Annotated in this window: 54 protein-coding genes and 1 pseudogene (2 of these 55 cut by a window edge); 22 read left to right on the top strand and 33 right to left on the bottom strand. The window is 64.8% G+C overall.

The window, feature by feature from the left end:
• Positions 1-619 carry the 5' portion of an iron-sulfur cluster carrier protein ApbC gene (gene apbC, locus H4I97_RS13155; protein WP_182305121.1) on the bottom strand. It extends 521 nt beyond the left edge of the window, so only the first 619 of its 1,140 coding nucleotides appear in the window; its start codon is at positions 617-619; its stop codon lies off the left edge, out of view.
• A 427-nt stretch (positions 620-1,046) separates the two neighbouring features.
• Positions 1,047-1,790: a LuxR family transcriptional regulator gene (locus H4I97_RS13160; RefSeq protein WP_378143234.1), complete on the bottom strand. Its 744-nt coding sequence runs from the start codon at positions 1,788-1,790 to the stop codon at positions 1,047-1,049.
• A 417-nt stretch (positions 1,791-2,207) separates the two neighbouring features.
• Between H4I97_RS13160 and H4I97_RS13165 the strand changes: the two genes are divergently transcribed.
• Together H4I97_RS13165 and H4I97_RS13170 are read left to right on the top strand one after the other, a co-directional pair.
• A complete protein-coding gene (locus H4I97_RS13165) occupies positions 2,208-3,095 on the top strand; it encodes an SMP-30/gluconolactonase/LRE family protein (RefSeq protein ID WP_244658648.1) in 888 nt (295 codons plus the stop codon).
• A gap of 176 nt (positions 3,096-3,271) precedes the next feature.
• The gene (locus tag H4I97_RS13170; RefSeq protein WP_182305124.1) at positions 3,272-3,859 is read left to right on the top strand and encodes a PRC-barrel domain-containing protein; all 588 of its coding nucleotides are present in this window, start codon (positions 3,272-3,274) and stop codon (positions 3,857-3,859) included.
• A gap of 74 nt (positions 3,860-3,933) precedes the next feature.
• Here H4I97_RS13170 and H4I97_RS13175 read toward each other — a convergent pair whose 3' ends face one another.
• Positions 3,934-5,328, bottom strand: coding sequence for a putative bifunctional diguanylate cyclase/phosphodiesterase (locus H4I97_RS13175; RefSeq protein ID WP_182305125.1), 1,395 nt, complete (start codon positions 5,326-5,328; stop codon positions 3,934-3,936).
• Between the two features lie 123 nt (positions 5,329-5,451).
• Positions 5,452-7,098, bottom strand: a complete 1,647-nt coding sequence (locus H4I97_RS13180) for a response regulator (RefSeq protein WP_244658649.1) — start codon at positions 7,096-7,098, stop codon at positions 5,452-5,454.
• 366 nt (positions 7,099-7,464) lie between these two features.
• Here H4I97_RS13180 and mutL point away from each other — a divergent pair, with 366 nt between their 5' ends.
• Positions 7,465-9,264: a DNA mismatch repair endonuclease MutL gene (mutL, locus tag H4I97_RS13185; RefSeq protein WP_182305127.1), complete on the top strand. Its 1,800-nt coding sequence runs from the start codon at positions 7,465-7,467 to the stop codon at positions 9,262-9,264.
• A 66-nt stretch (positions 9,265-9,330) separates the two neighbouring features.
• Complete coding sequence (locus tag H4I97_RS13190) at positions 9,331-9,561, top strand: DUF2093 domain-containing protein (RefSeq protein ID WP_182305128.1); 231 nt, start codon at positions 9,331-9,333, stop codon at positions 9,559-9,561.
• Positions 9,562-9,582: 21 nt separating this feature from the next.
• Here H4I97_RS13190 and lpxK read toward each other — a convergent pair whose 3' ends face one another.
• The 6 genes from lpxK to H4I97_RS13220 all read right to left on the bottom strand — a co-directional run bounded on the left by lpxK (position 9,583) and on the right by H4I97_RS13220 (position 15,468).
• A complete protein-coding gene (lpxK, locus tag H4I97_RS13195) occupies positions 9,583-10,620 on the bottom strand; it encodes a tetraacyldisaccharide 4'-kinase (RefSeq protein ID WP_182305129.1) in 1,038 nt (345 codons plus the stop codon).
• Between the two features lie 139 nt (positions 10,621-10,759).
• Positions 10,760-11,467 carry an HAD family hydrolase gene (locus H4I97_RS13200; protein WP_182305130.1) on the bottom strand — a complete coding sequence of 236 codons (708 nt, stop codon included), beginning with the start codon at positions 11,465-11,467 and terminating at the stop codon, positions 10,760-10,762.
• A 17-nt stretch (positions 11,468-11,484) separates the two neighbouring features.
• A complete protein-coding gene (gene waaA / locus H4I97_RS13205; protein WP_378143250.1) occupies positions 11,485-12,804 on the bottom strand; it encodes a lipid IV(A) 3-deoxy-D-manno-octulosonic acid transferase in 1,320 nt (439 codons plus the stop codon).
• A 160-nt stretch (positions 12,805-12,964) separates the two neighbouring features.
• Entirely contained in the window at positions 12,965-13,216 is a 252-nt protein-coding gene (locus tag H4I97_RS13210; protein WP_182305132.1) for a DUF4170 domain-containing protein, read from the bottom strand.
• Positions 13,217-13,278: 62 nt separating this feature from the next.
• On the bottom strand, positions 13,279-14,088 hold the full coding sequence (locus tag H4I97_RS13215; RefSeq protein WP_182305133.1) for a 3'(2'),5'-bisphosphate nucleotidase CysQ: 810 nt from the start codon (positions 14,086-14,088) through the stop codon (positions 13,279-13,281).
• Between the two features lie 33 nt (positions 14,089-14,121).
• On the bottom strand, positions 14,122-15,468 hold the full coding sequence (locus H4I97_RS13220; protein WP_182305134.1) for a TldD/PmbA family protein: 1,347 nt from the start codon (positions 15,466-15,468) through the stop codon (positions 14,122-14,124).
• A gap of 111 nt (positions 15,469-15,579) precedes the next feature.
• Between H4I97_RS13220 and H4I97_RS13225 the strand changes: the two genes are divergently transcribed.
• Positions 15,580-17,394 carry a monovalent cation:proton antiporter-2 (CPA2) family protein gene (locus tag H4I97_RS13225; protein ID WP_244658650.1) on the top strand — a complete coding sequence of 605 codons (1,815 nt, stop codon included), beginning with the start codon at positions 15,580-15,582 and terminating at the stop codon, positions 17,392-17,394.
• A gap of 6 nt (positions 17,395-17,400) precedes the next feature.
• Here the strand turns inward: H4I97_RS13225 and H4I97_RS13230 are convergent, their stop codons facing one another.
• The 3 genes from H4I97_RS13230 to H4I97_RS13240 are packed head-to-tail and all read right to left on the bottom strand — an operon-like array spanning position 17,401 to position 20,691.
• The gene (locus H4I97_RS13230) at positions 17,401-18,270 is read right to left on the bottom strand and encodes a patatin-like phospholipase family protein (RefSeq protein ID WP_182305135.1); all 870 of its coding nucleotides are present in this window, start codon (positions 18,268-18,270) and stop codon (positions 17,401-17,403) included.
• Between the two features lie 39 nt (positions 18,271-18,309).
• Positions 18,310-18,870: a 16S rRNA (guanine(966)-N(2))-methyltransferase RsmD gene (gene rsmD / locus H4I97_RS13235; RefSeq protein ID WP_182305136.1), complete on the bottom strand. Its 561-nt coding sequence runs from the start codon at positions 18,868-18,870 to the stop codon at positions 18,310-18,312.
• Positions 18,871-18,876: 6 nt separating this feature from the next.
• Complete coding sequence (locus H4I97_RS13240) at positions 18,877-20,691, bottom strand: pseudouridine synthase (RefSeq protein ID WP_182305137.1); 1,815 nt, start codon at positions 20,689-20,691, stop codon at positions 18,877-18,879.
• A 68-nt stretch (positions 20,692-20,759) separates the two neighbouring features.
• On the opposite strand from H4I97_RS13240, the gene H4I97_RS13245 reads away from it, so the two are divergent.
• Complete coding sequence (locus H4I97_RS13245; protein ID WP_182305138.1) at positions 20,760-21,218, top strand: nucleoside deaminase; 459 nt, start codon at positions 20,760-20,762, stop codon at positions 21,216-21,218.
• Positions 21,219-21,228: 10 nt separating this feature from the next.
• Here H4I97_RS13245 and H4I97_RS13250 read toward each other — a convergent pair whose 3' ends face one another.
• The 4 genes from H4I97_RS13250 to ileS form a co-directional block, all read right to left on the bottom strand.
• Positions 21,229-22,026: a GGDEF domain-containing protein gene (locus H4I97_RS13250; RefSeq protein ID WP_182305139.1), complete on the bottom strand. Its 798-nt coding sequence runs from the start codon at positions 22,024-22,026 to the stop codon at positions 21,229-21,231.
• Positions 22,027-22,096: 70 nt separating this feature from the next.
• Positions 22,097-22,579: a GNAT family N-acetyltransferase gene (locus H4I97_RS13255; protein ID WP_182305140.1), complete on the bottom strand. Its 483-nt coding sequence runs from the start codon at positions 22,577-22,579 to the stop codon at positions 22,097-22,099.
• A 78-nt stretch (positions 22,580-22,657) separates the two neighbouring features.
• On the bottom strand, positions 22,658-23,287 hold the full coding sequence (locus tag H4I97_RS13260; protein ID WP_182305141.1) for a hypothetical protein: 630 nt from the start codon (positions 23,285-23,287) through the stop codon (positions 22,658-22,660).
• A gap of 141 nt (positions 23,288-23,428) precedes the next feature.
• Positions 23,429-26,356, bottom strand: coding sequence for an isoleucine--tRNA ligase (gene ileS, locus H4I97_RS13265; protein WP_182305142.1), 2,928 nt, complete (start codon positions 26,354-26,356; stop codon positions 23,429-23,431).
• Here ileS and H4I97_RS13270 point away from each other — a divergent pair.
• The gene (locus H4I97_RS13270) at positions 26,355-26,615 is read left to right on the top strand and encodes a hypothetical protein (protein ID WP_182305143.1); all 261 of its coding nucleotides are present in this window, start codon (positions 26,355-26,357) and stop codon (positions 26,613-26,615) included. The two genes, ileS and H4I97_RS13270, sit on opposite strands and share 2 nt — an antisense overlap.
• Here H4I97_RS13270 and H4I97_RS13275 read toward each other — a convergent pair.
• From H4I97_RS13275 to chrA, 5 genes are all read right to left on the bottom strand, one after another.
• Positions 26,590-27,033 carry a YeeE/YedE family protein gene (locus H4I97_RS13275; protein ID WP_182305144.1) on the bottom strand — a complete coding sequence of 148 codons (444 nt, stop codon included), beginning with the start codon at positions 27,031-27,033 and terminating at the stop codon, positions 26,590-26,592. The two genes, H4I97_RS13270 and H4I97_RS13275, sit on opposite strands and share 26 nt — an antisense overlap.
• A gap of 11 nt (positions 27,034-27,044) precedes the next feature.
• Entirely contained in the window at positions 27,045-27,461 is a 417-nt protein-coding gene (locus tag H4I97_RS13280; RefSeq protein WP_182305145.1) for a YeeE/YedE family protein, read from the bottom strand.
• 144 nt (positions 27,462-27,605) lie between these two features.
• Positions 27,606-28,586, bottom strand: a complete 981-nt coding sequence (locus H4I97_RS13285) for a bifunctional riboflavin kinase/FAD synthetase (protein ID WP_182305146.1) — start codon at positions 28,584-28,586, stop codon at positions 27,606-27,608.
• Positions 28,587-28,613: 27 nt separating this feature from the next.
• A complete protein-coding gene (locus tag H4I97_RS13290) occupies positions 28,614-29,465 on the bottom strand; it encodes a TIGR01459 family HAD-type hydrolase (RefSeq protein ID WP_182305147.1) in 852 nt (283 codons plus the stop codon).
• A gap of 121 nt (positions 29,466-29,586) precedes the next feature.
• Positions 29,587-30,975, bottom strand: coding sequence for a chromate efflux transporter (gene chrA / locus H4I97_RS13295; RefSeq protein ID WP_182305148.1), 1,389 nt, complete (start codon positions 30,973-30,975; stop codon positions 29,587-29,589).
• A 232-nt stretch (positions 30,976-31,207) separates the two neighbouring features.
• Here chrA and H4I97_RS13300 point away from each other — a divergent pair, with 232 nt between their 5' ends.
• The 5 genes from H4I97_RS13300 (at position 31,208) to H4I97_RS13320 (ending at position 35,509) form a co-directional block, all read left to right on the top strand.
• Positions 31,208-31,549, top strand: a complete 342-nt coding sequence (locus tag H4I97_RS13300; protein ID WP_182305149.1) for a hypothetical protein — start codon at positions 31,208-31,210, stop codon at positions 31,547-31,549.
• A gap of 221 nt (positions 31,550-31,770) precedes the next feature.
• Positions 31,771-32,067 (top strand): co-chaperone GroES, encoded by a 297-nt coding sequence (gene groES / locus H4I97_RS13305; RefSeq protein WP_148153134.1) that lies wholly within the window; start codon positions 31,771-31,773, stop codon positions 32,065-32,067.
• 65 nt (positions 32,068-32,132) lie between these two features.
• On the top strand, positions 32,133-33,773 hold the full coding sequence (gene groL / locus H4I97_RS13310) for a chaperonin GroEL (protein WP_182305150.1): 1,641 nt from the start codon (positions 32,133-32,135) through the stop codon (positions 33,771-33,773).
• Positions 33,774-34,463: 690 nt separating this feature from the next.
• Positions 34,464-34,907, top strand: coding sequence for a hypothetical protein (locus H4I97_RS13315; protein WP_182305151.1), 444 nt, complete (start codon positions 34,464-34,466; stop codon positions 34,905-34,907).
• A 158-nt stretch (positions 34,908-35,065) separates the two neighbouring features.
• Positions 35,066-35,509, top strand: a complete 444-nt coding sequence (locus tag H4I97_RS13320) for a DoxX family protein (RefSeq protein WP_129334455.1) — start codon at positions 35,066-35,068, stop codon at positions 35,507-35,509.
• Between the two features lie 83 nt (positions 35,510-35,592).
• Here the strand turns inward: H4I97_RS13320 and hisG are convergent, their stop codons facing one another.
• The 3 genes from hisG to hisS all read right to left on the bottom strand — a co-directional run bounded on the left by hisG (position 35,593) and on the right by hisS (position 39,216).
• The gene (gene hisG / locus H4I97_RS13325) at positions 35,593-36,291 is read right to left on the bottom strand and encodes an ATP phosphoribosyltransferase (RefSeq protein WP_182305152.1); all 699 of its coding nucleotides are present in this window, start codon (positions 36,289-36,291) and stop codon (positions 35,593-35,595) included.
• On the bottom strand, positions 36,288-37,409 hold the full coding sequence (locus H4I97_RS13330) for an ATP phosphoribosyltransferase regulatory subunit (protein WP_182305153.1): 1,122 nt from the start codon (positions 37,407-37,409) through the stop codon (positions 36,288-36,290). Before H4I97_RS13330 ends, hisG begins: the two co-directional genes overlap by 4 nt.
• 205 nt (positions 37,410-37,614) lie before the next feature.
• Complete coding sequence (hisS, locus tag H4I97_RS13335) at positions 37,615-39,216, bottom strand: histidine--tRNA ligase (RefSeq protein ID WP_182305154.1); 1,602 nt, start codon at positions 39,214-39,216, stop codon at positions 37,615-37,617.
• A 192-nt stretch (positions 39,217-39,408) separates the two neighbouring features.
• Between hisS and H4I97_RS13340 the strand changes: the two genes are divergently transcribed.
• Both H4I97_RS13340 and H4I97_RS13345 read left to right on the top strand, forming a co-directional pair.
• On the top strand, positions 39,409-39,852 hold the full coding sequence (locus H4I97_RS13340; RefSeq protein WP_182305155.1) for a GyrI-like domain-containing protein: 444 nt from the start codon (positions 39,409-39,411) through the stop codon (positions 39,850-39,852).
• Positions 39,852-40,607 (top strand): hypothetical protein, encoded by a 756-nt coding sequence (locus tag H4I97_RS13345; protein WP_182305156.1) that lies wholly within the window; start codon positions 39,852-39,854, stop codon positions 40,605-40,607. Before H4I97_RS13340 ends, H4I97_RS13345 begins: the two co-directional genes overlap by 1 nt.
• Before the next feature lie 22 nt (positions 40,608-40,629).
• Here the strand turns inward: H4I97_RS13345 and H4I97_RS13350 are convergent, their stop codons facing one another.
• Positions 40,630-41,535 (bottom strand): LysR family transcriptional regulator, encoded by a 906-nt coding sequence (locus tag H4I97_RS13350; protein WP_182305157.1) that lies wholly within the window; start codon positions 41,533-41,535, stop codon positions 40,630-40,632.
• Between the two features lie 108 nt (positions 41,536-41,643).
• Here H4I97_RS13350 and H4I97_RS13355 point away from each other — a divergent pair, with 108 nt between their 5' ends.
• Together H4I97_RS13355 and H4I97_RS13360 are read left to right on the top strand one after the other, a co-directional pair.
• Positions 41,644-42,651, top strand: a complete 1,008-nt coding sequence (locus H4I97_RS13355; protein WP_182307646.1) for a YeiH family protein — start codon at positions 41,644-41,646, stop codon at positions 42,649-42,651.
• A 95-nt stretch (positions 42,652-42,746) separates the two neighbouring features.
• The gene (locus tag H4I97_RS13360; RefSeq protein ID WP_182305158.1) at positions 42,747-43,451 is read left to right on the top strand and encodes an HAD family hydrolase; all 705 of its coding nucleotides are present in this window, start codon (positions 42,747-42,749) and stop codon (positions 43,449-43,451) included.
• A gap of 4 nt (positions 43,452-43,455) precedes the next feature.
• Here the strand turns inward: H4I97_RS13360 and H4I97_RS13365 are convergent, their stop codons facing one another.
• Entirely contained in the window at positions 43,456-44,088 is a 633-nt protein-coding gene (locus H4I97_RS13365) for a DNA-3-methyladenine glycosylase I (protein ID WP_182305159.1), read from the bottom strand.
• Positions 44,089-44,305: 217 nt separating this feature from the next.
• Between H4I97_RS13365 and H4I97_RS13370 the strand changes: the two genes are divergently transcribed.
• From H4I97_RS13370 to H4I97_RS13380, 3 genes are all read left to right on the top strand, one after another.
• The gene (locus H4I97_RS13370; RefSeq protein ID WP_182305160.1) at positions 44,306-45,052 is read left to right on the top strand and encodes a L,D-transpeptidase; all 747 of its coding nucleotides are present in this window, start codon (positions 44,306-44,308) and stop codon (positions 45,050-45,052) included.
• 134 nt (positions 45,053-45,186) lie between these two features.
• Positions 45,187-45,882 carry a L,D-transpeptidase gene (locus H4I97_RS13375; RefSeq protein WP_182305161.1) on the top strand — a complete coding sequence of 232 codons (696 nt, stop codon included), beginning with the start codon at positions 45,187-45,189 and terminating at the stop codon, positions 45,880-45,882.
• A gap of 231 nt (positions 45,883-46,113) precedes the next feature.
• Positions 46,114-46,779, top strand: coding sequence for an outer membrane protein (locus H4I97_RS13380; protein WP_182305162.1), 666 nt, complete (start codon positions 46,114-46,116; stop codon positions 46,777-46,779).
• Between the two features lie 37 nt (positions 46,780-46,816).
• On the opposite strand, the gene H4I97_RS13385 is transcribed toward H4I97_RS13380, so the two are convergent.
• From H4I97_RS13385 to H4I97_RS13405, 5 genes are all read right to left on the bottom strand, one after another.
• On the bottom strand, positions 46,817-47,281 hold the full coding sequence (locus H4I97_RS13385; RefSeq protein ID WP_182305163.1) for a hypothetical protein: 465 nt from the start codon (positions 47,279-47,281) through the stop codon (positions 46,817-46,819).
• A 63-nt stretch (positions 47,282-47,344) separates the two neighbouring features.
• Positions 47,345-48,649, bottom strand: coding sequence for a glycolate oxidase subunit GlcF (gene glcF / locus H4I97_RS13390; protein WP_182305164.1), 1,305 nt, complete (start codon positions 48,647-48,649; stop codon positions 47,345-47,347).
• 70 nt (positions 48,650-48,719) lie between these two features.
• A complete protein-coding gene (locus tag H4I97_RS13395) occupies positions 48,720-49,118 on the bottom strand; it encodes a DUF4870 family protein (protein WP_182305165.1) in 399 nt (132 codons plus the stop codon).
• Entirely contained in the window at positions 49,115-50,332 is a 1,218-nt protein-coding gene (gene glcE, locus H4I97_RS13400; protein ID WP_182307647.1) for a glycolate oxidase subunit GlcE, read from the bottom strand. Before glcE ends, H4I97_RS13395 begins: the two co-directional genes overlap by 4 nt.
• The gene (locus tag H4I97_RS13405) at positions 50,332-51,765 is read right to left on the bottom strand and encodes an FAD-linked oxidase C-terminal domain-containing protein (protein ID WP_182305166.1); all 1,434 of its coding nucleotides are present in this window, start codon (positions 51,763-51,765) and stop codon (positions 50,332-50,334) included. The genes glcE and H4I97_RS13405 overlap by 1 nt, the downstream gene beginning before the upstream one ends.
• A 136-nt stretch (positions 51,766-51,901) precedes the next feature.
• On the opposite strand from H4I97_RS13405, the gene H4I97_RS13410 reads away from it, so the two are divergent.
• Positions 51,902-52,798 carry a LysR family transcriptional regulator gene (locus tag H4I97_RS13410; RefSeq protein ID WP_182305167.1) on the top strand — a complete coding sequence of 299 codons (897 nt, stop codon included), beginning with the start codon at positions 51,902-51,904 and terminating at the stop codon, positions 52,796-52,798.
• A gap of 7 nt (positions 52,799-52,805) precedes the next feature.
• Here the strand turns inward: H4I97_RS13410 and H4I97_RS13415 are convergent.
• Positions 52,806-54,085, bottom strand: a pseudogene (locus tag H4I97_RS13415) (DUF3422 family protein).
• Between the two features lie 223 nt (positions 54,086-54,308).
• Here H4I97_RS13415 and H4I97_RS13420 point away from each other — a divergent pair.
• On the top strand, positions 54,309-54,989 hold the full coding sequence (locus H4I97_RS13420) for a hypothetical protein (RefSeq protein WP_182305168.1): 681 nt from the start codon (positions 54,309-54,311) through the stop codon (positions 54,987-54,989).
• 89 nt (positions 54,990-55,078) lie between these two features.
• Positions 55,079-55,835 carry the 5' portion of a FadR/GntR family transcriptional regulator gene (locus H4I97_RS13425; protein ID WP_244658651.1) on the top strand. The gene runs 98 nt beyond the window's last position, so only the first 757 of its 855 coding nucleotides appear in the window; the start codon lies at positions 55,079-55,081; its stop codon lies off the right edge, out of view.

Consider the following 55,835-nt stretch of genomic DNA (forward strand, 5'->3'; position numbering starts at 1 on the left):
AGATCATCGCCGTTCCCTCATCGACGAGGAAACCCATCGACATCGCCTTGAGACCGTAATTCTCCATCGGCACGATCGTCCGGCCGTCGATCTGCTTCGGCTTGCCGGTAATGCCGAGAAGCCGCGGCATCGATGGGCCGTAGACGTCGGCATCGAGAATACCGACCGAAAGGCCGTTCGCCTTGAGCCCGAGTGCCAGGTTGACCGCGGTGGTAGACTTGCCGACGCCCCCCTTGCCGGAGGCAACCGCCACGATCGCCTTGATGCCCGGAATGCCGGCCTTGGCCGGACGCTGCGGCTGGGCCTGTCCGTGCGCATGATGGGCATGGCCCGTGCCCTGCGGGGGTGCCGGAGGTGCAGATCCGGCCTTGCGTTCGGCCGTAAGGCTGACCAGCGCGCCCTTGACACCCGGCATCGCCTTCACGGCTCTCTCGGCGGCGAGGCGCAACGGCTCGAGTTCCTGGGCACGGTCGGCCGGGACCGTGATCGAAAAGTAGACTTTTCCGTCAGAAATGAAGATGTCCGACACCATGCCGAGATCGACGATGTTGCGATCGAAACCCGGTCCGCGGACCGACTTCAGCGTTTCAAGAACCTGTTCGCGCGTGAACCCAGCCATGCCTGCCTCGCTTTAACTTGATTTCTGCGTAGATAGTCGAGCGATTGCCCGTCGCCAACCGTAAACTGCGCAAAACAGGTAAAACCGCGACGGAGCGACGCGGCTCGCGGTCATGTTCAACGAGGGAACCCGCCCCCGTCGACACGGAAAAGCCGCCGGAACGATCGGCGCGCTCTTCTTCGGCGCTGCTTCCACGAACCGGCGGCTTTCGCCTTTCAAAGACGCCTCTTGGCGAGCGCCTTTTCAGTCCCCTCTGGACCTGTCGCTTCAATGCATATGGCGTGCCAGATCAAGAAAGAAGGCCGGAATCGCGCGCGCTCAGGCAAAGTGACCGAAGCGTGCGCCGGCGACTGGTGTGCAGCGCCCAAAATTTCGGCCGCTCGATTATGCTTTGCACAATTTGCCGGCACGGACGGCACCTTGGCGGCTACTTGATCAGGCCGAGCCGGAGCGCCCGGGCGACAGCCTGCGTGCGGTTCACCGTGTCGAGCTTCTTCGTCGCCCGGTTCAGGTAGTGATTGATCGTGTGCTCGGAGAGATTGAGAATCTCGGCAATCTCGACGCTGGTCTTTCCGGCCGCAGTCCAGTTCAGGCAGTCTATCTCGCGATCGGTCAGCGCCCCGGTCGCGCGATTGTCGAGATCCCGGATTTCCGTCAGCCGGTTGAAGACGTGGACGGAGAGATAGGTGAGCTCCATCATCTCTTGGGAGGAAAACGGCACCCGGTCGCCCAAAAAGGAAATGGCACCGCGCGCACCATGCGCGTCGTGCACTGGAAAATAGGCACCGCGGGTCATACGGAAACGCTCGAAGAGCGATTTTGCGACGCCGGTGGTGCGGGCGTCACGTTCGCGCACGACGCTGTCGATGTCGAAGCTGAACGGAGCCGACGAATTGCGCAACCGCCGCATGATCGGGCTCGTCGCGAGAAGGGGAACCTGGTCGTATTCGTTGATCAGATCGGCCGGCCAGTTGGTTATGATGGAGTTGTTGGCGATGTCGAGCGATGTCGCCCCGGGCATGTTCATGACCATGAAGGCGCGCGCACCGTAGCTCTCGGTGAGGCGTCTCATGAAACGGAAGAGATCGAACTGAGCCTTGAAGCCCGTCAGTTCACTGACAAAGCCGGCAACCCTTTCCGCTCTCGCAACGGATTCCAATGTCGTCATCATTTGTTTTCTTCGAGCACGAAACAGGAGGACCCGGCCGGAAGCCGATCCTCACCCCCACAACACGGCAAAATCCGAGTTCAGAGCTCCCCACGAAACTCCAGGTTCTGCACCCCAGTGCCGAACATATTGACGCTTATCAAAAATTTGCCTTGGGAAACGCGTCTACCCCCGCGGCCAGTCTTACACCCATTCCAACGCCATGCAGAATTGAACGACTACGATTTGGCGGACGGCGGAAGAGTTCCCGCGGCAGGCAGTGCGATGTCGATTGACTGTCCCCCGCGTGCACAATAAGCGCAGAAGGCATCGCCCGTCCAGCGCGGGCGACCAATTTTTGTAGCAAACCGTTTTAGAAACCAACAAACGCCGCATGCAGTCCAAGCGATCATGCAACAGCAACTACGGAGGAACAGCAACGTGACCGAGACCCATCCTTTCCAGGGCAAAGTCCTCTGCGACGAGTGCCACGAGCTGGGCGAAGGTCCCGTCTGGGACTACCTGCACGGGCGGGCGTGGTGGTTCGACATTCTCGGCAAGCGACTCTGGGAATACGACCCGGAAACCGGCGAACGCCGTTCCCACACACTTCCCTTCATGGGCAGCGTCCTGGCACTCGTCGACGAGAAGCGACAGCTCATCGCTTCCGACGAAGGGCTCTTTCTCCGCGACGTCGTCACGGGCACGCTGACGCGTCACGCTGAACTGGAGCCGGAGAAGCCCGGAAACCGCTCCAACGATGGTCGCGTGCATCCCTCCGGTGCACTGTGGATCGGCACGATGAGCAAGAAGGCCGAGCCGGAGGCCGGGGCGATCTATCACGTCGCCGGCACGACGGTGACGCGGATCATCGACAGGATCGGCATACCGAACGCCATCTGCTTCTCGCCGGACGGAGCAGTCGGCTACTACACCGATTCGAAGGTCAACCACCTGATGCGTATCCCACTCGACTCGGCAACCGGCCTGCCGGTCGGACCTGCGAGCGTGCTGGTCGACGGCACGTCAATGCGGGATGTCTTCGACGGATCTGTCTGCGACAATGAAGGCACGATCTGGAACGCCCGCTGGGACGGTGCCTGCGTCGATCGCTACGCCCCGGACGGAACGCATCTCGCGCGTTACGAAATGCCGACACGCCGCGTCACTTGCCCCGCCTTCTTCGGGAAGGCGGCGGATCGACTGCTGGTCACCTCCTGCCACGAGGGACTGGACGCGGCAGGCCGTGCCGAAGACCCGCTCTCCGGAACGACCTTCGATCTGGGCATCACGGTCGCCGGACGCCACGAACCGCTCTTCCGTCTCTGAGGAATGCGCGGGCGCCCGTACACTCCCGCGGGCGCCCTTTGTTCCCTGGCAGGCAAAAGAAATGCTGCCGCCTTTTTCGGGAACGATTGTTTCCCCTATGCATTTTTCACTCGAACCGGCGCGGCACCGAAATCGGGATCGCGTCACAGTCCAACAGTGAGAAAGGTAGGTTCGACATGAAGAAGTCCCTGAACATTGCGGCCGCGGCACTGCTGCTGGGTTCTTCGGCAATGGCACCTCTGGCCTTCGCGCAGGATGCGACCACGCCGGCCGTCCCGGCAACGCCGGGCATGCAGACCCCGGCTGATCCGGGTGCCGCCACCCCGCCGGCTGCGACGACGACCACACCGGCGCCGAACACCAGTGCGGCCAATACCGGCGCAACCGGTGAATATCTGACCAAGCAGACCGAGACCCAGGTCAGCGCCAACGAGTTCATCGGTCAGCCGATCTACAACGGCGAGAACGAGAGCATCGGTGACATCAACGACCTGATCATCGAAGAAAAGGGCGGCATCGTCGCTGCCGTCGTCGGTGTCGGCGGGTTCCTCGGGATCGGCGAAAAGGACGTGGCGGTCCCCATGGACAAGATCACGATCACCCATGAAGCCGACTCCAACGATCTCAAGCTGACGACGATGGAAACCGCAGACGCCCTGAAGGCGGCACCGGAGTTCCAGACGCTGGATGACCAGAAGTCGGCGAGCGACACCACGATGACCCCGACCGACAACACCACTACCTCGTCGACGGACAACAACTGATCCCGGAACGAGCGACGTGTCAGGTTCGCAAGGGCGGCGGCAACGCCGCCCTTCGGCGTGTCTGCAGGAGGGGGTCAGGTGTCGTGGTCGACACGCGGCCCGGTTGCTCCGAGCCGCTCGCGATCCAGCATCGCGAACTCATGATAGTGGTCGTGGAGGTAGCGCAGGGTCGCCGCCTGATCCATCGGCTTTCCGAAGTAGTAACCCTGCCCCATGCCGCAACCGAGATCACGCAGCTTCTTCGCCTCGGCGGCCGTCTCAATGCCTTCAGCCACGACTGCGAGGTCCAGGCCTTCGCACATGGTGACGATCGCCTTGATGATGTGTTCGGAGGTGCGGTCCGTCATGATCGCGGAAACGAAGGCCCTGTCGATCTTTACCTTGTCGAAGGTGAAATCGCGGAGTCGCCCGAGGCTCGACTGCCCGGTGCCGAAGTCATCGAGCGATATGCGGATACCGAGCTCCCGCAGCTCGTTGATGATGCGTGCGGCCGTGTCGGCGGAGGTCATCACCGCCGTTTCGGTGATCTCGAGCTCCAGCCGGCGCGGATCGAAGCCGACGCTGTTGAGGATCGAGAGCGTATTGTAGGTCGTGCGCGGGTCCATCAGCTGTGCAGAAGACAGGTTGAAGGAGAGGAAGAGGTCGCGCGGCCAGGCGAGCGTCGCCTCCGCGGCCTTGCGCAGCAGCGTCTCGGAAAGCATGTCGATGAAGCCGCGTTCCTCCGCAAGCGGCACGAAGACCGCCGGCGAGACGAAACCGAGATCGGGATCGATCCAGCGCGCGAGCGCTTCGAACCCCTTCACCCGGCCATCGGCAAGGTTGACGATCGGCTGGAAATGGACATCGACGTTGTCTGAAATGATGGCGTTGCGCAGCGCCTGCTCAAGCTGGGTAGATCTGCGCATCTCCTGCGCGATTTCGCTCGAATAGACCGTGATCTGGCCGCGGCCCCGCCGCTTGGAGCGGTAGAGCGCGGTCTCGGCGCTCTTCATCAGCTCCTCGAAATCGGCACCGGCGAAAGGATAGATGGCAAAGCCGAGCGAGGCCGAAAGCCGCACGTTGCGATCGCCGAGATCGTAGGGCGCAGACAGCACGTCCTTTATCATCTGTCCGACGCGTTCGGCGGCCACTCGCTCGAAAATCAGCGGGAGCACGACCGCGAACTCGTCGCCGTCGTGCCGGGTCACGGTCGCACCGTCGGGTATGCAGGCTTTCAGACGATGGGCCGCCTGACAGAGGATTTCGTCGCCGGCCACCGTCCCGAACAGGTCGTTGATGGGCTTGAAACCGTCGAGGTTGACGAGGGCAACGGTAAAGGGCGCCGGGTCGTCGGCACGTTCGGCTGCGAGCATCCGCACCTTGTCGCGCAAACGATAGCGGTTACCGAGCCCGGTGAGCTGGTCGGTGTAGGCCATCGCCTGAAGCTCGTTCTGGCTTACCTGCGGCAATGTCGGATCGGCCGGCGGCATCGACGATATCCTGAGAACCTCTTGTTACGGCCGTCAGGATGTCGGTGAATGATTAAAAAAATAATAGCATTTTCGCGATCTTGGGCGGTCCCACCTCCCCAACTTTGGGGGCTTGACGTCGGCTCAGGCCGGCGAAAACGCGATGTAGCCGGGGATGAAGCGCTGGAAGATCGCCTCGATCGCTTCGGAGCTCAGAGGCTTCTGCAGGATGTCATCCATCCCCGCCGAGAGGCAGTCTTCCCGGTCGCGTTCGAAGGCGTGGGCAAGGACACCGATCACCGGCGTCGTCCGGCCGGATGACCGGCCGAGATCGCGGATACGCCGGCAGGCGTCGTATCCCGAAATCCCCGGCAGGGTCACGTCCATCAGCACGATCTGCGGCTCGAGTTCCTGCCAGAGGCGAACGGTCTCCTCGCCGTCCGACGCTATGATGAACCGGAAGCCGAGCCCTTCGAGTATCTGGGCAAAGACGATCTGGTTGATCGCATTGTCCTCCGCGACCAGGACCAGCGGATCGCTGCTCATCGGCACGGCGTCGCCGGTGGTTATCTCCCAGTCGTCGTCCTCCTCGACGGAGGGGCCGTGGCTCAGACGTTCGACGGCCAGCTCGGCGAGTTCCCCCGAGATCCGAAAGCGGTCGATCGGCAAGGCGTCCACGCCGTACTGGCGTGCGAGTTCCAGACACCGCATGTCCATCTCGGCGTCCACGACGACGAGGTCGATTGCCACTCCAGCCGTTTTTGCGACGCTGAGAAACGCTTCCTCCTCATCCGCATCCTGAACGGAACATGCGTCGAGGCCGAGATCGGTCAGTGTCTTCAATCCGGTTTCGGCAAAGCCCCCGTCGGCAGTCACCACCAGGACGCGGCGTCCCGAGAGGTCGAACGGGATGGCCGGTCCGTCGACCGGCTCGTCGCTGCCCGCGACCTGTTGGTCCGGTCCGAAGGCAATTGCCCCCGCCGACTGTTCGGCGGTGAGGGTCATGTCAGCGGGATGATCAAGGCTGGTAACGACAAAATAGCGGCCCGGCTTGCCAACGCGCTGGCTACGCACGGCGAGCACCACCTGCCCGGCCGGCTGCGGAACCGTCATCGAGACCATCGACGGTACGCCGGTTTCGAGGACATGGCGGGTGGTGTTCCCCAGGTTCGCGGCAAGGACCGCGTCGAAAAGGCTGGATAGTGAATTGCCGAGCAGGACGTCCGTTCCGGCGCCGAACAGCGCACAGAACGCGCGGTTGACCGCGACAATCGTCAGGTTGCGGTCCTGCACGAAGACGGGATGGGGCAGATTATCGAGGATTTCCTCGGTGAGTTGCACGCGTTCGACATCTGCAAGCCACTGCTCCTCGCGTTTTTTCTGCTCGGATATGTCGGTGATGACGCAGAGGCCGTGACCGGAGGAGAGACGACGCATCGATACCTTCGTCCAGCCGCGCTGACTGTCGCGCGTCTGGTAATCCAGCCGTTCTCGCCAGTGGGCGGCAATGCTCTCGGCGATCCATTCGTCGCGGCTGCCGATCACCGTGCCGCCTGCCGGGGTGCAGCAATGCATTCCGGCGTCGTAGGCGGCACCGAGAAATTCGCGAAGCCGCGTACCGGGAGAGAGGAACTGCGAAGAGACTGGCACGTAGCCCGCGAGCTGGCGGCTCGCATAGATCAGCTCGTCGTTGCGGTCGTAGATCATGATCGCGGCAGAAAGGGCCTCGGACGCTGCGTCGAGCGCGGCCGTATGCAACTGCGCATCCCGCGCTGCCATTTCGCCCGTCACGTGCTTCCCCTTCGACCCGCTCTCGGCGGGCACCGCTGGAAAATTCTTCACATTACCGCCTCAAGGAACTGAATGCCTGAGCACCGATCCAAAAACCTTCACTTTCATTCCGCATGAAAACCGACCGGCGCCGGGGCGACGCCTGAATGGATGCTTTCGAACCGGTTCCGGCGGAGCCGGTTACCCTTTCGACGTCAACAACCATTCGCCCTCTACGAACGTATTGGAGTACAACCGACGTTAGTTGCTGGTCCTTAACGGGGACTTAATGGCGAACGGCAACGTTTCCGTGAACGCAGGCGGATTTCCACCGTTTCCGGCGTCTTCGGGCTTTCCTCACCTGTCCGAATCCGGGAAAAGAACAGGATGGCCATCAAGCAGCTTTCCGAAACGCTCATCAACCAGATCGCCGCAGGCGAGGTCATCGAGCGTCCCGCCAGTGCGGCGAAGGAACTGATCGAGAATGCGATCGACGCCGGCGCCACGCGAATCGAAGTGGCGACCGCCGGCGGCGGCAAGAGCCTGCTGCGCGTCACCGACAATGGCGGCGGCATGGATCCCGCCGACCTTGAGCTTGCGATTCGCCGCCACTGCACCTCGAAGATTTCCGAATCACTCTTCGACATCCGCAGCCTCGGGTTCCGCGGGGAAGCCCTGCCCTCGATCGGCTCGGTCGCGAAGCTTTCGATTGCGAGCCGCGTGCTCGGCAGTACGGAAGGCGCGGAAATCAGCGTCGCCGGCGGCAGGGTTTCCGCCATCCGTCCGGTCGCCGCCAATCCGGGAACCGTGGTCGAGGTCCGCGACCTCTTCTTCGCGACGCCTGCGCGGCTAAAGTTTCTGAAGACGGAAAAGGCCGAGGCCGGCGCCATTACCGAGGTCGTCAAGCGGATGGCAATCGCCTTTCCGCACGTCCGCTTCGTGCTATCTGGCAGCGACCGCTCGACACTCGAGTTCCCGGCGACGGCAGGCGATCCGCTCGCCCGCATCGCCCAGGTGCTCGGCAGTGAATTCCGCGACAACGCAATCTCGCTCGACGCGGAACGGGAAGACGTAAGGCTGACCGGCTTTGCCGGCGTGCCGACGTTCAACCGCGGCAACTCGGCCCACCAATATGCCTTCGTCAACGGCCGCCCGGTGCAGGACAAGCAGATTCTCTCGGCGATCCGCGGCGCCTATGCCGAGACCGTGCCGCACGGCCGCTATCCGGTGGCGGTGCTTTCGATCGACATCGATCCGGCCCTCGTCGACGTCAACGTCCACCCGGCGAAGTCCGACGTCCGCTTCCGCGACCCAGGTCTCGTCCGTGGCCTGATTGTCGGCGCGATCCGCGAGGCGCTGCAGCGCGAGGGTGACCGTGCCTCGACGACGGGCGCCGGCGGCATGCTCCGTGCATTCCGCCCCGGTTTCCGTCCGCCGAGCCCCGCCGGTGGCTACAGCTGGAACCCTGAAACGTCACCCTACCGGCCCGCTACAGCACCGTTCGGGTTCGCCGAACCGCAACAGGCACGCTTCGACACCGTTGCCGTGCCGACGGCCCGGGCTGAGGCACCGGTCGTCGCTCCGCCATCCGCGCCCCCGGTCGAGAGCCATCCGCTCGGCGCAGCCCGCGCGCAGGTCCATGCCAACTACATCGTCGCGCAGACGGAGGACGGGCTCGTCATCGTCGACCAGCACGCCGCCCACGAACGCCTGGTCTTCGAACAGATGCGCAAGGCGCTCTCCGGCCGGCGGCTACCGTCGCAGGGATTGCTGATCCCCGAGATCGTCGACCTGCCGGAGGAGGACTGCGACCGCCTGATGGTCCATGCCGCGGCGCTGGAACAGCTCGGGCTGTCGGTCGAGCGCTTCGGTCCCGGCGCCGTCGCCGTGCGCGAGACGCCGGCCATGCTCGGCGAGATGGATGTCCAGGCGCTCGTTCGCGAGCTGGCGGACGAGATCGCCGAATGGGACACGGCCGGCGGGCTCGCCGCGCGGCTGGAATATGTCGCAGCAACCATGGCCTGCCACGGCTCGGTGCGATCCGGCCGGGTGCTGCGGGTCGAGGAAATGAACGCCCTGCTGCGCCAGATGGAGGCGACGCCGGGGTCGGGTCAGTGCAACCACGGCCGGCCGACCTATGTCGAGCTCAAGCTCTCCGACATCGAAAGGCTATTCGGCCGCAGCTGATACTTCTGGAATTTCCGCGCGTCGCGGAGTATTGCAGGGCAATGACGTGCGAAGGAGCAGTGTGACATGAACCGTTTCGAAGGCAGCGGCAACCGGGAAGCCAAGCTCCGGTATCTGGACGCCGACTTCCAGATCCTGTCCCCCGGCTCCTATGTGGTCTGCGCCGTCACCGGAAAGCCGATCCTGATCGACGAACTGCGCTACTGGAGCGTCGCCCGGCAGGAGCCCTATGTGGATGCCGCCGCCTCGTTCGAGGCGGAAAAGCGGGCGGGCGCACTTCCCGTCCAGACGCGCTGAGCCGCAAGCCCGGCCTTCTCGCTAGTAGCGGCCTTCCTTCAGGCGCCGGGCACGATGGACCTCGATCGCCCGTTCGATGATCTTTGCCGGCGCGTTCGGATCGTCGAACATCATTTCGACCTCCACGACCTTGCACTTGCGCGCCAGTTCCTCGGCCCGCCCCGGACCGGAGCGCAGGCGCACGAAATCCTTCGCCGTGGTCACGAGTTCCAGGTCGCCCGCTGCAGCCTTGTCGAGGAGATCGGCGATCTCGTCCTCGCCCATATGGTGATGGTCGGGCAAGGCGCGCCGCTCGACGATCTCGGCGCCCTGCTCCTCGACGGTGCGGAAAAACTTCCCCGGATCGGCGATGCCGGCAAAGGCGAGCACCCGCTTGCCGGAGATCCCGGCATTACCCCGCGGCGTGAGCGAAGCAACATAGATCGGCTTTCCGGCCCGCGCCGCCTGACGCACCAGGCGATCGGCGGCGGTGCCGTTTCCAACCTTCAGAAAACCGTCGACATAGCGCATCTGCACGCGGATCGGTGCCCGCACCGGTCCGCCGGGCACGAGATGGCCGTTGCCGATGCCGCGGACACTGTCGACGACGATCAATGCAAAATCAACGGCGAGACGCGCGCTCTGGAAACCGTCGTCCATGATGATCAGGCCGACCCCCTCGTCCACGAGACGGCGGGCGCCGGCGAAACGCTTGCGCGAGATGACGGTGAGCGCGTGGCGTGCGAGCAGCAGCGGCTCGTCGCCGACGTCGGTCGAGCGATGATGCTCCGGATCGACGACGGTCGTCACGTCGAGTGAGCCACCATAGCCGCGGCTGAGAATGCCGGGTTTCAGGCCCTGGGCCTGGGCGGCGCGCACCAGCGCCAGAACGGTCGGCGTCTTGCCGGCGCCGCCGACGGTGAAGTTGCCGACGCAGATGACGGGGACGGGCGAAGACAGGCGCTTGCCCTTGGCCATCCGCCGGCCGGCGATCTGGCCGTAGAGAAACGAAAACGGCGACAGCGCCCAGGCACGCCAATCCGGCTTGGTCCACCAGAAGGGTGGGGCTTCCGATACCATCACGTCCTCCCGCTGCGCCTCCCGCCTGACGGAAAGCATCTGTTTACGATGATGCAACAGACCGCAGGCGGATGGCCTTCGTCAACCCGTCTCGTGGCCGTCTCGTGGCCGTCTCGCCGGCTCGGCCTTTCACGACCCTTCAGGCGAGCAGGGCTTCGAGTTCGCTGATGTCTTTCAAGCAGACGTCGCAGGCATCGGCGAGCGTCGCCTGCGAACCGGTCCCGCTCAGCACCGCGACTTTGAGGCCGGCGCCTGCGTTGTGGCCCATGTGCATATCGTGATTGTTGTCACCGACCACGGCGACCGCATCGGGTGCGAGACCCGTCGCCCGGCAGAAGCCGAGCACCATGCCCGCCTCGGGTTTGAAACCGTGACCGCTGTCGTAACCGGCGACGAAATCGACGTACTCGGTGATGCCGAAACGCTCGACGATGCGGCGGATCGACTTTTCGTTGTCGCTGGATGCGATGCCGATCTTCAGGCCGCGTCCATGCAGGCGCGAAAAGAGCGGCGCCAGTTCGATCACCGGCACCGAGAGGTCGGCGGCATCGGCGAAGAGTTCGTCGAGGATCGGGACCAGCACCTCGCTGGTCATCGGCGAGCCTGCGGCGACGAGGCCGTCGGCGATCTCACGCGTGTTGCCGGCGGCAAACAGACTGTCCGGCACGATATGGCCCGTCTCCGGGTCCATGCCGCAGGCGAGCAGCAGGCGGTCGGCGAGCGACGTGTCGCCGTCGGCGGCCAGCAGCGCCAGCTTGCGGTTGACCGGCGCCCAGCTCGCATCGAAATCGAGAAGCGTTCCGTCCTTGTCGAAGAGGATCCCCGCGATCCCCGCTCCCCGATCCATGTCGTGTTCTCTTTTCTTCAGCGCTGCCGTGCAGCACGCGGCTCCAGCCGTGCCTTGACGGTGAGCGGATTGATATAGGGCTCCAGCCCCTTGATGGTCGCGACGAGCGCGCCGCGCATCTCCTGCAGCGTCTCGGTGCCGGCATCGATCATCTTGTGGCGCGCGAGATCGTTGACCGAAAGAAAGTGCACGGCCTTCGCCAGCATTTCGGCATCGCGCACGATCCGGGCATTGCCGTTGCGCACCAGCCGCTGATAGCTGTCACGGAAATTCTCGACATTCGGCCCGCTCAGCACGGCACAGCCGAGCATCGCCGGCTCCAGCGGGTTCTGGCCGCCCTGCCCGGTGATCGAACGGCCGACGAAAGCGATTTCCGTCAGCCGCAGATAGAGCCCCATCTCGCCGATCGTATCACCCAGAAAGACATCCGTATCCGGCGTGATCGCGTCGTCGCGGGTGCGGCGCGCGACCTTCAGGCCCTTCTCGACCATCATCGCCTCGAGTTCGTCGCAGCGTTCCGGATGACGTGGCACGATGATGGTCAGCAGACCGACATGGGCCTTCAGCGCCCGGTGCACCATGACGGCGATCTTTTCTTCGCCCTCGAAGGTGGAGATGGCCGCCCAGGTCTTGCGGTGACCGATCTGCTCGCGGTAGCGGGCGAGGACGGCCATGTCGCAGGGCGGCGCGTCGCCATCGACCTTGAGGTTGCCGGAGACGGCGACCGGCCAAGCGCCGAGATCGCGGAAACGCTCGGCATCGACATCCGATTGGGCAATCACCAGCGACAGTCTGGAAAACAGTGCCTCGGCAATCGAATTGTGACGGTGCCAGCGCTCGAAGGAGCGGTCCGACATGCGGGCGTTGACGAGGATCTGCGGAATATGGCGCCGGTCGAGCTCGCCGAGCGTCGTCGGCCATATCTCGGACTCGACGGAAATCGCGATGTCCGGGCCCCAGTAGTCGAGGAAACGGCGCACCGCCGGCCGAAGATCGAGGGGCACATACTGGTGGATGATTTCCCCGTCGAGACGCAGGCGCACGAGTTCGGCGGAGGTGACGGTGCCGGTGGTCAAAAGGACGTTGATGTCGCGGCGGCGCAGCTCGCGCATGAGGCCGACGACGGCGAGCGTCTCACCCACGCTCGCGGCGTGGATCCAGACGAGCGGGCCGTGCGGACGGTCTGCGGAGGGATAGCCGAAACGCTCCAGCCGACGCGCGCGGTCTTCCTTGCCCTTGGCGGCACGGAACGCCAGCAGCGGTCCGGCGAGCGGGTAGGCCGCAATGCCCGCCCAGCTGTAGCCGGTAATCGCCATCGATGCGAAACCGTCGATCATCGCCATCAATAAAGACCGCTTCTCTTAGCTTTCGGTGCCATGGCGCCCTTTCGATCAGGCTGGCCAAACTGAAACTGTCGATGCTGCAAAACTGCGTTCAAAAATTGACGTTCCGCCACCGCATCCGATCGATAAGCCGGACGCGGCGCGGTCAAATTCATCAGTCTTGACCCACAACCTTTTCGCCCGGAGTCAGCAGGCGGTGCATGTGCACGATGAAATAGCGCATGTGGGCGTTGTCGACGGTGGCCTGCGCCTTGCCCTTCCATGCCGCCAGCGCGCTTGCATAATCGGGGAAGATGCCGACGATGTCGAGATCGTTCAGGTCCTTGAAATGCAGGTCCTTGAGGCTGGTCAGCTCGCCGCCGAAGACGAGGTGGAGGAGCTGCTTGTGATCGTTGGATTCGGTCATTCTACGTTTCTTTCCATTCGTGTTCGCCTCCCCTTTTCCTGTGATCGATTTTGACGGAAACGTCAACCGCGCGGGACGGCGGCGAGCCTTTCGAGGAGAGCCGGAAGCTCACCTTCAACCGCTGCGCACAGGACGCCGTGGGTGACCTCGGTACGGTTGTAGATCAACGCGTTTCCGTCGAGATCGGTGAGCCGCCCTTCGGCCTGCTGCAGGATGAGATCGGCGGCTGCGATATCCCAGTCATGGGCATTCGGCTTGACGAATGTCGCGTCGATGCGGCCTTCGGCAACCATTGCGATCCGGTAGGCGAGCGAGGGCACGTGTTCGACACGCTCGATACGTCCCCTCAACGGAGCATCGAATAGATTGACGATGTCCATCGGGGTTGCGACGCGCAATTTCTTCGCCGGATCGAAGGCGGCGACCGCGATCGGCTTGCCGTTCTTCAGTGCCGGCCCGCCGGCGACCGCCGAATACTCCTCGCCGAGCGCCGGCGCGACGAGAACGCCGGCCACCGGCTTGCCGCGGTGGACGACGGCGACGCTGACACACCAGGTCGGCTTGTTGGCGATGAAGGCGCGGGTTCCATCGATCGGATCGACGACGAACAGGGTATCGGATTTCAACCGGCCGAGATCGTCGTCGGTTTCTTCCGAAAGCCAGCCATAGGACGGACGGGCAGTGCGCAGCCGCTCTTCGAGACACTCGTTTGCGGCATGATCGGCAGCGCTGACCGGCGACCGGCCCTCGTTCTTCCACCAGACCTGCGGCGACTGACCGAAAAATGTCGAGGCAACGGCGCCCGCTTCACGCGCGGCGGCGGCGATGAGGTCGATATCCGCCTGCCAGTCGGAAATGATAGCGGCGGTCATGGTGACACCATCCTCTGCGTTTTGCGGCTCACGTCAGCGGCCGGCGATCGTCATGCCCTCGATGGCGACGGTCGGGGCGGCGACAGCAAACTTACGGTCGATATCGTTCGCCGCGGTCAGCCGCATGAACATGTCTTTCAGGTTCGACGCGATCGTCACGCCGGATACCGGGTAGGCGAGTTCGCCGTTCTCGATCCAGAAGCCGGTAGCGCCGCGGCTGTATTCGCCCGTCACCATGTTGACGCCCTGGCCGATCAGCTCGGTGACGTAGAAGCCGGTGCCGACCGAGCGGATCAGCTCCTCCGGCGAGACACTCCCCGGCTCGAGCGCGAGGTTGGTCGACGTCGGCGACACCGCCGTCCCGCCGCGCGAACCACGGCCGTTGGTATGGAGGCCGAGTTCACGGGCAGCCGAGGAAGACAGGAACCAGTGCTTCAGGACACCGTCCTCGATCACGACCAGCTTCTCGCCCTTCACGCCCTCACCATCGAAGGGCCGCGAGCCGGAGCCACGCACCTTCAGCGGGTCGTCCGTGATGTTCAACCCGGACGTCAGCACCTGGGTTCCCATGCGGTCGCGCAGGAAGGAGGTCTTGCGGGCAACCGCCGCGCCGTTGATCGCGCCGGCAATGTGACCGACGAAGCCGCGCGCCACGCGCGGGTCGAAGACCACCGTGACGTTCTGGCCGGTTTCGGCCTGGCGGGGATCGAGACGGCGGACCGCCCGCTCGCCGGCCCGTCGTCCGATTTCGGCGGCAGGATCGAGATCGGCATGGAAGAGCCGGCTGTCGAAATCGTGGTCGCGTTCCATTCGCGAACCCTCGCCCGCGATAACGCCGACGGAGCAGCCGAAGCGCGAAGACTGAAAACTGCCGGAAAAGCCGTGGGAGGTGACGAGCACCAGCCCGCCCATGCCGGCCGAAGCGCCCGCTCCGACCGAGTTGGAGACCCCCTCGACCGCAAGGGCCGCCTCTTCCGCCGCAAGGGCCGCATCCCGCAGGGCGTCGCTCGAAACTTCGGTCGGATCGAAAAGGTCGAGATCGGGGTAGGACCGCGCGAGGTCGGCCGCGTCGGCGAGACCGGCGAAGGGGTCTTCCGGCGACACCTTCGCCATCGCGACCGCCCGCTCCGCGAGCGCCTTGAGGTCGAAGCCCGGATTGGCCGAAACGCTGGCGACCTGCCTGCCGATGAAAACCCGCAGCGAGAAGTCATCGCTTTCGGAAGACTCCGTCGTCTCGACCTTGCCGAGGCGAACGCCGACCGACTTCGAGCGCGAGCGGACGACGACCGCATCCGCACTGTCGGCTCCCGCCTTCAGGGCGAGGTCGACGAGCTGGCCGGCACGGGAAAGAAGACTGGCGGAATCGATTTCAGAGGTCATGATTTGGCCTTTCATTACGGCTCCATGTATTGTGCATTACAGCAGGCATCAAGGGCCGAGGCACCGATTCCCCGAGAGCCGTCGCGACAGACAAAAAAGGAGAATAACGGCTTGACGACGGCACCGGACGCGCTCTTCACCGAAACCCTGCTTCTGCTCGGGGGCGCCGTCGTGGCAGCACCGATCTCCCGCAAGCTCGGTCTCGGAACCGTGCTCGGCTATCTTGCCGCCGGCGTGGTCATCGGCCCGGTCCTTCACCTGCTGACAGGTGCGGGCGAAATTCTCGCCGTCGCCGAGCTCGGCGTGGTGTTCCTGCTCTTCATCATCGGCCTCGAACTCAACCCCTCGCGACTCTGGCGCATGCGCGCCGACATTTTCGGGCTCGGAACGGCACAGGTGCTGCTGACTGGCCTCGCGCTCACAGGCGCCGCGGTCTTTTCCGGTCTCGTCGACTGGCGCGGCGGCCTGGTCGCGGGTTTCGGGCTCGCGCTCTCGTCCACCGCCTTCGCCCTGCAACTCCTAAACGACGCCGGCGACATGAACACCCGCTACGGCCAGCGCTCCTTCTCGATTCTGCTGCTGCAGGACCTGGCGATCGTGCCGCTGCTCGCCATGGTCTCCATCCTCTCCAGTCGTCAGGAGGCGACGAACGGCTCCGTGCTCGTCGATTCGGTCGTCGCGGTCCTCGCCGTGGTCGCGATGGTTATGGCCGGACGCTACCTGCTGACGCCGCTCTTCCAGATCATCGCTCGCACGGGCGCGCGCGAGGTGATGATCGCCGCGGCGCTGCTGGTGGTGCTCGGATCGGCGGTGCTGATGCAGCTCGCCGGCCTTTCCATGGCGATGGGCGCCTTCCTCTCGGGCGTAATGCTCGCGGAGTCTTCCTACCGCCATGAACTCGAAGCCGACATCGAGCCCTTCCGCGGCGTCCTGCTCGGGCTGTTCTTCATGGCCGTCGGGCTGTCGCTCGATCTGAACGTCATCCTCGACAACTTCGTTCTCGTGCTGGTCGCCGTGCCGGCGGTGATGGCGGTCAAGGCGGCGATCCTCTACGTGCTCTGCCGGTCGTCCGGTTCCTCGCACGACGACGCGGTACGGATCGCGTTCCTGCTGCCGCAGGGCGGCGAGTTCGGTTTCGTACTGTTCACCACGGCCACCGCTCAGCAGCTGCTTTCGAACGGCACCGCCTCGCTGCTGATCTCGATCGTCACGCTCACGATGGCGCTGACGCCGATCGGGGCGGCACTCTCGCGTCGCCTGCTTTCCGGCGACAGCCGCGAGGAACTCGACGAGGATTTCGAAGGTGCCGGCTCCGACGTGCTGATCATCGGGTTTTCGCGCTTTGCCCAGATCGCCGCACAGATCCTGCTCGCAAGCGGCCGTGACGTGACGATCATCGACGATTCTGCCGACCGCATCCGCCAGGCGGCGTCCTTCGGCTTCCGCATCTATTACGGTGACGGCAACCGGCTCGACGTGCTGCGTGCGGCGGGCCTGAAGCGGGCGAAGATCGTCGCCGTCTGCACGCAGAAGAAGGAGACGACGGACCGTATCGTCGATCTCATTCTCGCCGAATGCCCCGACGTGCGGCTGTTCGTGCGTTCCTACGACCGTGTCCACAGCCTGTCTCTCAGGTCGCGCAACGTCGAATACGAGCTGCGCGAGACGCTGGAATCCGGCCTGCTCTTCGGCCGCAAGACACTGGAAGCCCTCGGCATGAGCGAGGAGGAGGCCCTGGCGATCGGCGAGGATATCCGCCGCCGCGACGAGGAGCGGCTGCGCATCCAGCTCACGGGCGGGCTGCATGCCGGTCGGCACATGCTGCACAACCGTCCGGTCCGGCCGGAACCGCTGGTGAAGCCGAAGCGTGCGCCGGACGACGTCGAGGCGGCCGTTCGCGCCCACGAGGGAACGGAGGATTCCTGAACGCCGTCACTTTCGGACGACATCCTCCATCCGCGCCTCGATCCGGCGCTTCAGATCGTCCTTCAGCGCTTCGGCAGTATCGAGGATCTGCCGCGCCTTCAGAAAGTCGAGAACGCGGTAAGAATTGACGTCCGGCCGCAGCAGGATATCGGGCGGCGAGAGCTTCTGCTTCAGCGCCAGATTGGCCTGCATCATCAGCTGGCTAGCACCGAAGAGACTGTCGATGCGGTTCGGTGGCTCGCCGTCGTCGCCGGCCGGCCCGCCGATCACATCGACGCCGATGACGATGTCGGCCGTGCCGGCGAGGTGGTCGTATGGCACGGGGTTGTAGATGCCGCCGTCGATCATGAAACGGCCGCCGAGACGCACCGGCATGAAGAGCGCGGGGATCGCCGCCGACGCCGCCAGTGCATTCCGGAGATCACCGCTTTCGCAGACGACCTCGGTCTGACCGAAATAGTCGGTCGCGACGACCTTGAGCGGGATCTCGAGGCCGGAAAAATGCTCCGGCAGGCGTTCCGGCAGAAAGGCCCCCAGGATGCGCTCGAGATTGAACTGGCCGAGCCTGAACCCGCCGACCGCATCGCGCATGGTCGCAGGCCCGAGACTCCAGAGCCGGTTTGCCAGCGCCGAACGCTTGCCGACCGTCTCCAGCGTATAGTCGCGGATGTCGCGGCCGGTCATGCCGGCAGCCATGCCCGCGCCGATGATCGCGCCGATCGAGGACCCTGCGATCGCCGCGGGACGGATGCCCATCTCGTCGAGAGCCTCGATCACCGGGATATGGGCGAGCCCGCGGGCACCGCCCGCTCCGAGCGCGAGCCCCAGCGTGGGTCCGCCGGAAGGGACCGGAACCGGTACGATTGCTGGCGTCATTTCGCTTTCCACCGGCAGCCCCTCGTTGGCCTGTGACCGTCAGGCGGGACGGTATTCGTAGAAATACATCTTCGTGTCGCCGAAGGTCCGCTCTTCGATCAGGCGGAACGCCGGGTGCATGTCGATCACCGCCTCGGCCTTCTCTTCCAGGATCGCGAGCGCGCCCGGCACCAGCCAGCCGCCTTCATGGGCGGCGGCGAACGCCTTTTCGCCGAGACCCTTGTTGTAGGGCGGGTCTGCGAACATCAGATGAAAGGGCTCGATATTGGCGGCGGGACCGAGCAGCGTCGCATCGCGCCGCAAGATCTTCGCCCGCCCGTGCAGGCCGAGCGCATCGATGTTTTCCCACAGAAGACTGCGGCCCTCGACGCTGTTTTCGACGAAGAGCGCGGCACGGCAGCCGCGCGACAGTGCCTCGAGCCCGACCGCGCCGGTACCGGCGAAGAGATCGAGCACGCGCGTGCCGTCGAGACAGCCGGGATGCGCATGGGTCAGGATGTTGAACAGGCTCTCGCGCGTCCGGTCGATGGTCGGCCGGATCGCGTTCGATTTCGGCGTCGCCAGATTGCGACCGCGAAACTCACCGCCGACGATCCGCACCGCGCCTTACCTCCGGCCCTTCGAAGGACCCCGGCCACCGCCGGAAGGTTTGCCCCCGAAAGACTTGCCGTCACCCGGACGGCCGCCCCGCGGCTTGTCGCTTCCCCCGGCAGGCTTACCGCCACCGGCCTTCCCGCCGAAACTCTTTCCGCCGAAGCCCTTGCCACCGAAGCTCTTGCCGCCCTTGCGCTCGGGCTTGCCGGAAAACGGCTTGTCGCCGGCGGGCTTTTCGCCGCTGCGCGGACGATCGCCGTAGGGTCGGTCGCCCCGAGGACGATCGCTGCGATCACGTGCCTCCTGCGGTCGATCGCGGCGGGGCCGATCTTCGAAAGACCTGCCCTCGGAGGAACGTCCTTCGCGTGGACGGTCGCCGCGGTCCGGGCGGCCACCGGCGCCACGCCTGCCGCCGAAACCCTCGTCCTCGTCCTTGCGACGCGGCGGCGCTTCGGCGCGGATCCATTCGCCTTCCTCGTCGCGCGTCTTGCTGATCGTCACACGCGAGCGGGCGTCGGGCTGGCCGAAAGCGGGCTTTCCGCCCCGCGGGGCCTCCTCGAAACGCGGACGTCCGGGCTTGCCGGTTCCGGAAGCCGCCTTGCGGGCAGCAGCCTTCTCCCCGAGCGGACGGGCACCCGGCGCCATCCAGACATTGGCGGTGCGGCTCTGTCCCATCGGCTTGCGCTTCGGGCGGTCGGCAAAGTCGCCGTCTTCCCGCCTGTCGCCACGCCCACCCTTGGGCGCCGGGCCGGAGCGGCGGGTGTCGAGCCTGTCGAGAGCACGTTCGCGGCGGTCTTCTGGCTTTTCACGCTTGCCACGCTGCGGCTTTTCGGAGGGTTTCTCAGCCACCGCCTCGCCCTCGTCCTCGTCACGGTCGCGGGAATAGATCGGGGCGTCGAAATTCGCCTTCGCATCCTCGATGAGGCGCGGTCCGAGCTGGTCGCGCAGCATCCGGCCGCGGACTTCCTGGACCTGGCCTTCCGGCAGGTCGCCGAGCTGGAAGGGACCGTAGGAGATGCGGATCAGGCGGTTCACCTCGAGGCCGAGCGCGCCGAGCACGTTCTTGATCTCGCGGTTCTTGCCTTCTCGCAGGCCCATGGTGAGCCAGACATTGTGACCCTGCTTGCGGTCGAGGGTCGCGTCGATCCCGCCATAGAGCACGCCTTCGACGGCGATGCCTTCCTTCAGCTTGTCGAGGCGGTCCTGGTCGATGTCGCCGTGGGCGCGGACGCGGTAGCGGCGCAGCCAGCCGGTGGTCGGCAGTTCGAGCACGCGGGCGAGGCCACCGTCATTGGTGAGCAGCAGCAGGCCTTCCGTGTTGATGTCGAGGCGGCCGATGGACATGACGCGCGGCAGGTCGTCCGGCAGGTTCTCGAACACCGTCGGGCGGCCCTCCGGATCGGAATTGGTGGTCACCAGCCCCGCCGGCTTGTGATAGAGCCAGAGACGGGTACGTTCGATGCCGCGGATCGGCAGGCCGTCGACCTCGATCTGGTCGGCGAAGGTCGCGTTGACGACCGGCGTGTCGAGCACCTTGCCGTTGAGGCTGACGCGGCCTTCCATGATCATGCGCTCAACGTCGCGGCGCGAGGCGACGCCCGCGCGGGCGAGAAGCTTGGAGATGCGCTCGGGGACGACCGCTTCGGCAGCTGCGGCGGTCACGACGGGTGCCGGCTTGCTGGCCTTGGCGGGCGCTTTCGGCCCCGCCTTCTCGGCGGATTTCGGCGCCCCTTTCTCTGCGGAGCGGGCGAATTTGCGGGGCGACGGCTTTGCGCCGCGTTCGGACGATTTGGCGCCGGGACGCTTAGGCTTGTCTTTGGATGTCATTTGTTGTTTGCCTGTGGTTTGGCCGTGTCCTATCAGGTCGCGGGGCCTTGGTTAAGAGGAAATGTCACATGCCGCCGGCGAATCGTTTCATGGAGCTTGCGCTGGCGGAGGCCGAAGCGGCCGGGAAACGCGGCGAAGTGCCCATCGGTGCCGTCGTCGTGCTCGACGGCGAGGTGGTCGCGAGCGCCGGGAACCGTACCCGCGAACTGCACGACGTGACGGCGCACGCCGAAATCGCCGCGATCCGGCTGGCCGCAGAACGTGTCGGCGACGAGCGGCTCTCAGGTGCAGATCTCTATGTCACGCTGGAACCCTGCACCATGTGCGCGGCGGCGATCTCCTTCGCCCGCATCCGCCGGCTCTATTACGGCGCCGAGGACCCGAAGGGCGGAGGTGTCGACAACGGCGTGCGCTTCTACGCCCAGCCGACCTGCCACCACGCGCCGGAGGTCTATTCCGGTCTCTCGGAGAGCCGGGCGGCCGACATTCTCAAGGCCTTTTTCCGGGAACGGCGCGAGGAGCCGTGAACAGGAGGGGTCAGGCGACGACCGTTCCCGCCTCCTCACCGTTGATGACGATGCGGTTGCGACCGGCTTTCTTGGCCCGGTAGAGGTCTTCATCGGCCCGCCGAAAGAGTTCCGTCGGATCGAAGCGCCCGGAGGAACACCGGGCGCCGATGCTGACGGACAGCGGTACGCGCACGCCCTCGACGACGATCCTGCTGCCGGCCACCGCGCCACGGAGTGCCTCGGCGACGGCGAGCGCCCTCACCCGGTCAGCTCCGTCGAGAAACAGCACGAATTCCTCGCCGCCGATCCGGCCCCAGAAGTCGCGGGGACCGAGCGTCGCGGCGATCGTCCTGCCGATCACCCGCAAGGCCTCGTCACCGACGAGATGGCCGAAGGTATCGTTGATCTTCTTGAAATGATCGGCGTCGGCGATCAGCAGCGCGGACGACTGCGGCCCGGATGCCGCGGCGTCGAGGGCGGCGAAAAAGGTCTCGCGGTTCAATCCGCCGGTGAGGGAATCGATCCGAGACCGCTGCTTCAGGTCCTCATGCAGTGCGGAGAGTTCCGCATGCATGTCCTCCAGTTCGACATGCATGCGCGCGATCTCGTCGCGCTGGCGCTCGATCGTCTCCTTCTGGTGGAACTGCCAGGCACTGCCCGGCGCGGCGATGACGAGCGGACACAGGACGCTCATCCAGAAACCGGGTCCGTCGGGATGGCCGCCGAGCATCGGCACGAGCAGCAGCACGATCGAAACCGAGGCCGCGACGGACAGTGCCGTCACTATCGCCGCCTTGGTCGCCGTCTTCCTGCTGATCTTGAACATGTCCGGACACTATGGTCCGTCCGGTTAACGGGGTGTGACGCCGGGGAGGCAAATTCCCGGACAGAGCACTTCAACCGGCGGCGAAATCCCTGAGCCGGTCGCCTGAGAGGCGGTAACGGATCCATTCCGACTGCGGCTCGGCGCCGACGGCCTCGTAGACGCGGATCGCCGGCGTGTTCCAGTCGAGCACGCTCCATTCGAAGCGCCCACACCCTTCTTCAACGGCAGTCCTGGCAAGATGGCGCAGCAGGAGCTTTCCGGCGCCCGAGCCGCGATAGTCGGGCGAGACGTAGAGATCCTCGAGATAGAGGCCCTTGCGCGCCTGCCAGGTGGAATAGCTGTAGAACCAGATGGCGAAACCGGCCGGAACGCCGTCTGCCTCGAGGATGGCAGCCCCCGTGACGGCACCCAGCCCGAAGAGCGTCCGGGTCAGGCTTTCTTCCGTCGCCTCGACCTCGTGCGCGGCCTTCTCATAGACGGCAAGCTCGGTGATGAAGCGCAGGATCGAGCCGACATCGTCCGGTGTCGCAGTGCGGATGGTGAAGCTGGTCATGGAAATTCCGGGGTCCAGACAGAGCTGCAGGCCGTTTCCGGCCTGCGACATGTTACGAGACTAAGGGGGAACGCGCCACTATTGGAAGGGCATCCACCAGGAAGAAGTCTGGCGGGCGGCCTTGGCCTCCTTCTTGCGGCGCTTTTCCTTCTTGAGTTCCGGCTCGCCGAGGTCGTCGAGGTTCGACGCCGAGGCGACCTGGCGGTACTCGGTCGGCGGATCGGAGAGGAAGCGGCGCTGGTCGAGATAGGCGCCCTTCTGCAGCTGGCGGGCTTCGCGGAAGGCGGCCCACTTCTGGGTTTCGGTCATCGTGCCGGCGGTACCGTAGCCGGCGAGCAGCGGCGAGCGGTAACGCGGATTGTCCTTGTTGGCATCCGCCTCGGCGACGAGGCGCTCACGCGCATCTTCCGGCGATTCCAGCCATTCGGGATTTTCCTTGCTGGCGAGCGACTGCTGCGGCGCGGCAAGCGTGTTCCTGGCGGTTTCCGGCGGCATGACGAGCGCAGGACGCGGATTGTACTTGGTGCCGGCGTTCTTGTTCGGGTTCGACCCGATCGACACCGCCGACCCGACGTCGTCGACGAGCTGTTCCATCGCCGTCTTGTCGGTGCCGTATGTCGGGCTGCCGACGCAACCCGTCAGGCTCAGGCAAACCGCAATGATGCCCGTCGCCCCAGCGCCCACTCTGAACACATCTGCCGCTTTCATAAACGCCCTTCCAGCCTCACCGGCACAGTCTAGCCGGCCGAGAATACCCAATCAACCTTCGCCTGAACGATGATTTCGGCCAATTTCAGGCAGGTTTTACCGGATGACAGGCAAAAGCGCAAATCACCCGGTAACTTTTGCTTAACGCAGCGCAGCAAGCTCGCGCAGGGCGGCGGCATCACGCGCAGAGACGTCCGGGTAGTCCTGATCGGACCCGACATCCTTCGTTATGCGCCAGGAACGGGCGCACTTGCGGCCTTCGGTGACCTTCGGCTCGACCGAGACCTTGCCGACTTCCGGCAAGCGGAAGGCGTCTGCCGGTCCCTCGTCTGCAACGACCGTAATATCCGACGTGATGCAGATTTCGGCGAAGTCCTGGCCTTCGAGCGCCTGGAAGAGCGCCGGATCACCGACATGGACGACCGGAGCCGCTTCGAGCGAGGAGCCGATCCGCTTGTCCTTGCGCTCGATTTCGAGCGCGCCGGTGACGACGGTGCGAACCTGCCGGATCTTGCTCCACTTCTCGTCGAGTGCCGGGTTCAGCCATTCGGCCGGGATTTCCGGAAACTGTTCGAGATGCACCGACGCCGCCTGCGGATTGCGCGACAGCCAGGCTTCCTCGGTGGTGAAGGGCAGCATCGGCGCCATCCAGACAACGAGGCAGTCGAACAGCTTGCGGATGACCGCGAGCGATGCGCGTCGGCGCAGCGAGGACGGCGCGTCGCAATAGAGCGCATCCTTGCGGACGTCGAAGTAGAAGGCCGACAGTTCGATGTTGGAGAAGTCGATCAGCGAACGGGTGATCTTCTTGAAGTCGAAGGCGTCGTAGCCCTCGCGCACCACCTTGTCGAGCTCGGCGAGGCGATGGAGCATCAGCTTTTCGAGTTCCGGCATGTCGGCATAGGCGATCTCCTCACCCTTGTCGTGGGCGAGCGTGCCGAGCATCCAGCGGATGGTGTTCCTGAGCTTGCGATAGGCGTCGATATTGGTCTGGATGATCGACTTGCCGAGGCGCTGGTCTTCCCAGTAGTCGGTCGTCATGACCCAGAGGCGCAGGATGTCGGCGCCCGATTCCTTCATCACGTCCTGCGGGAAGACCTGGTTGCCGAGCGACTTCGACATCTTGCGGCCGTCTTCCGCCATGGTGAAGCCATGGGTGATGACAGCGTTATAGGGCGCGCGGCCGCGCGTGCCGCAGCTCTCGAGCAGGGACGAATGGAACCAGCCGCGGTGCTGGTCGGAACCTTCGAGATAGACGTCGGCCGGCCATTTCAGATCCGGGCGGTCCTCCAGCGTGAAGGCGTGGGTGCAACCGGAGTCGAACCAGACATCGAGGATGTCCGTGACCTGGTTCCAGATGTCCGGATTGTGGGCATTGCCGAGGAAGCGCTCCTTGGCACCCGGCGCGAACCAGGCATCGGCACCTTCCTTCTCGAAGGCGTCGAGGATGCGGGCGTTGACCTCGTCGTCAACCAGCACGTTCCCGTCCTTGTCGGCGAAGACGCAGATCGGCACGCCCCAGGCGCGCTGGCGCGACAGCACCCAGTCGGGACGCTGCTCGATCATGCCGCGCAGGCGGTTCTGGCCCATGGCCGGAACGAAGCGGGTCTCGTCAATGGCCTCCAGTGCGCGCGAGCGCAGCGTCGAGCCGTCGCCGAGGTCCTTGTCCATGTAGACGAACCATTGCGGTGTGTTGCGGAAGATGACCGGCTTCTTGGAGCGCCAGGAATGCGGATAGTCGTGCTTGATGCGGCCGCGGGCGAAGAGGTGGTTCGCCGCGATCAGCGCCTCGATGACGCGCTTGTTGGCGTCGCCCTTCTTGCCGTTGTCGTCCATGACGCGGGCAGCACCGCCCTCGGCCGAGGGACCGAAGCCGGGAGCTTCGTCGGTGTAGTAGCCGTCATCACCGACCGTGAACGGGATCTTCGTCGAGATGCCGCGGGCTTCGAGCGCACGCACGTTGTCCATCCAGGCGTCAAAGTCCTCGCGGCCGTGGGACGGCGCGGTGTGTACGAAACCGGTACCGGCATCGTCGGTGACGTGATCGCCGTCGAGGAGCGGAACCGGGAAGGTATAGCCCAAGGCTTCGAGCGGATGGGCGCAGATGAGAGTCGAGAGTTCATCACCTTCGACGTCACGGACGAGCTTGAGCGTCACCTTGGCCTTGGCGGCGCATTCCTCGGCGAGGCGCGTCGCGAAGATGAGCTTTTCGCCGGGCTGCGGTCCGAAGTCGTTCTGCGCCGCCGTCACCTCGTAGAGACCATAGGGGAAGCGCGAGGAGAACGAGATCGCGCGGTTGCCCGGGATGGTCCAGGGCGTGGTGGTCCAGATGACGACGAAGGTGTGGAGAAGGTCGCCCGACCGTTCGCCGGCATGCTGCACGGGGAACTTGACCCAGATCGTGTCGCTCTCGACCTCGTGATACTCGACTTCCGCTTCCGCAAGCGCCGTGCGCTCGACGACCGACCACATGACCGGCTTCGAACCGCGGTAGAGCTGGCCGGACGTGGCAAACTTCAGAAGCTCGCCGGCGATGCGGGCTTCCGCGTGGAAGTTCATCGTCGTGTAGGGGTTCTCGAAGTCGCCCTCGATGCCGAGCCGCTTGAACTCGCCGGACTGCACGCCGATCCACTTTTCGGCATAGGCGCGGCATTCCTTACGGAATTCGATCATCGCCGAGGGCTGCTTGAGGTCGGGCTTTTCCTTGCCCTTGGCGCGGTAGTTCTCTTCCTCGATCTTCCATTCGATCGGCAGGCCGTGGCAGTCCCAGCCCGGAACGTAGTTGGCGTCATAGCCGCGCATCTGGAAGGAGCGGGTGATGACGTCCTTCAGGATCTTGTTGAGCGCGTGGCCGATGTGGATGTTGCCGTTGGCATAGGGCGGGCCGTCGTGGAGGACGAATTTCTCGCGGCCGGCGGCGGAGGCGCGCAGCTTCTTGTAGAGGCCCATTTCCTCCCAGCGTGCCACCATTTCCGGCTCCTTCTGCGGCAGGCCTGCGCGCATCGGGAATTCGGTCTGGGGAAGGTAGAGGGTCGAGGAATAGTCTTGCTTTACTGCGGTATCGGTCATGATCTTGCCATCGAGAGATGCGCCGGCAAAGGGCGGCGCCAAGTTCCTGGAAAAGGCGGAAACGAAAAAGGCGCTTTTGCAAGCGCCGAAAACCCGGACCCTCCGGCAGCTTTCAAAGCGCGCGGAAGGCCGGGCCAATAATTCGAAGGGACATGGTCAGCCGTACCCTGGTCATGGGGCGCTGTTTAAGCGTTTTTACCGAGAAAAGGAAGAGGCCCGCCGCGGCAAATGCTTCATGCTGGCCGTTCGGCGAGCGTGAAGACCTTCATGTCGAGGAGACGGCGCGCAATCAGCATGCCGGCAACCATGGCCACGAGGAAGACGTAGGCTTCCCGATGGCCGAGGCCGAGCGCCGGAATGGAGCCGCCGGGGCAAAAACCGGCAATCCCCCAGCCGATGCCGAAGAGGAGCGAGCCGCCGATCAGCCGCCCGTCGATACGGCCGCGGGCGGGAATATGGAAGCGCGCATCGAAGACCGGCTTTTTGCGCCGGCGCTGCAGGAGCGCATAGCCGGGCGCGGTGACCAGCAGGGCTCCGGCCATGACGAAGGCGAGGCTCGGGTCCCAGGTGCCGGCGAGATCGAAGAAGTTCATGACCTTGGACGGATCGGCCATGCCGGAAAGCACGATGCCGAGGCCGAAAACGGCGCCGATGAGGAGCGCGGCAAAGTATTTCATGGCGAACATCCTCAGAATACGTGGCGGAGCAGGAAGACGGTGACGAAGGCCGCGGCCATGAAGCTTATCGTCGCGGCGATCGAGCGCGGCGACAGCCTTGCCAGCCCGCAGACGCCGTGGCCGGAGGTGCAGCCGGAGCCGAAGGTGACGCCGAGACCCGTGACCACGCCGCCGACGACGAGGGTGGTGAGCGAAAGCGGCGCCGAGAAGCTCACCGTATGACCGGTCGCCTGCAGGAGCGCCGGGGCACCGATCGCACCGGCAAGGAAGGCGGCCCGCCAGCCCCAGTCGGCGGCAAGCGGCGGGAAGACACCGATGACGATCGCCGACATGCCGGCGATCCGCCCCCAGAACGCCATCAGCAGCACGGCAGCAAGGCCGATCAGCAGGCCTCCGGCAAAGGAGAGGAAGGGGGTGAATTCGGTCATGCAATCGGTCCTGCGAGGCTGGCGGCGAGAATTACCGGACTCTATCGGCCGCGGCGGCCATGATATAGAAATTTCCTTATATTTCCGCCATTCAGGCGGAAACGCTTTTGCGGCTTCCGGGCAAAGCGCGGAAAAGAAGCGATTTCAGAACGCGATCCTGCGGTCGAGTGCGCTGATCGGCTGGACGCCGGCAAGCAGCGCCCGCGCCTCCTCCTCGTCGCGGCGGATCTGCGCGACCAGCGGTTCGAGACCGGCGAACTTCAGTTCGTCGCGCAGGCGCCCGAAGAAGGAGACGGCGCAGACCTCGCCATAGAGATCGGCGGAGAAATCGAAGACGAAGGTTTCGAGCAGCGGCGCGCCGTCCTCCGTGACGGTCGGCCGATAACCGAAACTCGCCACGCCGTCGTGCAACGAACCGTCAGCGCGGCGCAGGCGGACGGCATAGATGCCGGGCTTCAGTTCCGTTTCCGGCGGCAGCGCCATGTTGGCGGTCGGATAGCCGAGCGTGCGGCCGAGCTTCTGGCCGCCGATCACCTCTGCCTCGACGGTGTAGCGGTAGCCGAGAAGGCCCGCTGCCTCGGTGACATCGCCCTCGCCGAGGCGCGCACGGATGCGGCTCGATGAAACGACTTCGGCATTCTCGTCACGGAAGGCATCGATCAGGGTGACGCCGAAACCGTTCGTCCGCCCCGCCTCCATCAGGAAGGCCGGGCCGCCTTCCCTGCCCCTGCCGAAGTGGAAGTCGAAGCCGGTCACGACCTCGCTCGCGCCGAGCCAGCCAATCAGGATCGAGTGCACGAAATCGTCGGCGGAGCGCTGGGAAAACTCGCGGTCGAAGGGATACTCGATGACCGAGTGGAAGCCCATGGCTTCGAGGATACGGGCGCGCAGCGGCGCGGGCGTCAGCCGGAAGACGGGCTTCTCCGGATTGAAGACGGTCCGCGGATGCGGCTCGAAAGTCAGCACCAGCGCCGGCACGTGGCGGCTCTTCGCCAGCTCGAGCGCGCGGCTCAAGACGCTCTGGTGCCCGCGATGCACGCCGTCGAAATTGCCGATGGCGATCACGCCGCCTTTAAGCCGTTCCGGCAGAGGCTTCTTCTTCTCGTTGCGGTGAAAGACGGTCATGCGTTGTCCCTGCGAACTACCCTCGCGTCAGGCGAGCCTCTGCAGCCACCACTTCGGCGCCACCTTCTCGCGGGCGAGATAGGCCTTCAGGATCGCCTCGTCGGTGCGGCCGCTGACGGTGTATTCACCCGCATGGATGCCGCCGCTCACGTAGAGAAGGTCGAGCCCGGCATCGAGCGCGCCGCGCACATCGGTCGGCAGGCCGTCGCCGATCGCCAGCACCCGCGAAACGGGGAAGTCGGCGCCGCGCTGCTCGCGGGCGGCGGCAAGGGCGGCCTCGTATATCGGGCGGTGCGGCTTGCCGGCGATCCGCGTCGTGCCGCCGAGCTGCTCGTAATAGGCGGCGACCGCGCCGGCGCACGGGATCATCCGCGCGCCGCGCTCGACGATCAGGTCCGGATTGGCGCAGATGAGCGGGATCCCACGGGCGGAGAAGGCCGTCAGCATGTCGTGATAGTCTTCCGGCACCTCGGTCTCGTCGTCGAAGAAGCCGGTGCAGACGATCGCTTGCGCCGCGTCCTGCGCGACCGCCTCGACGTGCAGGCCGTCCAGCAGCGAGAGATCGCGGTCCGGGCCGAGGAAGAACACCTTCGACGGACCCTCGGCGATCAGCTTGCGGGTCACGTCGCCGGAGGTGACGATCCGGTCATAGGCCGTATCGGCGACGCCGATAGTCTTCAACTGGCTGATGACACCGGGCGAAGGACGCGGGGAATTGGTGATCAGCACGACGGACAAGCCCTTGCCGCGTGCCTCCGTCAGCGCTTCCGAGGCCGAGGGAAAGGCATCGACGCCGTTGTGCAGCACGCCCCAGACGTCGCAGAGGATCACGTCGTAACGGTCGCTGACGTCGCTCAAGCTGGAAATGTGTTCGGGCATTCCTCGGTCCTGTCATGGAAAACGGTCCCGGCTGACATCGCAAAGGAGAGCCGGCAAGGCAAGGGGATTTGCAGCCGCTTGCGGAAATATGCCCGGTTGGGCCGTTCTTCAAGCAGGCCGCTCAGGAAATGAAGAACCGCAGGGCGAGGCCGAGCGCGGCCGCCACGAGAAGCACCCGGCCGATGCCGAACCTGAAGCGGAAGATGAGAATGGCCGAAAGAAGCGATATGGCGAAGGCTGCGGGATCAAGCGTCGTCACATCCGGCAAGCTGATCGAAACGGAGAAGGCGCCCGGCGCACCGCCGAGCCCCTCTCCTCCGAAGCCTCGCCAGAACACGAAATGGCGCACCTCGGCGAAAAGGACGTGCAGGGCGAACCAGACGGCGAGATTGAGGATGACGCCCACCACGGCGGCGGTGATCGCCGAAAGCGCTCCGGTCAGCGGCCGGTTGCCGCGCAGCCGTTCGATATGGGGGGCACCGGCGAAGATCCAGATGAAGCTCGGCACGAAGGTAGCCCAGGCGGTGAGCAGCGCGCCGAGCACCCCGCCCGGAACGGCCCCGACCATGCCGGGATCGCGATAGCCTGCGAGGAAGCCGACGAAGGAGAGCACGAGGACCAGCGGCCCCGGCGTCGTCTCGGCGAGCGCCAGTCCGTCGAGCATTTCTCCGGGGTTCAGCCAGTGGTGCGTTCCGACCGCCACCTGCGCGACATAGGCGAGCACGGCATAGGCGCCGCCGAAGGTGACGAGCGCCATCTTCGAGAAGAAGGCGAAGACGTCGGAGAAAGCGCCGCCGAGGACGCCGGTCGAGAGCAGGAGAAGCGGCGCCTGCCAGACCGCGACCCAGAACAGGAGCACGAGCAGGCTTCGGCCCGAGAGAAATCCGCCGGCCGGCATACGGCGTTCCTCCGACATGAGGGCTTCCGTAATGGACGCCGGAACAGCCGGCCCGGCACGTGCGACGAGGAAGCCAGCGAGACCGGCGATCAACACCACCAGCGGAAACGGCACTGAGAACAGGAAAAGGGAGAGGAAAGCCACGAGCGCGACGAGGCGGTGGAAGCGGTTCTTCAACGCCCGGCGGCCGATGCGGATGACTGCCTCGACGACGATCGCCAGCACGGCCGCCTTCAAGCCGAAGAACAGGCCGGCGAGCCAGGTCGTTTCCTGATAGAGCGCGTAGGCAGCCGACAGGCCGACGATCACGGCAAGACCCGGCAGCACGAAGAGAAGGCCGGCGACCATGCCGCCGCGAACCCCGTGCAGCAGCCAGCCGATATAGGTCGCGAGCTGCTGCGCCTCAGGCCCCGGCAGCAGCATGCAATAGTTCAGTGCGTGCAGGAAACGCTCCTCGGAAATCCACCGCTTCTCGTCGACGGCGATGCGGTGCATAAGGCCGATCTGTGCAGCAGGCCCGCCGAAGCTCAGGACGCCGATCGTCGCGAAGGCCGAGACGAGCTCGGAAAATGTCGGCCGCGGCGTTTCCGTCCAATCTGTCGCGGCTTCCAAGCCTTTCCCTCCCCTGTGCACGTCCAACCCGGCGAGCCCCTATCATGCTTCTCCGACAGTTTTGCGAAGACGCGACCGCGGCAGTGGTACGAGTTCCGGCAGACCCTAAGCCATTCTGCGATATGGGCAATGTACGTTCATCCGAAAAATCGAGCGACCCTATTGACCTCAACATTGGTTGAGGTCCGATCCTCCCACGTTGTCAGCAAAACAATATTCAGGACCTGAAAAAATGAACGTCATGACCCTGACCAAGAGCCGCACTTCGATTTTCCGCGTCGACCGCATGACCTGCCCCGCGGATCATCGCCTCGCACTCGAGGATCGACTGGCCATCGTGCACGGCTATTTCGACACCCTGCCCGGCTGCCTCTACAACAAGGTGGCGATTGCCGACGGCGGCGAGACCGTGCACGTCGTCACCATCGTCGAGTGGGAAAGCCAGAAGGCACTTGCCGACGCCAAGGCGAAGGTCACCGAGTTCTACGGTGCGATCGACTTCGACCCGAAGGCCTTCATGGCCGAGCGCGGCATCGTCGCCGAGTTCGGCACCTATGCCGCGCTCGCCATCTGACCTTACAGGAAAAGGCCGGGCTCCCCGCCCGGCTGACCCTTGCCTATTAACTGGTTCAGAAAGCTTTTTCCGAAGCCAAGCCGCTTTTTTCGACGCGGTTCTTGACTCCCCTCGGCGCGCTCCCTAAATCGATCGCGCTAGCACTCACCAAATGCGAGTGCTAATCATATCGATACGGGCGGTTCCCGTCCGTTGATGTCATTTGATCGAGGGATTAGACAATGGCAAACACCAAATTCCGTCCGCTTCATGACCGCGTCGTCGTTCGCCGCGTGGAATCCGAAGAAAAGACCAAGGGCGGGATCATCATTCCCGACACCGCCAAGGAAAAGCCCGCTGAAGGCGAAATCGTCGCCGTCGGCCCCGGCGCCCGCGACGAACACGGCAAGGTCGTTGCGCTCGACGTCAAGGTCGGCGATCGCGTCCTGTTCGGCAAGTGGTCCGGCACCGAAGTCAAGCTCGACGGCGTAGACCTTCTCATCATGAAGGAAGCCGACATCATGGGCATCATCGGCTGATCGGCCGATTCCCTTCCCAGAACATAAACAAATCACCAGTGGGCTGATGCCCGGGAGTTTTGAAAATGGCAGCTAAAGAAATCAAGTTCGGCCGTACTGCGCGCGAAAAGATGCTGCGCGGCGTCGACATCCTCGCCGATGCAGTGAAGGTTACCCTCGGTCCGAAGGGCCGCAACGTCATCATCGACAAGTCCTTCGGCGCTCCGCGCATCACCAAGGACGGCGTTTCGGTCGCCAAGGAAATCGAACTCGAAGACAAGTTCGAGAACATGGGCGCCCAGATGGTCCGCGAAGTCGCTTCGAAGACCAACGACATCGCCGGTGACGGCACCACCACGGCAACCGTTCTCGCCCAGGCCATCGTTCGCGAAGGCGCCAAGGCCGTTGCCGCCGGCATGAACCCGATGGATCTGAAGCGCGGCATCGACCTCGCCGTCGCCGAAGTCGTAAAGGATCTCCAGGCCAAGGCCAAGAAGATCAACACCTCCGAAGAAGTCGCCCAGGTCGGTACCATTTCCGCCAACGGCGAACGCCAGATCGGTCTCGACATTGCCGAAGCAATGCAGAAGGTCGGCAATGAAGGCGTGATCACGGTCGAAGAAGCCAAGACCGCCGAAACCGAACTCGAAGTCGTCGAAGGCATGCAGTTCGACCGCGGCTACCTGTCGCCCTACTTCGTCACCAATCCGGAAAAGATGATCGCCGACCTCGAAGACGCTTACATTCTCCTGCACGAGAAGAAGCTCTCGAACCTCCAGGCGATGCTCCCGGTTCTCGAAGCCGTCGTCCAGACCGGCAAGCCGCTCGTCATCATCGCTGAAGACGTCGAAGGCGAAGCTCTCGCCACCCTCGTCGTCAACAAGCTGCGTGGCGGCCTGAAGATTGCTGCCGTCAAGGCTCCGGGCTTCGGCGATCGCCGCAAGGCCATGCTCGAAGACATCGCGATCCTCACCGGCGGTACGGTCATTTCCGAAGACCTCGGCATCAAGCTCGAGAACGTCACCCTCGACATGCTCGGCCGCGCCAAGAAGGTTTCGATCTCCAAGGAAAACACCACGATCGTCGACGGTGCCGGCCAGAAGTCCGACATCGAAGGCCGCGTCGGCCAGATCAAGGCCCAGATCGAGGAAACCACCTCCGACTACGACCGCGAGAAGCTGCAGGAACGCCTTGCCAAGCTCGCTGGCGGCGTTGCCGTCATCCGCGTCGGCGGCTCGACGGAAGTCGAAGTGAAGGAAAAGAAGGACCGCATCGACGACGCGCTCAACGCGACGCGCGCTGCTGTTCAGGAAGGCATCGTGCCCGGCGGTGGCGTGGCTCTGCTGCGTTCGTCCGCGAAGATCACGGTCAAGGGTGTCAACCAGGACCAGGAAGCCGGCATCAGCATCGTTCGCCGCGCTCTGCAGGCTCCGGCCCGCCAGATCGCCGAGAACGCCGGTGACGAAGCCTCCATCGTGGTCGGCAAGATCCTCGAAAAGGACAACGACAACTACGGCTACAACGCCCAGACCGGCGAATATGGCGACATGATCGCCATGGGTATCGTCGACCCGGTCAAGGTCGTTCGTACCGCCCTGCAGGACGCAGCCTCGGTTGCCGGTCTGCTGGTCACCACCGAAGCCATGATCGCCGAACTGCCGAAGAAGGATGCTCCGGCCGGCATGCCGGGCGGCATGGGCGGCATGGGCGGCATGGACATGATGTGATCGGCATAGCCGATTACAATCAGCGTCCATAAAGCCGCCCATCACCAAAAGTGCTTCAGGCCGTCAAGCGGCCTGAAGAGGCGGCATGGACATGATGTGATCCATCCCCTCATCGGGATTGACGAAAGGGCGGCCTTCGGGTCGCCCTTTTGCGTTTGGCGAATCACCGCCGGGACGGGCTCAACGAGCCTTTGGCGACCGGGTGAAGCACCTCCCCCTCACCCTCCCGACCGGTTTTGCTTGAAGAAGTGCCCCGCCCAAGCGCGCGCCCTTCTCGCCTCTTTTGATGTTTGTCCGCAAAAAAGTCACCCGGGGGGCGCTGAGATTGAAGATTCCATTTGCGGACATTCTGCAAAATTTATATCGCTTTGGTAAGAACTGTCTCATCACGGGACAGTTTCGCCGCTTCCCTACTTCGGCTTTACTGTTCACCTTTGGACAGATTCCCCGGAGAACCTGCGCCGAGCGGAGTGGGGTACGCGGCTCCGGTTTCGATATTGCCTGCCATTAAGAAAGAGATAATATACACCACGGATTCGCCGGACGCATTAGTTCCGGACGTCTCCGTTCTGGTGCCATGGACGGGTGCGGTGATCTGCCGGTCCCGACCGACGCGTAGCTTAAACCACACCGACCGAAACTGAATCCGAGAACGGCTATCCGCTATCGGCTTCGACCTTGGGGAATGCCTTGTTTAAGATTGCCAGAACCACCCTCGCTGCACATCCCATGCGGCCCTTGCCGGCAGACGGCGACGATGCCCACGACCTGTCGCGGTTCACCGTTTCGGAATCCTGGACGGGAGACTTGGCCAACGGGATCATCCGGCTCGGAGAATGTGCGACGCTTCTCCATGGCCTCGACGGCCCGGAATGCGGTCTTCTCAACATGACGCGCTGCTACGACGCCCACGACCGGGCGCTCGTGCTCGACCTCTTCGAGCAGGCGGCGACCGCGTCCTCGAGTTTCTGCTATTCGACAACGATCGTCTCCGAGCGGGAATACCGGCAGCCGGTTTTCTGCATCGCCGAGACGAAGGGGCTCGAAGGCGGCGTCGCGGGCAGCATCTGCGGTGTCTTCATGTTCCCGCGGTTCCGGCTGGCACCGGCGCTGCCCTCCATCGCCTACGCCTGAGGAGGGAAGCGGCGACCGGCCGTGGCTTTGGTTGTTTTCTATTCTTGAACGAACAGTCAAGAATTGTGCATCTATTCGTAACAGTGGAGGCATGAGAGAACGTTTGCGAAATCGTTATTGACCGCCTGCATGCAGGCACTCGCCAACAGGAGCCTTCCATGTCAAACGCCAACAACCTGGCCATCCTTCTCGGCCGCGTTCTCTTGTCCTTCATCTTCATCTATTCCGGCTTCGGCAAGCTCGCCGATCCGAGCGCCACGGCCGGCATGATCACCGGGGCCGGCCTGCCTGCTGCCACCGCGCTCGCCTATCTCGCCGGCGCTTTCGAATTCGTCGCCGGCCTTGCCGTCCTCGTCGGCTACCAGACCCGGATCGCCGGCTGGCTGCTCGCCGCCTTCTGCGTCTTCACCGGCGTCGTCTTCCACGGCTCGGCGATCAACGTTCCGGATTTCCCGGCCGCCGCCAACGGCTGGCTGACGGTCCTCAACCAGATCATGATGATGAAGAACATCACGCTTGCAGGTGCCTACATCGTGCTCGCCACCTTCGGCCCGGGCGCCTACTCGCTCGACGCCCGCCGCGGCGCCTACGCGATCGCCTGATACGTCAAGCACCCTGCCCCGAACGACGAGAACCCGCCGGAGCGATCCGGCGGGTTCTTTGTAGTTTGACTGGCCGAAGACGATCAGCCGAGCGCGGCGCGGACCGCCGAAACGATCTCGCCGAGCCGGGGATTGCGCTCGTGTTCCGGCTTTCTGGCGCGGACGAGACAAGCCTCGGATTTCAGGATCACGCCGTCGGAGAGGATCTTCAGGTGGTTGGCGCGCAGCGTCGAACCCGTCGAGGTGATGTCGACGATGATATCGGCCTGGCCGGCGGCGGGAGCCCCTTCCGTCGCGCCGAGGCTTTCGACGATGCGGTAGAGCTGGATGCCGTGCTGGCTCGAGAAGAACTGCTGCGTCAGCCGCCAGTATTTCGTCGCGATGGTGAGCCGCCGGCCGTGGCGGGTGCGAAAATCGGCGGCGACGTCTCCGAGGTCGGCCATGCTGTCGACGTCGAGCCAGATTTCAGGCACGGCGACGACGACATCGGCATGGCCGAAGCCCAAGCGGGCGCAGATCTCGACGCGCTTGTCGGCTTCCGCCAGACCCTCGCGGATCAAGTCCTCGCCGGTGATGCCGAAGTCGACGGTTCCGGCGCCGATCTCGCGGGAAATCTCCGAGGCCGAGAGGAAGGCGATCTCGACGTCGTCCAAGCCTTCGACACGGCCGCGATAGGACCGGTCGTTGCCGACGGCGACGATCTTCATGCCGGCCTTCTCGAAGATCGCCGAGGCGTCGTCCTTCATCCGGCCCTTGGAGGGGAGTGCGATGGTGATTGTCATTTGGAAACCCTCGCCGCCTCGATCCGGTCGAGCCACAGCGAGAAGCCGACGGCCGGGATATGGCTTTCCGCACCGAGCAGCGTCAGCAGCCGGTCGAAGCGACCGCCGCCGGCGAGCACGGCCGGCGAACCCTCGGCGGCGATCTCGAAGACGAGGCCGGTATAGTAGTCGAGCGGGCGCCCGAAGGCGGCGCGGTAGGTGATCTTCGTCAGGTCGAGCCCGGCGTCAGCAAGCGAGGCGACCCGTTCGTCGAAGCGCGACAGCGCCGGCCCGAGCGACAACCCCGCCGCATCGGCGAAACCGGCGAGCGCGCCGGAGGCCTCCGAAAGCGGCAGTTCGAGCGACAGGAATTCACGCAGCAGCAGCAGTGCGGCGACGTCGAGCCGCGTCTCGGCGAGCGCCAGCTTCTCGTTGAGCCGCGCGGCGATCTCGACCGGCGAGCGGCTGGCATTGGTGGAATAGCCGGTCGCCTGCATGGTGGTGTCGATATGGGCGATCAGTGCCGCCTCGTCGCCGTTCGCCACAAGGTCCGCGACCACGGGATCGAGACCCTGCACATGGTTGGGGCTCGCAAGCTTGCGCAACAGCTGCTCGATCTGCTCGCTGTTGCCGAAGGCGTGGATCAGCCGCTTCTGCCAGCCACCGGGCAGGCCGAGCGCCTTGACCACCGCCTCGAACACCGCCTGGTCACCGAGCACGACCGCAAGGCCTCGCTGCGGCAGAAGGCGGGCGAGCACGCCCCAGGCATCGCCGATCGCACGGGCATCGGCGCGAGCGATCGCGGTATCGCCGAGGTCTTCGATGCCGGCCTGGTAGAATTCGTTGCCGCCCTCGCGGCGCTGGCGGAAGACTTCGCCGAGATAGGCATAGCGCTTCGGCGTGCCGGTCGCCGTCTCGATGTGGCGGAGACAGACGGGAATGGTGAATTCCGGCCGGAGGCAGAGGCTCGTGCCCCGCTCGTTCTCGGTCAGGAAGATACGCCGGCGAAGGTCCTCGCCGGCCATGTCGAGAAAGGGCTCGGCCGGCTGGATGACCGGCGTGTCGACCCGCACCGTGCCGCGGCCGGCGAACTCGTCAAGGATGTCGGCGGCGAAGTCCGGCATGTTGATCAGGGGCATGGGCTCGCTCCCACAGTAGAGGAAAAAGACCCCCTCTGGGCTGCCGCCCATCTCCCCCACAAGGGGGGAGAGGACTCTGGGAAGATGCCTGCTCCCCCGGCCCGGCTCGGCGGGGAGGTCATCCCCGAGGCCAACGGCACGCGCCGACCAGCCCCCTCCCCCTTGTGGGGAGGGTTGGGGAGGGGAAAATCGGCACGCACAGCCATCAGATACCCTTCGCCCGCCGGCGGTCCTCCGCCTGGGCCTCGAGGATTTCCCGGACCTTGGCGACGAGGTCGGCTTCCGGCACGACATCCTGCGCCACGCGGGCCTCGCGCCATTCGGCATTGTCGGTGATCTCGCCGGAGAGGCGCTTGCCCTCGATCAGGTCCTTGATCTGCACGACGCCTTGCGCCCGCTCGTCGCCGCCCTGGATGATGGCAATAGGGGCGCCGCGGCGGTCGGCATATTTCAGCTGGTTGCCGAACTTCTTCCAGTTGCCCTGGTACATTTCGGCGCGGATTCCGGCATTGCGGAGATCCTGCGTGAAGCGCTGGTAGCGGCCCATGCTCTCGACATCGCCGTCCATGACGGTGACGAGAACCGGCGCGACCACCTCGTCGTCGCCGAGCTTGCCGAGGTTCTTCAAGGCCGTCATCAAGCGCGACACGCCGATCGAAAAGCCCGTCGCCGGCACCGGCTGGCCCATGAAGCGCGAGACGAGACCATCATAGCGCCCGCCGCCGCCGACCGAGCCGAAGACGACCTTCTCGCCCTTCTCGTTGGTGACGTCGAAGGTGAGCTCGGCTTCGTAGACCGGGCCGGTGTAGTATTCGAGACCGCGGACACAGGATGCGTCAATGCGAATTCGACCGTCATTGTAACCAGCAGCTTCAAACAATTCTGCCATCAGCGCAAGCTCGGCAACCCCATCCGCTCCCACCGCCGTTTCATCGACATCGTACGAAATGCCTTTTACGACGCCAGCCATATTCTGCGGTTCTGACAGCGAAGCTTGTCGCGCACCACCGTTAACAAAAGCACTGTCTGGGGAGCCTGGTGCTACAAGCACTGCACCACGCGATAGAAAATTTAATACCTTGTAGGTGTCCATGTCGGACAGACCCGCACCCTTGGTGAAATCACCGCTCTCATCCTTACGGCCTGCACCTAGCAAGAGGCGCACACCTTCCGGACCAAACTTGTCGAGTTTGTCAATCGCACGAAGCACCGTCAGCCGCCGTCCGGCATTCTCATCGCCGCCAAGTCCGATGGCTTCCATGACCCCGTCCAGAACCTTGCGGTTGTTCACCCGGATCACATAGTCGCCACGCTTGATGCCGAGGGCTTCCAGCGTGTCGGCCATCATCATGCACATTTCGGCGTCCGCCTGCACGCCCGGCGCGCCGACGGTGTCGGCGTCGAACTGCATGAACTGGCGGAAGCGGCCCGGGCCCGGCTTCTCGTTGCGGAAGACGTAGCCGGCGCGATAGGTGCGGTAGGGAAGCTGGATTTCCTGGAAATTCTCAGCGACGTGGCGGGCGAGCGGCGCCGTCAGGTCATAGCGCAGGCTCATCCACTGGTCGTCGTCGTCCTGCAGGGAGAAGACACCCTCGTTCGGACGGTCGGCATCGGGCAGGAACTTGCCCAGCGCATCGGTATATTCGAAGAGCGGCGTCTCGACCGGATCGAAACCGTAGCGCTCGTAGACCTCGCGGATCTTGCCCACCATCTCGTTGACGGCGCGGATGTCGGCGGCCTCGCGGTCGACGAAGCCACGCGGCAGGCGGGCCTTCAGCTTCTGCGGTTTCCTGGGCTTTTCGTTCATGATGGGCATATCCGGCGATTGCGGGTCTTGGCTGGGCCTGCTCTAACGGATTGGGCAAAAACCGGCAAGCAGAATGATCCTCGCGACCTCTCCGCGGCGCTTGACCGGCTTGAGGCACCGCAATAGCTTCGCCCCGACTTGCACCCCGCTCCGCGGGACCATCGATCGCCAGCAACAGCTCAGGAGGCCGCCATGATCGAGCTTGTCGAACTGCCGGAACTCGTCGTTATCGGAATTGCCGTGGAAGGACGCTTCGAGGATCTTTCGCGGGTGGTGCCGGACGCCTGGAACCGCCTCTTCGACGCCGACACCGGAGCGACGGCCTTCCTCGAGGTCTCGACCGGCAGCGGAGACGGCGTCTACCGCGAACTCGTCGGTTTCATGGCCGCCACGGCGACGGAAGTGCCCGAAGGCATGACGAGGCTCGTCGTGCCGTCGCAGCGCTATCTCCGGCTCGTGCACAACGGCCCGCTCGCCGAAATCTATAAGGGCTTTTCCATGCTCTATGCCCATGCCGACCGCCGGCGTCTCCGCACCACCGAATTCAAGCTCGACTTCGGCTATGCCCCCGGCCTTCCGGATGCACCGCACGAGCTGCACGTGGCGCTGGCGCCGGCGACGCTTTCGCTCGCCTGATGCTCGCCGAAGCGCTGAATTTTGCCGCGACCTACGCTCTCTCCGACCGGCGGCACGGAAGCGAGATCAACTCCTCGGTGCGGCTCTGGGCGCGGGCGCGGCGCTGCGCCTCGGACTGGGCGCCGCACGAGGAGAATACCCGCGCCTTCATTCTCGATGCGGCGAAGGATTTGCGCCAGCGCCGCACCGCGGTGGTCCTCGGCTCCGGCCTGTTGCGCGACCTGCCGATCAATACGCTTGCGGCTACGTTCGATACCGTCGTCCTCGTCGACCTCGTACACCTGGCGAGCGTCCGTTTCGGCCTGGCGCTCGCACGCCGCCGCAACGTGCGGCTGATCGAGCGCGATCTTTCCGGCTACGACCAGCTCGCCGCGGGTGAAGAACCGGAGCCGCTCGCCTTTTTGCGGCAGGTGCCCTATCTCGATCTCGTCGTTTCGGCGAACCTCCTGTCGCAGATCGGCCGCGGCGTGAAGCGGCGGCTCGCTACCGAGCCGGCCGGGTCGATGCCCGAGGACGCCCTCTCCCGCCTCATCCGCGCCCATATCGACGGGCTCGCCCAGCTCCCCTGCCGGACCTGCCTCATCACCGACATCACCTTCTCGGTGATCGACCGCACGGGTCACCTCCACGAAACCGCCGACCTCCTCCATGGCGTTTCCGCACCGGAACCGAAGGCACGCTGGCAATGGCCGGTCGCGCCGCTCGGCGAAGAAAGCCGCGACTACCGCATCGTCCACGAGGTGATCGCCGTCTGACGGAACGCCCGGGAGGCTGGCGTTATTCCGCGGCCGGCGAAGCGGCGGCCTCGCGGGCGAGCCTTTCGAGCGCATCGGCCGCCCGGCTCACGCGACGCTCCTTGTGGCGGAGGACGGAAAAGGCGCGCGGCGGCAGCGTGAAATTCGCCCGCGCGAGCCGCGCCGCATCGACAAAGCACCGCGCAGCAACCCCGGCGACGACGGTCGCACTGCCGCCGGTACGGACGGCCGACAGCACCGCCTCGTTGGAGGGCAGCTCCAGCACCACTTTCAGGTCCGCCGGGTCGACGCCGCGTGCGGCGATCGCCGCTTCGAAGGCCGCACGGGTGCCGGAGCCCGCCTCCCGCATCACCCAGTCGGAACCGTCCACCAGATCCCGCGGCGTGAGCGGCCTGCCGTCCGCCCAGGGGTGGTCTGGCGCCGTAACGACAAGGATCGCATCGTCGATGAGGCGCGCGACAGTGAGCGCCGGCTCATCGACCACGCCCTCGACGAAGCCGATATCGGCCCTGCCTTCCAGCACCGCCGCGGTGACCGATGTCGTGTTGCCGAGGGTGAACTTGAGGCTCACGCCGGGGTGGGCGTGATGAAAGCGCATCAGCACCGGCGGCAGCCAGTAGCTCGCGACCGTCTGGCTCGCCTCGACGACGAGCGTGCCGCGCATGAGGCCGCCGAGTTCGGCAAGCGTCTGTTCGGCGGAGCGCACGCGGCGCAACACCGCGCGGGCCTCCTCCAGGAACTGCCGCCCCTCTTCGGTGAGTTCGATCCGCCGTCCGACCCGGTGGAACAGAGCGACACGATAGAAAGCCTCGAGATTGCGGATCGCGGCGCTGACGGCCGACGGCGTCAGCCTCAGGGCTTCCGCGGCGCGGGTCAGGTGCTCGCGTTCGGCGACCGCGACGAAGATGGAAAGCTGTTCGAAGGTCATGGCTTCTTTCGTTCTGATTTTCCGAACGAAACATAAGAGACTATTCGATGGAAGTCGACGGTTTGCCAGAGCAAGTTGCGGCCAGTCATCCACTCTCCCTCGGTCGCCATGCTCCCGCTTTCCCAACCTGCCCGCCTCCTGCCGGGCATCGCCCTTTCGGTTCTCGTTTCCGGCCTCGCCATCCTCTTCGAACATATCGAGGTCGCGCTTTCCGGCGGGCACTGGATCGAGAGCCTGGTGCTCGCCATCCTGCTCGGCACGGGCTTGCGCTCGTCCGTCCGTATCCCGCCCGCCTTCGATACCGGCATCGCCTTCAGCGCCAAGATCCTGCTCGAAGTGGCCGTGGTGCTGCTCGGCGCCTCGGTCAGCGTCGCCGAGATCGGTGCGGCCGGCGTTCTGTTGGTCGCCGGGATCGCCGCCGTCGTGGTGCTCTCGCTTGGCGTCAGCTACGGGATCGGACGGGCGCTCGGGCTTGCCCCGAAACTCGCCACGCTCGTGGCCTGCGGCAACTCGATCTGTGGCAATTCGGCGATTGCGGCCGCCGCCCCCGTGATCGCGGCGGAGGCCGACGATGTCGCCGCGGCGATTGCTTTCACCGCAGTACTCGGTGTCGGAGCCGTTCTCCTGATGCCGGCGCTGCACGCTGCGGCGCAACTCAACGACCTGCAATTCGGCATCTTCGCCGGCCTCACCGTCTATGCCGTGCCGCAGGTGCTGGCGGCGACCGCCTCGGCCGGTCTCGTCAGCACCCATGCCGGTACGGTGGTCAAACTGATCCGCGTGCTGATGCTCGGACCGGTGCTGCTGGCGCTCGGAGCCCTGGGGAACGGCGCGGGTGGCAGGGTTTCCCTCCGCCACGTCGCGCCCTGGTTTATCGCGGGCTTTGCCGCAATGATGGCGCTGCGTTCGGCCGGCGCGATCCCGGCCGTTCTCCTCGGGCCGATCGCCGACGTGTCGGACCTGCTCACCACCGTCGCCATGGCCGGGCTGGGGCTGACCGTCGACGTGCGTTCCGTCGCCCGCTCCGGCGGCAGGGTTATCCTCGCTGCGACCGCCTCACTTCTTGCGCTCTGTGTCCTCAGCCTGGTTCTGCTTGCGCTTCTCGCGGTCAACTGATTGCGTTGTGACCTTCTCAGCGCGAGACCATTGCTTTGCCACAGGCGAGGACTAAACTTCGCGACCGATCGATCTCATGCGGCGGACTGACGACGATGACCCTGCGACCTCTCGCCACCATCGGCTTCGATGCCGACGACACGCTCTGGGAGAACGAACAGTATTACCGGCTGACCGAAGAGCACTTCACCGCACTGCTTGCCGATTTTGCCGAACCCGAGCAGATTTCCGGACGGCTGCTGGAGGCGGAGAAGCGCAATCTCGCCTATTACGGCTTCGGCATCAAAGGCTTCACGCTGTCGATGATCGAGACGGCGCTCGAAGTCACCGACTGCTGCGCGCCCGCGCGGGTAATCGATGACATCCTCCGGATCGGGCGGGAATTGCTCAGCCATCCAGTCGAGACGCTGCCGCACGCACGCCACACGCTGGAAAGGCTCGCGGGCGACTACTACCTGATCCTCGTCACCAAGGGCGACCTCTTCGACCAGGAGCGCAAGCTCGCGCAGTCCGGCCTCGGAGAACTCTTCGATGCCGTGGAGATCGTCTCCGACAAGACGGCGACCACATATCGCCGCGTCTTCTCGCGCAACGGCGACAGTCCGAACCGGGCGATGATGGTCGGCAATTCGCTGAAATCCGACGTGGTGCCGGCAATCGCCGCCGGCGCCTGGGGCGTCTTCGTGCCGCACGAACTGACCTGGGTGCTGGAGCAGGTGGAAAAGCCGCTCGAGGCGCCGCGCTTTCGCGAGATCGCCCATCTCGGCGAACTGCCGGACCTGCTCGCAAGCCTGCAGTGAGCCGTCAGCGCGGGCGGGCGAAGGCCTCGCGCATCGCCTCGACCTTGCCGCGGCAGACACACCCCTCGATATGGTCATTGACCAGGCCCATCGCCTGCATGAAGGCATAGACGGTCGTCGGGCCGACGAAGGTCCAGCCGCGCTTGCGCAGGTCTTTCGAGAGCCGCACCGACGTCGGCGAAGTCGGGTTCGCCCGGAGCGTGGCGTAGTCCATCCGTGCCGGGCGTTCTTCGGGTGTCGGTTCGAAGCTCCAGAAATAGCGGGCGAGCGAGCCGAACTCCGCCTTCAGGTCGATCGCACGGGCGGCGTTGTTGATCGTCGAGACGATCTTGCCGCGATGACGCACGATGCCGGCGTCGGCAAGCAGCCGGGCAATGTCGTCGTCGCCGAATTGCGCGACCTTTTCGAAATCGAAGCCGGCAAAGGCGGCGCGGAAATTCTCGCGCTTGCGCAGGATGGTGAGCCAGGAGAGCCCGGACTGGAAACCTTCCAGGCAGATCTTCTCGAAAAGGCGACGGTCGTCGGAAACGGGATTTCCCCACTCGTCGTCGTGGTAGCGGCGGTAGTCCTCCAGATTGCCATGCCAGAAGCAGCGCACGAGCCCGTCGTCGCCGGTGATCAGTCCCGTTCCGTCCATCGCAATGATTCTCCCTGACAGTGGCGCGATGTTTACCATTTGTTCACCGGTTTTCAAAACCGGCCGCTAACCCTGACGAAAGGTTTATCGAAAGGGCCGCATTTTCATGGACGGCGATTTACCAATTCTGCGGAGGCCCGATGGCACCGTGCGGCGATCCGGGGCCGGAGGACGGCCCTTCTTCAGTTCTCGGTGTTAATTGTAGCGAGTCCGCCCGATGATCAAGAAAACCCTCCTGCTCGCCACGAGCCTCGTCCTGCCCTTCGCCCTCGACGCCCACGCCAGCGACCGTTACCGCAGCCGTCCGCCGGTCGTCGTCAGCTCCGACCTCACCGCCCCTTGGGTGATGCAGCTCGGCGGCGCCGTCCGTCCGGTCGTCTATGCGCCGCGCCCGCAGCCGGTCGCCCCTGCTCCGCGCCGGCAGATCCGGCGAAGCTTCGACCAGCCGGCCACAGTCGCGCCGCAGCCGGTCGCGGTGCGACTGAACAATCCAGCGCCGAAGGACTTCAATCCGATCTACCTGCCGCAAATGGTCGACTACCAGACCGCCGAACCCGCCGGCACCATCGTCATCGACACCAACAACCGCTTCCTCTATCTCGTGCTCGGCGACGGCAAGGCGCGCCGCTACGGCGTCGGCGTCGGCAAGCCAGGCTTCGAATGGGCCGGCAAGCACAAGATCACCCGCAAGGCCGAGTGGCCCGCCTGGAACCCGCCGCAGGAAATGATCACCCGCGAGGCCGCGAAGGGTCACTTCATTCCCGCCCACATGGAAGGCGGCCCGGCCAATCCGCTCGGCGCCCGCGCCATGTATCTCGGTTCGACGCTCTACCGCATCCACGGCACCAACGCGCCGTGGACGATCGGCAACGCCGTTTCTTCGGGCTGTATCCGCATGCGCAACGAAGACGTCGTCGATCTCTACGAACGGGTGAATGTCGGCGCGACGGTCGTCGTCATCTGACCATTTTGGACAAAAACGCGAAGTTCTTCGCAGTATCCCGCACCATTTCCGCCTTCGCCGACCGCTTTGGACTTGAATCCGCAAGCGAGTCGGCTAAGGCTCTTTCCCGGTATAATTTACGGGGGAAGTCCACCATGTCGAAATACTTGTCCATGCTTGCCGCAGCCGCGATCGCTGCGACGGGCATGCTGGCACCGGTCGAGGCCGACGCCTTCCAGGCTGCAGCAGCACGGCCTGCCACGGTCACGAACGACGTGACGCTCGTCGCACAGAAGCCGAAGCAGCCGGCGGAAAAGTTCCGCCGCCGCGTCGTCCGTCTCGTCACCGACGAGAAGCCCGGCACGATCATCATCGATACCAACAACAAGTTCCTCTACTACGTCGAGGGCGGCAACCGCGCGACCCGTTACGGCGTCGGCGTCGGCCGCGAAGGCTTCGGCTGGTCGGGCGTCGTGAAGATCGGTCGCAAGGAAGAATGGCCGAGCTGGCGCCCGCCGGCGCAGATGCGCGCCCGCGAAGCTGCCAAGGGTCACATGCTGCCGGTCGTTCAGGAAGGCGGCATCGACAATCCGCTCGGCGCGCGCGCCATGTATCTCTTCAAGGGCGGCCGCGACACTATCTTCCGCATCCACGGCACGAACCAGCCGTGGACGATCGGGCTCAACATGTCGTCGGGCTGCATCCGCATGATGAACAAGGACGTCGAGCACCTCTACGAGCGTGCCTCGATCGGCACCAAGGTCATCGTCGTCGGCCCCGGCAACCGACAGGGCAAGGTGAGCTTCGAGGATCGCGGCATCGACCTCCTGCGGACGATCCTCGGCGGCTGAGCTGATTCGGCCGGAACCGGTCCATTTCCAGAGGGTGCGCGAGAAATCGCGCGCCCTTTTCCTTTTCCAGACACACCGGACACGGAAATGTGATGTCCGGCGCCCTCCGAACCGGAGAGTTCTTTATAGGACACAACATTCCAGCCGCCAGTGATGCAAAATAGGAACAGACTTGGTCCTTGACACCCCCTAATATGCAGCCGAGCTCAAACAGCAGAACCAGGTTGCCCCATGTCGAAAAAAATCGCCTGCCTGTCTTCGTCCGCGGCCATTGCCGCACTCCTGCTTTTCACCTCCGCCGCCCGCGCCGAAATGGCGATCTCCGTCTATGGCGGCGTCCAGTCGGCGCCGCACAGCGATGTCGAAGTCTCCGATGAACCGGATTTCACCGCCGGATGGGAAGGTAAGTCCTTCGCCATGCCGCCCTACTACGGCGTCCGCGGCACGTGGTGGATGGAAGAGATCGGCCAGCCGAATCTCGGCGTTTCGCTCGATTTCAGCCACGCCAAGGTCTATGCCGACGACGAAACGCTCGCTGATTCAGGCTGGAGCCATTTCGAGTTCACCGACGGCCTCAACCTCCTGACGCTCAACGCCCTCTACCGGTTTCCGATCGAAGGCACCCGGTTCACTCCTTACGTGGGCGCCGGGGCCGGCGTGAACATTCCGCATGTCGAAGTGACCCGCGCGTCGGGGACCACCTCCGAGTACCAGCTCGGCGGCGCGACGATCCAGGCGCAGGCGGGCGTCGCCTATGACATCGCCGACCGCTGGCAGGCCTTCGTCGAATACAAGGGCAACTATTCCTGGGTCGACGCCGACATCGACAGCGGCGCGACGCTCAAGACCAACATCATGACCAACGCGGTCAACGCCGGCATCACCTTCCGCTGGTGAGCTCGTCGAGGCCGACGCATCCGGCAGGCAGCGTCGGCTACTTCAATTCGCAGATGACGCGCCCGTCGCGCGCGAGGGCAGTCTTCAGCTCGCGGCGGGTGCCGTCAGTGCCGGTCTGTATCCTGACGGTATAACCGCCGTGGAAGCGGGTCTTGTCGTCTGCCGCGACGGCAGTATCGACAGTCAGTTCGAGGGTGGCGAAGGGGCCACTCTGTGATTCCGTATAAACCTGCAGGCGCAGTTTGCTGCCGTCCATCGAATGCTGTTTCAGCATCGCCGAGGTAAGCCGCATCGTCTCCACGAGGCCAGGAACCTTCGAATCCTTGAGTGTCAGGACACCGCGAAAGCGATCGAGAGCGCCCTGCTTTTCAGCGCTGAAGCCGCTTTCGAGCGACATCTTCAGGTTTGCGTCATCGGCAACGCAGTAGATGCGCTGGGCAGCGAGCGCCTCGCACGAGCCCGTAAGTGCCGCGACAAGAGTGATCGCCATTCTGGTGCACATTGCCGAACCTCCCCGAAACCGGAAAGCCATCCCGGCCAGAGAGGCGAGTTTAGCCGAACATCCTTAGAGTTTGGCTAATTTTCGAGGACGCTCGCCACCGTAGGCCCAGTCGAGAAGTTCGATGGTGTGGACCACCGGCAGCTCGGTTCCAGACCCGATCTGGGTCATGCAGCCGATATTGCCGGCGGCGATTACCTGCGGTTTCGTCGCGGCCAGATTCTTCACCTTGCGCGCCTTGAGCTTCTCGGAAATCTCCGACTGCAGGATATTGTAGGTGCCGGCCGAACCGCAGCAGAGGTGACCTTCCGCCGGTTCGCGCACGGTGAAACCGGCATTCGCCAGCAAGGTCTTGGGCGCCATCGTCACCTTCTGGCCGTGCTGTAGCGAGCAGGCCGAGTGATAGGCGACGACCATGCCCTTCGCTTCGAGCCGGGGGAGTTCGAGCGTCGAAAGATATTCCGTCACGTCCTTCGCAAGCGCCGAGACGCGTGCGGCCTTCTCCGCATAGGCCGGGTCGAGCCGCAGCATGTGACCGTAATCCTTGATCGTCGTGCCGCAGCCGGAGGCGGTGATGATGATCGCATCGAGACCGCCTCTTTCGATCTCGCGTGTCCAGGCATCGACGTTGCGACGAGCGAAGTCGAGCGCCTGTTCCTCGCGGCCCATGTGGTGCACCAGCGCCCCGCAACAGCCCTCGCCCTCCGGCACGACCACCTCGACACCGAGACGCGTCAGCAACCGGACCGTCGCCTCGTTGATGCCGGGATCGAGCACCGGCTGGGCACAGCCCGCCAGGATCGCGACGCGACCGCGCTTCGGCTCACTGGCGGCAGGTTCGCCCGGCGCCGGCGAGGCCGCCTTTGCCGGCAGCGCGCGCGGGGCAAGCTCGAGCATCGCGCCGAAGGGCTTCAGCTGGGGGACCCGCTTCAGGAGACCGGCGAATGGCCGCCCGATTCGGGCAAGCGTCAGCGCGAAGCGGAAGCGTGCCGGATAAGGCAGGACCATGGCCAGCACGCCGCGGGTCAGGCGGTTCATCAGCGGGCGCCGGTAGGTCTTTTCGATGTGGATTCGGGCATGGTCGACGAGATGCATGTAGTCGACACCCGAGGGGCAGGTCGTCGTGCAGGCGAGGCAGGAGAGGCAGCGATCGATGTGGCGGACGATCTGCTCGTCGGCCGGCCGGCCATTCTCCAGCATGTCCTTGATGAGGTAGATGCGCCCGCGCGGACTGTCGAGTTCGTTGCCGAGCGTCACATAAGTCGGACACGTCGCCGTGCAGAAGCCGCAATGCACGCATTTGCGCAGGATCTGCTCGGCTTCCGCGACACGCGGATCGGCCAGTTGCTCGGCAGTGAAATTGGTCTGCAAACTCGAAACTCCAGCGCACAGGGGAAGAGACCGCGCCCCTTCCTCCTTCGTTAGTCGGGATATGCCCCGGTCAGATCAGCCAGCTCTCGGGCTTCTCGATCGGCTGGTCGTTGCTCACCCGCTGCAGCCCGATCACGCAGCGAACGATCACCCAGACGGCGGTGGCAATCGCCAGGATCACGCCGACAAGGGCGAGCGTCAGCACAACGGAGATGGCGACATAGAGGATGCCAATCCAGAAGGTGCGGATCGCCCAGGTGTAGTGGGTTTCGAGCCACGGCTCGGACTTGCCGCGGTTGAGATAGGCGAAGACCACGCCGACCACGGCGGTGATGCCGATCACGAAGCTCGCGAGATAGAGGACATAGATGATCTGGACGTTGAGCTTGCCGGGGTCCATCCAGTTGTCGGTCCGGCGGGTCGGCGGCGGTGGCGGCGTCTGTGGCATCTGGGAGGTCGGCTCGGTCATGCAGGTTCTCCTGTCGTCATGCGGCCGGGATTCAAGATCCCCACAGGGTCGAATTTTGCCTTAACCCGTTGGGAAAGCAAGGCCAGCGCCGGCTCCTGCGGCTCGAACGCCGCAACGGAGGCGCGTACTGCGCCGGAGGCCCGCACCAGGGTCGCATGGCCGCCGCCGAGCGCCCGGATGTAGCGCCGCAGGATCTCCGCCTCCGGGTCCGCCTCCATCCGCATCCAGACAAGCCCGCCCTGCCAGTCGTAGAAGGCATCGACGCCTGTCGCGAGCCGCAGTGCCGCGACAAGTTTCTCGCCCTGCGACGGCGCGACCGAGACGCGCCAGAGAGGCCGCATCGTGCCGTCGGCATAGGGCTTTACGTCACGGATCTCGCGCCACAGCACCGCCGTCTCCTCCGGTCCGAGGCGAGTCGTCGAGGCGAAGCGTTGCATGGCAGCTGCGAGCTTTTCCACTCGAACAGCGACGGAGGCCTCCAGGCCTTCCACACGCAGGACGGTCGCCGGGCCCTCGGGCAGGCCGCCCGAGAGGAAGCGCGACTTCACGCTTTCCGGCAAGTGGGCGGCGCCCGAGACCTCCACCGGCAGCGCCATCGCCGCCGCCATCGCATGCGTGGCCGCCTCGTCATCGAGTCCGGAAAGCACGATCGTCGCCGCCGTCTTCGGCCGCGGCAGGACCTTGAAGGTGACCTCCGTCAGGAGACCGAGCGTGCCGTGGGAACCCGCCATCAGCTTGACGAGATCGAGACCCGTCACGTTCTTCATCACCCGGCCGCCGGCCTTGACGATCTCGCCGTGGCCGTTGACGAAGCGCACGCCGAGCAGGCTGTCGCGCGCAGCACCCGCGGTGATGCGGCGAGGGCCGGACGCATTGACGGCGAAGAGGCCGCCGATCGTCGGCTCGCCTGTTGTTCCCATGATCGGCCGATGGTCCGGCGGCTCGAAGGCCATCGCCTGTCCGTTGGCGTCGAGAGCCGCCTCGATCTCGGCGACGGACGTGCCGGCGCGTGCCGTCATCACCATTTCCGCCGGATTGTAGGTGAGGATACCGGAAAGCCCGGAAGACGAGAGCGTCGCGGCGGCCTGCACGGCGTTGCCGAAACCGGCGCGCGTTCCCCCGCCCCTGATCTCCAGCGGCGCCGCCCGCTCGGCATGGTCGCGAATGATCTCGGCGGCTTCGGTTTCTGTCGCGGGAGTCAACTGAGACGCCATCATTCCCGTCCCTCCAGCGGAAAGACCTTCGACGGATTGAGGATCCAGGCCGGATCGAAGGCGGCGCGGACCGCCATCTGCTGGGCGAGGTCGACATCGGAATACTGGTGGCGCATCAGGTCGCGCTTCTCGATCCCGACACCGTGCTCGCCCGTCAGGCAGCCGCCGGCGTCGACGCAGAGTTTCAGGATCTCCATGCCCGCCGCCTCGGCGCGGGCGGCGTCTTCGGGATCGTTGATGTTGTAGAGGATCAGCGGATGCATGTTGCCGTCGCCGGCGTGGAAGACGTTGGCGACCCTCAGGCCGTAGCGATCGATGATTTCGGAGGTTTTTCTGAGCACGTAGGCGAGTTGCCCGAGCGGCACCGTGCCGTCCATGCAGATATAGTCGGCGATGCGGCCGGTCGCGCCGAAGGCCGACTTGCGGCCCTTCCAGATCAGCGCCGCTTCCAGCGCCGACTGGCTCTCGCGCACCGTCCGGACGCCGTGTCGGCGGGCGATCTCGACGATCGAGGCGAGCATCGCCTCCATCTCGGCCTCCGATCCCTCGACCTCGACGATCAGCAAGGCCTCGACGTCGAGCGGATAGCCGGCATGGGCGAAGGCCTCGCAAATCTCGATTGCCGGCTTGTCCATGAACTCGATGGCAACCGGGACGATCCCCGCACCGATGACGTCGGCGACACAGGAGCCAGCGGCCTCAGCGCTGTCAAAGCCGAAGAGAACCGGACGCGCGCCTTCCGGCTTGGCGATCAGCCGCACCGTAGCTTCGGTGACGATCCCGAGCTGGCCTTCCGAACCGCAGACGACGCCGAGAAGATCGTAGCCCGCCGTATCCAGCGCCTTGCCGCCGAGTTCGACGACGGTGCCGTCGACCAGAACCAGTTTCACGCCGAGCAGGTTGTTGGTGGTGACGCCGTATTTCAGGCAATGGGCGCCGCCGGAATTCATGCCGATATTGCCGCCGATCGTGCAGGCGAGCTGTGAGCTCGGATCTGGCGCATAGAAGAAGCCGTCGGCGCCGACGGCGTCGGAGATCGAAAGATTGGTGACGCCCGCCTGAACGGTCGCGGTGCGGTTCGCATAGTCGATGTCGAGGATGCGCGACATCGCCGAAAGGCCGAGCACCACCGCATCTTCCTGCGGAATGGCACCGCCCGAAAGCGAGGTCCCCGCTCCGCGCGGAACGACCGGGATGCCGTAGCGATGGCAGTATTTCATTACCGCCGCGACCTGTGCGGTGGTTTCCGGCAATACGACGGCGAGCGGTCGCCGGCGATAGGCAAGGAAACCGTCCGTCTCGAAGGGGACGAGCTCGACCGGCTCGTGCACCAGGCGCTCGGGCGGGACCAGTTCGGCAAGGTCGTCGACGATCTCCTTGCGCCGGGCAAGGATCGCGGCATCGGGCTCAAGAAACTTGATGGCTTCCGTCATGGTCCTTCCCTCGCACGGTACGACCGGCATACACCGCCGCGCCCGCGGCTTCAACTGGTATTTTTTCTTTACCACTTTGTTCAAACGCATGCAAATGCTATGGACTTATGACAAAATTGGAAAGAATGGAGATCGCATGACCAATCTCGGGGATCTCGAGGTTTTCTCCCGCGTCATCGCCACCGGCAGCATGTCGACCGCGGCGCGGGCGCTCGGCCTGTCGCCGGCAGTGGTTTCCAAGCGTATCAAGCGGCTGGAAGACCGGCTGGGCACCCGGCTTCTGCAACGGACCACACGGCAGATCTCGCTCACCGAGGCCGGTCAGGGCTTCTACGAACGCATCGTGGCGGTGCTCGCCGGGATCGAGGATGCCGAGGCCTATGCCTCCGGCAGATCGTCGGAGGTGCGCGGCACCCTGAAAATTTCCGCGCCCACATCCTTCGGACGCCTGCACATCGCACCGCACCTCAAGGCGTTCATGGACGCCCATCCGGAGCTTGCGGTGCACCTCGTGCTCTCGGACGAATTCACCGACATCGTCGGCGGCGGCTTCGATCTGGCGATCCGCATCGCCGACCTCAGCGACTCCTCGCTGGTCGCCCGGCGGCTGGCGCCGGTGCGGCGCATCCTCTGCGCCTCGCCCGGCTACATCGCCGAGCATGGCATGCCGCAGACGATCGACGACCTGAAGCAGCACCGCTGCCTGCCGGCGCACAATTACGACGCCTGGCGGCTGGAAGGGCCGCACGGCGCACTGAACCTCCGGCCGGACGGCATGCTCGTCACCAATTCCAGCGAGGTGATCCGCGAGGCGGTCATCTCCGGCCTCGGCATCGCGCTGCGCTCCACCTGGGACGTCGGACCGGAACTGAAGGCGGGCAAACTCGCGCAGGTGCTGCCGGCCTATGAGGGCTCGCGCAACGTCTCGCTTTCGGCGGTCTATCCGAGCCGGCAGTTCCTGCCGGCCAAGGTGCGCCTCTTCATCGACTATCTCGCCGATCTCTACGGACCCGTGCCCTATTGGGAGCAATAGGCGGCCTCTACTTACCGTCTTCGGCGTGGTGTTTGCGGATGCGCCGCACGACGAGCCATACGCCGAGCACGACGAAGGGAACGGAGAGCCCGGTGATGATGCCCGAGTCGACCGGCAAAACCTCGTGGCTCACGGCCTTCACCAGATAGCCGATCAGGCCGACGACGTAGTACGAGATCGCCGCAACGGAGAGACCTTCGACCGTCTGCTGCAGGCGAAGCTGCATCTCGGCGCGGCGGTTCATGGTCGCGAGCAGGTCGGAATTCTGCCGCTCGAGCTCCACGTCGATCCAGCTGCGGACGAGGCCCGTGGCACGCGACAGCTTGCGCGAGAGATTGGCCTGTCGCTCCTCGACCGACTGGCAGGTCCGCATGGCCGGTGCCAGCCGCCGTTCGAGGAAGGAGCCGATGGTTTCGAAGCCCGGCACGGAGCTTTCGTCGAGCGTCTTGATGCGCTCGCGCACGATGCCGTCATAGGCCCGGCTTGCGCCGAAACGATAGAGGCTGAGGGCGGCGTTCGCTTCGAGTTCGGCGGCGAGCCGGGTGATCTCCCCGAGCATGGAATCCGCCTCTTCGCGCGCATGGCCCTTCATGCGCTGGGTGACGGCGGTCAGCCCGTCCTCGATGCGGCGGATATCCGGCGAGAGCGTCTGGGCGAGCGGCAGGCCGAGCATGGCGAGCGTCCGGTAGGTCTCGATGTCGAGAAGCCGCTGGACCAGAGCGCCGCGACCCGCATCGTTGAGCCCGCGGTCGATCACCAGAATGCGCGTCAATCCATCGCCGTCCTGCCGGAAGTCGGTGACGACGGTGGCCTGCCCCTTCTTCACTTCGCTGTAGCAGAGGCTCGCGGGGTCGAAACTGCCAATCGCCGTCGTCGCTTCCTTGCCTTCGGGCGGATCTCAAGGCGGATCCCGGAAATCAGCGGGCCGGGCGCGGAAAAGGCGCTGCCGAAAGGATGGGTGGTGATGTCGCCGCCGAAATTTTCCGGTGCCGGCCCTTCCCATAGCCAGGCGGAGAATTCGGTGTGCCGCTCCCAGCGCAACGTGCCCGCCCCCCATGCCATCGCGTGATGCCGCGCGGCGCGGTCGGGCGGGGAAACACCGGCGGAGCGCGACAGTTCCGCAAGCACACTGTGGTGCACGGCAGCGCCCCCGTCCATCATGAAGGCGAGTTGCAGGAGCACTCGCGACGACTTGACGAGAGGAAAGGGCCGGGCGTGAATTTCGCCAAGGGCGAGCGCCCGCTCCGGTGCGGCGGGAAATGCAAGTCTTCCGGTGTCCAAACCCAACTCCCAGTCCGAGGTTCTGCGACCAATCCGCCCCTTCTAGCAAATGTCGTGTCCGCCCGGCAGGGGGTCGTTTGCCACAGGGCCTTACATTCGTCGCACTTAGGCGACATGCGCATCGTTGTTGTTGCTGTTTTTCGAGACTGCTGCCATGAATATCGGCAACCTGCGCCGCTGCCCCGGCGCGGAATACCGACGACGAATGCCCCGTGAAGGAGGATACCCGATGAGACGTTCCATGCCGGCCCTTCTGGTCGCCCTTGCCCTCGCCGTGCCTGCAATGGCCGGAGAGGTTCGGGATTTCGAGGCCAGACTGCGGACAGCCTACGGCGATTACAGGGCGGCGCTCTTCGCGACCAACACGGGCGGAAACGCGGAATCAGCCGGTGCGCTCGATCGCTTCACCAAGGCCTGGTCGGAGCTTTCCGCACTGCCGGCGCCACCGCAATACGTCGACGATCCGGCATTTCCCGACACGATGAAGAAGGTGGCGGCAATCGCCGAGAACGCCTCGGCCAAGGTCGCCGGCGGCGACCTTGCAAAGGCACACGATACGCTGGAAGGCATCCGCGACCAGATCGGCGACCTGCATCTTCGCAACGACATCTACAGCTTCTCGGACCGCATGAACGCCTATCACGCGCGCATGGAAAAGGTCCTCGGCATGGATGCCGCCGACACCATCGCGGTGCGTGAGGAAGCCGCCGTGCTGGAATACCTCCTCTCCGACATCAAGGCGCATCCGCCGAGGGACGCCGACGGCAACTTCGAGGCCCTGCTCGGCGCCGTCGAAACCAGCGTCGCCAAGCTTCGCGGCGCGGCGACGAACAACGATGCCGCGGCGACCAAGGCCGCGATCGGCGGGCTGAAGGCCCCCTATTCGAAGTTCTTCCTCACCTTCGGCTGAAAGCGCGCGCCGCTCCTTCGCGCGAACTGGACAAAATAATTGACCAATCCTTCGGGTGCTTGCTACACATGCGCCCGAAGGAGAATGCCGTGACCGAGACGGATGCCGACAGGGATCGGGGGCTTTTCACCCAGATCAGCCATAGCCGCACGGCCGACGAGGTGGTGCAGCAGATCGAGCAGCTGATCCTCGACGGCGTGCTGCGCGACGGCGATCGGCTGCCCGGCGAGCGCGACATGGCGCAGGCCTTCGACGTCTCGCGTCCCATTCTCCGCGAAGCCCTGAAGGAGCTGGAGACACGCGGCCTGCTCGTCAGCCAGCACGGCGGCGGCACCTTCGTCGCCGACATCATTGGCCAGGTGTTCTCGAAACCGGTGACAGAACTCATCTCGCGCCATCAGCGCGCCTCCCGGGACTATCTCGAATACCGTCGCGAACTCGAAGGCCTCACAGCTGAGCTTGCCGCGCGGCGCGCGACCGAAACCGACAAGGCGCTTCTCGCCCGCATCATCGCGGACATGCGGCGGGCGCACGAGAGCGGCTCGGCCGAAGGCGAGCTCGCGGCCGACATCGAATTCCACAACGCGATCGGCGAGGCCGCCCACAACGTCATCCTGCTGCACACGATGCGCGCCTGCTACCGCCTGCTCTCGCAGGGCATCTTCTTCAACAGGAAAGCGGTGTTCGCGCTCGAGGATGCCGGCGAGCGGCTGTTGCAGCAGCATGTCGCCATCTACGAGGCGATCGTCGCCGGCGACGGCGAGCGCGCCAAGCAGGCGGCCCAGGGCCATATCGATTTCGTGATGCAGGCCGTTGAGGATGCAAGCCGCGCCGACGAACGCGGCC

This window comes from Ciceribacter thiooxidans, from assembly GCF_014126615.1.
Classification (GTDB): domain Bacteria; phylum Pseudomonadota; class Alphaproteobacteria; order Rhizobiales; family Rhizobiaceae; genus Allorhizobium; species Allorhizobium thiooxidans.

Coding starts and splice junctions, on each gene's coding strand:
- H4I97_RS13160 (WP_378143234.1), bottom strand. CDS start 1,790: ATGATGACGACATTGGAATCCGTTGCGAGAGCGGAAAGGGTTGCCGGC.
- H4I97_RS13170 (WP_182305124.1), top strand. CDS start 3,272: ATGAAGAAGTCCCTGAACATTGCGGCCGCGGCACTGCTGCTGGGTTCT.
- H4I97_RS13175 (WP_182305125.1), bottom strand. CDS start 5,328: ATGCCGCCGGCCGATCCGACATTGCCGCAGGTAAGCCAGAACGAGCTT.
- mutL (WP_182305127.1), top strand. CDS start 7,465: ATGGCCATCAAGCAGCTTTCCGAAACGCTCATCAACCAGATCGCCGCA.
- H4I97_RS13190 (WP_182305128.1), top strand. CDS start 9,331: ATGAACCGTTTCGAAGGCAGCGGCAACCGGGAAGCCAAGCTCCGGTAT.
- lpxK (WP_182305129.1), bottom strand. CDS start 10,620: ATGGTATCGGAAGCCCCACCCTTCTGGTGGACCAAGCCGGATTGGCGT.
- H4I97_RS13200 (WP_182305130.1), bottom strand. CDS start 11,467: ATGGATCGGGGAGCGGGGATCGCGGGGATCCTCTTCGACAAGGACGGA.
- waaA (WP_378143250.1), bottom strand. CDS start 12,804: ATGATCGACGGTTTCGCATCGATGGCGATTACCGGCTACAGCTGGGCG.
- H4I97_RS13210 (WP_182305132.1), bottom strand. CDS start 13,216: ATGACCGAATCCAACGATCACAAGCAGCTCCTCCACCTCGTCTTCGGC.
- H4I97_RS13215 (WP_182305133.1), bottom strand. CDS start 14,088: ATGACCGCCGCTATCATTTCCGACTGGCAGGCGGATATCGACCTCATC.
- H4I97_RS13220 (WP_182305134.1), bottom strand. CDS start 15,468: ATGACCTCTGAAATCGATTCCGCCAGTCTTCTTTCCCGTGCCGGCCAG.
- H4I97_RS13230 (WP_182305135.1), bottom strand. CDS start 18,270: ATGACGCCAGCAATCGTACCGGTTCCGGTCCCTTCCGGCGGACCCACG.
- H4I97_RS13240 (WP_182305137.1), bottom strand. CDS start 20,691: ATGACATCCAAAGACAAGCCTAAGCGTCCCGGCGCCAAATCGTCCGAA.
- H4I97_RS13245 (WP_182305138.1), top strand. CDS start 20,760: ATGCCGCCGGCGAATCGTTTCATGGAGCTTGCGCTGGCGGAGGCCGAA.
- H4I97_RS13250 (WP_182305139.1), bottom strand. CDS start 22,026: ATGTTCAAGATCAGCAGGAAGACGGCGACCAAGGCGGCGATAGTGACG.
- H4I97_RS13255 (WP_182305140.1), bottom strand. CDS start 22,579: ATGACCAGCTTCACCATCCGCACTGCGACACCGGACGATGTCGGCTCG.
- H4I97_RS13260 (WP_182305141.1), bottom strand. CDS start 23,287: ATGAAAGCGGCAGATGTGTTCAGAGTGGGCGCTGGGGCGACGGGCATC.
- H4I97_RS13270 (WP_182305143.1), top strand. CDS start 26,355: ATGATCTTGCCATCGAGAGATGCGCCGGCAAAGGGCGGCGCCAAGTTC.
- ileS (WP_182305142.1), bottom strand. CDS start 26,356: ATGACCGATACCGCAGTAAAGCAAGACTATTCCTCGACCCTCTACCTT.
- H4I97_RS13275 (WP_182305144.1), bottom strand. CDS start 27,033: ATGAAATACTTTGCCGCGCTCCTCATCGGCGCCGTTTTCGGCCTCGGC.
- H4I97_RS13280 (WP_182305145.1), bottom strand. CDS start 27,461: ATGACCGAATTCACCCCCTTCCTCTCCTTTGCCGGAGGCCTGCTGATC.
- H4I97_RS13285 (WP_182305146.1), bottom strand. CDS start 28,586: ATGACCGTCTTTCACCGCAACGAGAAGAAGAAGCCTCTGCCGGAACGG.
- H4I97_RS13290 (WP_182305147.1), bottom strand. CDS start 29,465: ATGCCCGAACACATTTCCAGCTTGAGCGACGTCAGCGACCGTTACGAC.
- H4I97_RS13300 (WP_182305149.1), top strand. CDS start 31,208: ATGAACGTCATGACCCTGACCAAGAGCCGCACTTCGATTTTCCGCGTC.
- groES (WP_148153134.1), top strand. CDS start 31,771: ATGGCAAACACCAAATTCCGTCCGCTTCATGACCGCGTCGTCGTTCGC.
- groL (WP_182305150.1), top strand. CDS start 32,133: ATGGCAGCTAAAGAAATCAAGTTCGGCCGTACTGCGCGCGAAAAGATG.
- H4I97_RS13320 (WP_129334455.1), top strand. CDS start 35,066: ATGTCAAACGCCAACAACCTGGCCATCCTTCTCGGCCGCGTTCTCTTG.
- hisG (WP_182305152.1), bottom strand. CDS start 36,291: ATGACAATCACCATCGCACTCCCCTCCAAGGGCCGGATGAAGGACGAC.
- H4I97_RS13330 (WP_182305153.1), bottom strand. CDS start 37,409: ATGCCCCTGATCAACATGCCGGACTTCGCCGCCGACATCCTTGACGAG.
- hisS (WP_182305154.1), bottom strand. CDS start 39,216: ATGAACGAAAAGCCCAGGAAACCGCAGAAGCTGAAGGCCCGCCTGCCG.
- H4I97_RS13340 (WP_182305155.1), top strand. CDS start 39,409: ATGATCGAGCTTGTCGAACTGCCGGAACTCGTCGTTATCGGAATTGCC.
- H4I97_RS13345 (WP_182305156.1), top strand. CDS start 39,852: ATGCTCGCCGAAGCGCTGAATTTTGCCGCGACCTACGCTCTCTCCGAC.
- H4I97_RS13350 (WP_182305157.1), bottom strand. CDS start 41,535: ATGACCTTCGAACAGCTTTCCATCTTCGTCGCGGTCGCCGAACGCGAG.
- H4I97_RS13355 (WP_182307646.1), top strand. CDS start 41,644: ATGCTCCCGCTTTCCCAACCTGCCCGCCTCCTGCCGGGCATCGCCCTT.
- H4I97_RS13360 (WP_182305158.1), top strand. CDS start 42,747: ATGACCCTGCGACCTCTCGCCACCATCGGCTTCGATGCCGACGACACG.
- H4I97_RS13365 (WP_182305159.1), bottom strand. CDS start 44,088: ATGGACGGAACGGGACTGATCACCGGCGACGACGGGCTCGTGCGCTGC.
- H4I97_RS13370 (WP_182305160.1), top strand. CDS start 44,306: ATGATCAAGAAAACCCTCCTGCTCGCCACGAGCCTCGTCCTGCCCTTC.
- H4I97_RS13375 (WP_182305161.1), top strand. CDS start 45,187: ATGTCGAAATACTTGTCCATGCTTGCCGCAGCCGCGATCGCTGCGACG.
- H4I97_RS13380 (WP_182305162.1), top strand. CDS start 46,114: ATGTCGAAAAAAATCGCCTGCCTGTCTTCGTCCGCGGCCATTGCCGCA.
- H4I97_RS13385 (WP_182305163.1), bottom strand. CDS start 47,281: ATGTGCACCAGAATGGCGATCACTCTTGTCGCGGCACTTACGGGCTCG.
- H4I97_RS13395 (WP_182305165.1), bottom strand. CDS start 49,118: ATGACCGAGCCGACCTCCCAGATGCCACAGACGCCGCCACCGCCGCCG.
- glcE (WP_182307647.1), bottom strand. CDS start 50,332: ATGGCGTCTCAGTTGACTCCCGCGACAGAAACCGAAGCCGCCGAGATC.
- H4I97_RS13405 (WP_182305166.1), bottom strand. CDS start 51,765: ATGACGGAAGCCATCAAGTTTCTTGAGCCCGATGCCGCGATCCTTGCC.
- H4I97_RS13410 (WP_182305167.1), top strand. CDS start 51,902: ATGACCAATCTCGGGGATCTCGAGGTTTTCTCCCGCGTCATCGCCACC.
- H4I97_RS13420 (WP_182305168.1), top strand. CDS start 54,309: ATGAGACGTTCCATGCCGGCCCTTCTGGTCGCCCTTGCCCTCGCCGTG.